The 57,671-nt window shown below is 55.6% G+C and carries 48 protein-coding genes (1 of these 48 only partly in view); 31 read left to right on the top strand and 17 right to left on the bottom strand.

Translation table 11 applies throughout. The annotated features are described in order from the left end of the window. Together B2T33_RS06295 and B2T33_RS06290 are read left to right on the top strand one after the other, a co-directional pair. A protein-coding gene (locus B2T33_RS06295) for a 2-hydroxyacid dehydrogenase (RefSeq protein ID WP_286791504.1) crosses the window boundary here: on the top strand, positions 1-294 show its final stretch. 612 nt of this gene lie to the left of the window's left edge; the window shows 294 of its 906 coding nt (coding positions 613-906); its start codon lies beyond the left edge, outside the window; it ends in the stop codon at positions 292-294. 26 nt (positions 295-320) lie between these two features. Then, complete coding sequence (locus B2T33_RS06290) at positions 321-1,712, top strand: amidase family protein (protein ID WP_286791503.1); 1,392 nt, start codon at positions 321-323, stop codon at positions 1,710-1,712. A 117-nt stretch (positions 1,713-1,829) separates the two neighbouring features. Here the strand turns inward: B2T33_RS06290 and B2T33_RS06285 are convergent, their stop codons facing one another. Both B2T33_RS06285 and B2T33_RS06280 read right to left on the bottom strand, forming a co-directional pair. Further along, positions 1,830-3,035, bottom strand: a complete 1,206-nt coding sequence (locus B2T33_RS06285) for a glycosyltransferase (protein WP_286791502.1) — start codon at positions 3,033-3,035, stop codon at positions 1,830-1,832. Then, on the bottom strand, positions 3,032-3,532 hold the full coding sequence (locus B2T33_RS06280; RefSeq protein ID WP_008888987.1) for a MarR family winged helix-turn-helix transcriptional regulator: 501 nt from the start codon (positions 3,530-3,532) through the stop codon (positions 3,032-3,034). Before B2T33_RS06280 ends, B2T33_RS06285 begins: the two co-directional genes overlap by 4 nt. A 328-nt stretch (positions 3,533-3,860) precedes the next feature. Between B2T33_RS06280 and B2T33_RS06275 the strand changes: the two genes are divergently transcribed. The 14 genes from B2T33_RS06275 (at position 3,861) to rfbC (ending at position 22,532) form a co-directional block, all read left to right on the top strand. Further along, positions 3,861-5,675 (top strand): type I secretion system permease/ATPase, encoded by a 1,815-nt coding sequence (locus B2T33_RS06275; protein ID WP_008888988.1) that lies wholly within the window; start codon positions 3,861-3,863, stop codon positions 5,673-5,675. Continuing rightward, complete coding sequence (locus tag B2T33_RS06270; RefSeq protein ID WP_286791501.1) at positions 5,672-7,054, top strand: HlyD family type I secretion periplasmic adaptor subunit; 1,383 nt, start codon at positions 5,672-5,674, stop codon at positions 7,052-7,054. The genes B2T33_RS06275 and B2T33_RS06270 overlap by 4 nt, the downstream gene beginning before the upstream one ends. A 330-nt stretch (positions 7,055-7,384) precedes the next feature. Beyond that, positions 7,385-8,179, top strand: a complete 795-nt coding sequence (locus B2T33_RS06265) for a calcium-binding protein (protein WP_063085941.1) — start codon at positions 7,385-7,387, stop codon at positions 8,177-8,179. Positions 8,180-8,249: 70 nt separating this feature from the next. Beyond that, the gene (locus B2T33_RS06260; protein ID WP_286791500.1) at positions 8,250-10,487 is read left to right on the top strand and encodes a glycosyltransferase family 2 protein; all 2,238 of its coding nucleotides are present in this window, start codon (positions 8,250-8,252) and stop codon (positions 10,485-10,487) included. Continuing rightward, positions 10,484-11,329, top strand: a complete 846-nt coding sequence (locus B2T33_RS06255; protein ID WP_286791499.1) for a class I SAM-dependent methyltransferase — start codon at positions 10,484-10,486, stop codon at positions 11,327-11,329. The genes B2T33_RS06260 and B2T33_RS06255 overlap by 4 nt, the downstream gene beginning before the upstream one ends. After that, positions 11,326-12,591, top strand: a complete 1,266-nt coding sequence (locus B2T33_RS06250) for a glycosyltransferase family 4 protein (protein ID WP_286791498.1) — start codon at positions 11,326-11,328, stop codon at positions 12,589-12,591. Before B2T33_RS06255 ends, B2T33_RS06250 begins: the two co-directional genes overlap by 4 nt. Positions 12,592-12,611: 20 nt before the next feature. Next, positions 12,612-13,400: a hypothetical protein gene (locus B2T33_RS06245; protein WP_286791497.1), complete on the top strand. Its 789-nt coding sequence runs from the start codon at positions 12,612-12,614 to the stop codon at positions 13,398-13,400. Positions 13,401-13,461: 61 nt separating this feature from the next. After that, complete coding sequence (locus B2T33_RS06240) at positions 13,462-15,657, top strand: hypothetical protein (protein WP_286791496.1); 2,196 nt, start codon at positions 13,462-13,464, stop codon at positions 15,655-15,657. Then, positions 15,644-16,966 (top strand): glycosyltransferase family 4 protein, encoded by a 1,323-nt coding sequence (locus B2T33_RS06235; protein WP_063085926.1) that lies wholly within the window; start codon positions 15,644-15,646, stop codon positions 16,964-16,966. Before B2T33_RS06240 ends, B2T33_RS06235 begins: the two co-directional genes overlap by 14 nt. A 38-nt stretch (positions 16,967-17,004) precedes the next feature. After that, positions 17,005-18,195 carry a polysaccharide pyruvyl transferase family protein gene (locus B2T33_RS06230; RefSeq protein ID WP_008888997.1) on the top strand — a complete coding sequence of 397 codons (1,191 nt, stop codon included), beginning with the start codon at positions 17,005-17,007 and terminating at the stop codon, positions 18,193-18,195. A gap of 108 nt (positions 18,196-18,303) precedes the next feature. Then, complete coding sequence (gene galE / locus B2T33_RS06225; RefSeq protein WP_008888998.1) at positions 18,304-19,299, top strand: UDP-glucose 4-epimerase GalE; 996 nt, start codon at positions 18,304-18,306, stop codon at positions 19,297-19,299. Between the two features lie 90 nt (positions 19,300-19,389). Beyond that, entirely contained in the window at positions 19,390-20,595 is a 1,206-nt protein-coding gene (locus B2T33_RS06220) for a polysaccharide pyruvyl transferase family protein (protein WP_286791495.1), read from the top strand. 86 nt (positions 20,596-20,681) lie between these two features. Then, complete coding sequence (locus B2T33_RS06215; protein WP_286791494.1) at positions 20,682-21,875, top strand: hypothetical protein; 1,194 nt, start codon at positions 20,682-20,684, stop codon at positions 21,873-21,875. A 6-nt stretch (positions 21,876-21,881) separates the two neighbouring features. Then, complete coding sequence (gene rfbC / locus B2T33_RS06210) at positions 21,882-22,532, top strand: dTDP-4-dehydrorhamnose 3,5-epimerase (RefSeq protein ID WP_286791493.1); 651 nt, start codon at positions 21,882-21,884, stop codon at positions 22,530-22,532. 122 nt (positions 22,533-22,654) lie between these two features. Here rfbC and B2T33_RS06205 read toward each other — a convergent pair whose 3' ends face one another. Next, the gene (locus B2T33_RS06205) at positions 22,655-23,857 is read right to left on the bottom strand and encodes an aminopeptidase P family protein (protein WP_286791492.1); all 1,203 of its coding nucleotides are present in this window, start codon (positions 23,855-23,857) and stop codon (positions 22,655-22,657) included. A gap of 394 nt (positions 23,858-24,251) precedes the next feature. Here B2T33_RS06205 and B2T33_RS06200 point away from each other — a divergent pair, with 394 nt between their 5' ends. The 4 genes from B2T33_RS06200 to B2T33_RS06185 all read left to right on the top strand — a co-directional run bounded on the left by B2T33_RS06200 (position 24,252) and on the right by B2T33_RS06185 (position 30,883). Then, positions 24,252-26,177, top strand: a complete 1,926-nt coding sequence (locus tag B2T33_RS06200) for a transglycosylase domain-containing protein (RefSeq protein ID WP_286791491.1) — start codon at positions 24,252-24,254, stop codon at positions 26,175-26,177. Between the two features lie 176 nt (positions 26,178-26,353). Continuing rightward, the gene (locus B2T33_RS06195; RefSeq protein ID WP_286791490.1) at positions 26,354-28,360 is read left to right on the top strand and encodes a transglycosylase domain-containing protein; all 2,007 of its coding nucleotides are present in this window, start codon (positions 26,354-26,356) and stop codon (positions 28,358-28,360) included. 386 nt (positions 28,361-28,746) lie between these two features. Next, positions 28,747-29,895 carry a DNA cytosine methyltransferase gene (locus B2T33_RS06190; protein ID WP_286791489.1) on the top strand — a complete coding sequence of 383 codons (1,149 nt, stop codon included), beginning with the start codon at positions 28,747-28,749 and terminating at the stop codon, positions 29,893-29,895. Between the two features lie 37 nt (positions 29,896-29,932). Continuing rightward, positions 29,933-30,883, top strand: coding sequence for a NotI family restriction endonuclease (locus B2T33_RS06185; protein ID WP_286791488.1), 951 nt, complete (start codon positions 29,933-29,935; stop codon positions 30,881-30,883). Positions 30,884-31,182: 299 nt separating this feature from the next. Here B2T33_RS06185 and argE read toward each other — a convergent pair whose 3' ends face one another. The 4 genes from argE to B2T33_RS06165 are packed head-to-tail and all read right to left on the bottom strand — an operon-like array spanning position 31,183 to position 35,480. Continuing rightward, complete coding sequence (argE, locus tag B2T33_RS06180; RefSeq protein ID WP_286791487.1) at positions 31,183-32,361, bottom strand: acetylornithine deacetylase; 1,179 nt, start codon at positions 32,359-32,361, stop codon at positions 31,183-31,185. A gap of 19 nt (positions 32,362-32,380) precedes the next feature. Beyond that, complete coding sequence (locus B2T33_RS06175; protein WP_286791482.1) at positions 32,381-33,883, bottom strand: tripartite tricarboxylate transporter permease; 1,503 nt, start codon at positions 33,881-33,883, stop codon at positions 32,381-32,383. A 16-nt stretch (positions 33,884-33,899) separates the two neighbouring features. Next, positions 33,900-34,430 carry a tripartite tricarboxylate transporter TctB family protein gene (locus B2T33_RS06170; protein ID WP_286791479.1) on the bottom strand — a complete coding sequence of 177 codons (531 nt, stop codon included), beginning with the start codon at positions 34,428-34,430 and terminating at the stop codon, positions 33,900-33,902. 60 nt (positions 34,431-34,490) lie between these two features. Further along, positions 34,491-35,480: a Bug family tripartite tricarboxylate transporter substrate binding protein gene (locus B2T33_RS06165; protein ID WP_286791477.1), complete on the bottom strand. Its 990-nt coding sequence runs from the start codon at positions 35,478-35,480 to the stop codon at positions 34,491-34,493. Positions 35,481-35,667: 187 nt separating this feature from the next. On the opposite strand from B2T33_RS06165, the gene B2T33_RS06160 reads away from it, so the two are divergent. Beyond that, positions 35,668-36,573, top strand: a complete 906-nt coding sequence (locus tag B2T33_RS06160) for a LysR family transcriptional regulator (RefSeq protein ID WP_063085894.1) — start codon at positions 35,668-35,670, stop codon at positions 36,571-36,573. An 83-nt stretch (positions 36,574-36,656) separates the two neighbouring features. On the opposite strand, the gene B2T33_RS06155 is transcribed toward B2T33_RS06160, so the two are convergent. Together B2T33_RS06155 and B2T33_RS06150 are read right to left on the bottom strand one after the other, a co-directional pair. Beyond that, positions 36,657-37,286 (bottom strand): LysE family translocator, encoded by a 630-nt coding sequence (locus B2T33_RS06155; protein WP_286791474.1) that lies wholly within the window; start codon positions 37,284-37,286, stop codon positions 36,657-36,659. A gap of 49 nt (positions 37,287-37,335) precedes the next feature. Then, the gene (locus tag B2T33_RS06150; protein ID WP_063085888.1) at positions 37,336-38,055 is read right to left on the bottom strand and encodes a M48 family metallopeptidase; all 720 of its coding nucleotides are present in this window, start codon (positions 38,053-38,055) and stop codon (positions 37,336-37,338) included. 218 nt (positions 38,056-38,273) lie between these two features. On the opposite strand from B2T33_RS06150, the gene B2T33_RS06145 reads away from it, so the two are divergent. From B2T33_RS06145 to B2T33_RS06135, 3 genes are all read left to right on the top strand, one after another. After that, on the top strand, positions 38,274-39,494 hold the full coding sequence (locus B2T33_RS06145; RefSeq protein ID WP_008889015.1) for an argininosuccinate synthase: 1,221 nt from the start codon (positions 38,274-38,276) through the stop codon (positions 39,492-39,494). A gap of 84 nt (positions 39,495-39,578) precedes the next feature. After that, positions 39,579-40,325, top strand: coding sequence for a tRNA pseudouridine(38-40) synthase TruA (gene truA, locus B2T33_RS06140; protein ID WP_063085885.1), 747 nt, complete (start codon positions 39,579-39,581; stop codon positions 40,323-40,325). A 459-nt stretch (positions 40,326-40,784) separates the two neighbouring features. Next, on the top strand, positions 40,785-42,488 hold the full coding sequence (locus B2T33_RS06135) for a methyl-accepting chemotaxis protein (RefSeq protein ID WP_063085882.1): 1,704 nt from the start codon (positions 40,785-40,787) through the stop codon (positions 42,486-42,488). A gap of 77 nt (positions 42,489-42,565) precedes the next feature. Here the strand turns inward: B2T33_RS06135 and B2T33_RS06130 are convergent, their stop codons facing one another. Together B2T33_RS06130 and B2T33_RS06125 are read right to left on the bottom strand one after the other, a co-directional pair. Further along, positions 42,566-43,291, bottom strand: a complete 726-nt coding sequence (locus tag B2T33_RS06130) for an LrgB family protein (RefSeq protein WP_063085879.1) — start codon at positions 43,289-43,291, stop codon at positions 42,566-42,568. Then, positions 43,288-43,656 (bottom strand): CidA/LrgA family protein, encoded by a 369-nt coding sequence (locus tag B2T33_RS06125; protein ID WP_063085876.1) that lies wholly within the window; start codon positions 43,654-43,656, stop codon positions 43,288-43,290. The genes B2T33_RS06130 and B2T33_RS06125 overlap by 4 nt, the downstream gene beginning before the upstream one ends. Positions 43,657-43,893: 237 nt before the next feature. Between B2T33_RS06125 and B2T33_RS06120 the strand changes: the two genes are divergently transcribed. Continuing rightward, the gene (locus tag B2T33_RS06120) at positions 43,894-44,589 is read left to right on the top strand and encodes a DUF5343 domain-containing protein (protein ID WP_063085873.1); all 696 of its coding nucleotides are present in this window, start codon (positions 43,894-43,896) and stop codon (positions 44,587-44,589) included. Between the two features lie 415 nt (positions 44,590-45,004). Here B2T33_RS06120 and arsC read toward each other — a convergent pair whose 3' ends face one another. Together arsC and B2T33_RS06110 are read right to left on the bottom strand one after the other, a co-directional pair. Then, positions 45,005-45,340 carry an arsenate reductase (glutaredoxin) gene (arsC, locus tag B2T33_RS06115; RefSeq protein ID WP_063085870.1) on the bottom strand — a complete coding sequence of 112 codons (336 nt, stop codon included), beginning with the start codon at positions 45,338-45,340 and terminating at the stop codon, positions 45,005-45,007. A gap of 58 nt (positions 45,341-45,398) precedes the next feature. Beyond that, on the bottom strand, positions 45,399-46,106 hold the full coding sequence (locus tag B2T33_RS06110) for a regulatory protein RecX (protein ID WP_286791469.1): 708 nt from the start codon (positions 46,104-46,106) through the stop codon (positions 45,399-45,401). 94 nt (positions 46,107-46,200) lie between these two features. On the opposite strand from B2T33_RS06110, the gene B2T33_RS06105 reads away from it, so the two are divergent. The 6 genes from B2T33_RS06105 to B2T33_RS06080 all read left to right on the top strand — a co-directional run bounded on the left by B2T33_RS06105 (position 46,201) and on the right by B2T33_RS06080 (position 52,526). After that, entirely contained in the window at positions 46,201-47,010 is an 810-nt protein-coding gene (locus B2T33_RS06105) for an ABC transporter permease (RefSeq protein WP_008889022.1), read from the top strand. Between the two features lie 231 nt (positions 47,011-47,241). After that, a complete protein-coding gene (locus tag B2T33_RS06100) occupies positions 47,242-48,399 on the top strand; it encodes an aspartate aminotransferase family protein (protein WP_008889024.1) in 1,158 nt (385 codons plus the stop codon). Between the two features lie 33 nt (positions 48,400-48,432). Continuing rightward, positions 48,433-49,350 carry an ornithine carbamoyltransferase gene (gene argF, locus B2T33_RS06095; protein ID WP_008889025.1) on the top strand — a complete coding sequence of 306 codons (918 nt, stop codon included), beginning with the start codon at positions 48,433-48,435 and terminating at the stop codon, positions 49,348-49,350. A 177-nt stretch (positions 49,351-49,527) separates the two neighbouring features. Next, a complete protein-coding gene (locus B2T33_RS06090) occupies positions 49,528-50,499 on the top strand; it encodes an Hsp33 family molecular chaperone HslO (RefSeq protein ID WP_286791468.1) in 972 nt (323 codons plus the stop codon). A 148-nt stretch (positions 50,500-50,647) separates the two neighbouring features. Beyond that, complete coding sequence (locus B2T33_RS06085) at positions 50,648-51,244, top strand: hypothetical protein (protein WP_008889027.1); 597 nt, start codon at positions 50,648-50,650, stop codon at positions 51,242-51,244. A gap of 139 nt (positions 51,245-51,383) precedes the next feature. Further along, positions 51,384-52,526, top strand: coding sequence for a helix-turn-helix domain-containing protein (locus B2T33_RS06080; protein ID WP_286791466.1), 1,143 nt, complete (start codon positions 51,384-51,386; stop codon positions 52,524-52,526). On the opposite strand, the gene B2T33_RS06075 is transcribed toward B2T33_RS06080, so the two are convergent. The 4 genes from B2T33_RS06075 to B2T33_RS06060 all read right to left on the bottom strand — a co-directional run bounded on the left by B2T33_RS06075 (position 52,492) and on the right by B2T33_RS06060 (position 57,490). After that, a complete protein-coding gene (locus B2T33_RS06075) occupies positions 52,492-53,547 on the bottom strand; it encodes an alpha/beta hydrolase family protein (RefSeq protein WP_286791465.1) in 1,056 nt (351 codons plus the stop codon). The two genes, B2T33_RS06080 and B2T33_RS06075, sit on opposite strands and share 35 nt — an antisense overlap. A gap of 154 nt (positions 53,548-53,701) precedes the next feature. Then, entirely contained in the window at positions 53,702-54,556 is an 855-nt protein-coding gene (locus tag B2T33_RS06070; RefSeq protein ID WP_286791463.1) for a universal stress protein, read from the bottom strand. Between the two features lie 25 nt (positions 54,557-54,581). Further along, on the bottom strand, positions 54,582-56,072 hold the full coding sequence (locus tag B2T33_RS06065) for a SulP family inorganic anion transporter (RefSeq protein ID WP_120223700.1): 1,491 nt from the start codon (positions 56,070-56,072) through the stop codon (positions 54,582-54,584). Positions 56,073-56,407: 335 nt separating this feature from the next. Further along, a complete protein-coding gene (locus B2T33_RS06060; RefSeq protein WP_197146466.1) occupies positions 56,408-57,490 on the bottom strand; it encodes a tartrate dehydrogenase in 1,083 nt (360 codons plus the stop codon). Between the last annotated feature and the right edge of the window lie 181 nt (positions 57,491-57,671).

The raw sequence follows: 57,671 nt of genomic DNA, 5'->3' as shown, positions 1-57,671 counted from the left end.
AAGGGACTTTTGGGTGCCGAAAATCTCGCAAAATTGCCCAAGGGTGCCGCCCTGATCCATCTCGGCCGGGGTGGGCAGGTCGATGAAACCGCCCTTGTTGATGCTCTTGATCGTGGGCATTTGTCGGGTGCATCGCTCGATGTGTTTGAAACCGAACCCCTGCCGGCCGGACATCCTCTTTGGCATCATCCCAAGGTTTTCGTCACCCCCCATGTCGCCAGCATTTGCGAACCAAAGGCGACCGTTCTGTCGATCCGTCGGAACCAGCTTCAGTCCGAGCCGATGACAGCTTAACCCCAATCAACAAGGTAGCGCCCCACATGACCAGCGATCCGAATTCCCTGTCTGCCCGCGAATTGGCCCGCCGCATCAAAAGCCGGGAAATGCGTGCCACCACGGTCATTCGCCAAATGCTTGATCGTGTGGCGCGGGTCAATCCTGCCATCAACGCCATCGTTCAGGATTGCGCAGATGACGCCATGCAAGAGGCAGAGCTGCTTGATGCCCGCATCGAGGCCGGGGACGCGGTCGGTCCCTTGGCGGGCGTCCCGGTCACGATCAAGGTCATCTCCGATCAGGCGGGATACGCCACCACCAACGGCACGACCTTGGCTTCGGATTTGATCGCAACCCAAGACAGCCCGTTTTTGCGCAACATGCGCAGCAAGGGCGCGATTGTGATTGGCCGCACCAACACACCGGCCTTTTCCTATCGCTGGTTTACCTCCAACAAGGTGCATGGCACGACGCTTAATCCCCATAACCCCGCCCTCACACCCGGTGGTTCGTCGGGTGGGGCCGGGGCCGCCACATCGGCCGGATTGGGGCATATTGGCCATGGGACAGATATCGCGGGCTCGGTACGTTATCCGGCCTATGCCTGCGGCATTCAGGGATTGCGCCCGACCCATGGCCGCATTCCGATGTTTAACCAGACCGGCGGTGATCGTCCGATTGGCGCACAATTGATGGCGGTATCAGGACCGCTGGCACGCAGGGTTGATGATCTGCGCTTGGGGCTTGAGGGCATGGCGGGCTATTCCCCCGATGATCCCTGGAGCGTGCCGATGCCGCTGCGCGGCCCCGATTTTGCCAAGCGTGTCGCCCTTGTCACCCACCCCGGCGGCATTGACACCGATCCGCGCATCCTGGCCGATCTGGAACGTGCTGCCGAGATTTTCCGCGCCGCAGGCTGGACAGTCGAAACCCCGGAAATCCCCGAAATTCGCGAGGCCGTCGATCTTCAGATCGACCTGTGGCTTTCGGATGATCACGAAGCCAAACTGAAAGCCGCCCGGGCCGAAGACGATCCGGGCGCGATAGCCCTTCTCGAACACTATGCTGATCGCGCCGCCGCGATTGATAAGGACACGTTTAGTAAGCTCTTCCTGCGCCGTTCCGCCCTGATCCGCGACTGGCGCGCGTTCCTTGAAGATTATCCGGTCGTCCTGATGCCGGTTTCGGCCGAACTGCCGTTCCGCAAGGACGAAGACCTTGAAGGTCCCGCAACCCTTACCCGCCTGTGGAACGCACAATTGCCGCAAATTGCCATTCCGCTGCTGGGGCTTCCGGCGATCTCGATCTGCTCTGGCGTCGAAAACAACATGCCCTCGGGTGTCCAACTCGTCGCCGCCCCCTGGCGCGAAGACATCTGCCTGACCGCCGGCGAGGTGCTTGAACAGGGCTTCGGCCTGCCGCAGATGACGATGTGATTACTGTTCGTCTGATGTGCTGCTTAAGTAATCATCTAATTTAGCTTGAAGCGAATATGCAAAAGCCAAAGGTGACGTAAGTTTCATCTTTGGCTTTGCTTCTGGCACGTGATGCCCTCATCGGCTTTTTCTGCCAGACGCCATATTCTCGATCAGGGTCGTTTGCCGATCCAGACACCGTCGAAGGTCAAAGTGATTAAGGATCGTCTTGCGGGCCCGTTCACGCAGGGGTGTCAGGTCGTCACGATGGGCAAGACAGAATGCCATCTTGATTGCCAGCGCATCGCTGTCCCAGAAATCGGTCAGAAATCCGTTCTGTCGATCGCGGATCATGTCGTGACACGGGCCAGTGTCCGAGGCAATCACAGGCGCACCGCACGCCATGGCTTCCAGCACCGACCACGACAAAACAAACGGATATGTCAGGTAAATATGCAACGAACTGATCTGGTACATCCGGATGAGTTGGTCATGGGGGATCTGGCCCAGAAAGTGGATGCGTGACGGATCGATTTGCGTTTCTGCCATCATCACATCACGCCAGGTTCGCCCGTCCTTTCGGGCCTGTCCGTAACTGACGCCATCGCCCCCGGCGATCACGAACTGGGCATCGGGGTTTTGCTGGGCCAGTGTGGCGGCTGCACGCATAAAGGTCGGAAACCCGCGATAGGGTTCAAGATCGCGCGCGACATAGGTAATCACCTGATCACGCGCACTCAGTACCCGCCCATCGGGCAAGGTCAGGCTGGCGTTCGGATTTGGTTGGCAGCGGTGGGTATCAATCCCGTCATGGCAGACGCCGATCTTGTGGTGATAGGCCGCTGGAAACGCCGATTTCTGCCATTTGGTCGGGCTGATCGCGGCATCAAGCTGATCAAGTGTCGTCAGTTGGGCGGCATTGCGCACGCGAAGCTGGGCACGTTTCGCCAGCGTGATGTCATCATCAGGGTCAAAGCCCACGTCACGCCCGGTGGCGTGATAATAATGTTCGCAATAACCGATCAGGGGTGTTTTGGGCAAAACGTCACGGGCGAACATCATGCTGCCCCAACCAATATGGCCGTAAACAATGTCCGGTGCGCCTTCTTCGCGCACAAGGCTTTCAAGGGTTCTGGCGGCTTTAAGTCCCACATCCTGATGATATTGCGCAAACGGTATGGCAGGCGGTGGGGCTGTGACAGGCTGGCGGAGTGTCCGGATACCGGGCAGGCGCACATTCATGGCTTCGCACAGGAAGGAAACCTGCCATCCGGCATCGGCCAGATGGCAGGCAAGATGTACAAACTGTCCCGGTCCATGACGATGAACGAGGACAATCTTCATCGTCTGTTTCGTGCCTCCTGCACGGCGACGGACCCATTGATGGGAACACCCCCGTACCTGAGAGTCTGTGTCCAGAATTCTTCCAGTCTGCGCAACGTACGCAGCGCTGTTTCCATCTCCTGCTGGTCTTCAAGATTGTTGGTCAGGGCGTCGTGATATTCTTCGTGGAATTCGTGCAATGCCTGACAGAGTTCATGGCCCTTTTTGGTCAATTTCAAACGGGCAGAACGTCTGTCCCGTGCCATGACCTGACGTTCGACATAGCCCGATTCCGCGAGCTGTTTAAGATTATAAGACGCGTTTGAACCCATATAGTGGCCACGATCAAGAAGATCGCGCACCGAGAGTTCATCTTCGCCAATGGTAAAAAGCAGCGCCACTTGCGCCGGGCTGATGTCATCCTTTCCGAGTCGAATGAGATCTACCCGTAACAAATCCGCAAACCGCCGATAGATCCGCTCGACGGTATTTGCCAGTTCAAGATGAGTGACGGTCATGAGTTTCGATCCGTTATCTGGTCCCAAGCGAGAGTTGATGCCAAGGCGCGATTGCCCTGACACAAATTTCGTATTGGGGAAGATAACAAGACGTTGTTCTTGAACAATTTTTCCGAACGCCTCTTTCTTCCCGCAGGTTTGCTCGTTGTCAGGAAGTAATTCGAAAGTGTTTTTATTTTTGAATTACTTCCATTGTTAATGTTTTTACATTGTCTAATCATCAACATGAGATCGACATATTTAATTTTATTGTAGATCATCCTGTCATCGCAACTATGTGATTAGATTGCGGAAAAACTATGACTTTTGCTTAATTGGATGATTTTCGATGCAATTTCGCCGCAAAAAGCTGGCAAAACCGGTGGATTCGCCTGTGAATTCGCCCGTGAATGCGAAGGAAGCCCGGCCCGAACTTGATGCAAGATCGGTCATTCGCGAGGCCCGCTTTACGTTCGTGCGCGGGCTCGGATGGGCCGGTGTCATGAGCGGCTTCATCAATATCCTTCAACTTACCGTGCCGCTATTCATGCTTCAGGTGCATGACCGCGTGATCAACAGTCAAAGCACCGATACCCTGCTGTTGCTTCTGGTGATCGCGGTCGGTGCGATCATTCTCTATGGCATCCTTGATTTCGTGCGCGCGCTTGTCTTTCAGGAAATGGCAAAGTCGCTTTTGCGCCGGTTGAACCTGCCGGCAATTTCGGCGGCCATGCGTGTGGCGCTCGAAAAAGGATCGCTGCACGGCACCCAGGTCCTGCGTGATCTTTCTGATCTGCGCAACTTCATCACCGGCACCACCATCGCCGCCCCGCTTGAAGCGATCTGGTCGCCGATTTTCCTTTTCGTGATGTTTGCCCTGCATCCTTATTACGGCATTGCCGGGCTGGTGGCGGTTCTGACCCTGATCGGGTTAAGCCTGCTTGGTGATGTGATGGTCCGTCAGGTCACCAAGGAAGGAACAGACGCCAATCTGCGCAATATCGGCGATATCGGATCGACGGTTTCAAACGCCGAAGTGATCGAGGCAATGGGCATGATGCCAGCCCTTGCGCTGCGCTGGCGTCAGGCACAAATCCACGCCAGCGAGTTGCTTGATGTCGGCAACGTGCGCAGCAAGGGCATGTATTCCATCACCCGTTCGGCCCGGTTCGGCATGCAGATCATTGTTCTGGCTATGGGCGCTTACCTTGTCATTCAGGGCGAAACCACGCCGGGTGCCATGATCGGCGGGACCGTGATCATGGGGCGGCTATTGTTGCCGTTTGATAATGTCACCCGCGACTGGCGGGCATGGGTCGGGGCGTTTTCATCGTGGAAACGCATTCGATTGATGCTCGAAGAAAGCCAGTCCGAGCGCGAAATCAAACCAACCCCGCGTTCCGAAGGTCCGCTGGTTGTCGATAATCTGGTCTATGCCGTGCCGGGGTCAAACGTGCCGGTTCTGCGCGGGATCAGTTTCGAACTGTCGCCGGGCGATATATTGGGTGTGGTCGGGCCGTCTGCGGCCGGGAAATCAACCCTTTCAAGATTGCTGGTCGGCACGGCAAAGCCTGCGACGGGCGGTGTCTATCTTGACGGGCATAATGCCTATCTCTGGGAGCGCGGATCATTTGGCGACATGGTCGGCTATCTGCCGCAATCGGTATCGCTTCTGAACGGCACCATCCGCGACAATATCAGCCGCATGCGCGACGCAAGCCCGCGCAAGGTGATCGAGGCTGCCCGTGCAGCCGGTGTGCATGAAATGATCGGTCGATTGCCGCTTGGCTATGACACGCCGATTGGTGCCGGCCGACATACCCTGTCTGGCGGGCAGCAACAACGCATCGCTTTGGCACGCGCGCTTTATGGCTGGCCGCGCCTGCTGGTGCTTGATGAACCCAATGCCAATCTTGATGCCGAGGGCGAAGCATCCCTGATCCGTGCTGTGCGCCAGGCCGCGGATTCCGGTGCAATGGTGGTGCTGATCGCGCACCGTCAAAGCATCATGCAATATGCCAACAAACTTTTGGTGATGCAGGACGGACGGGTCAAACAGTTCGGCGAACGAACAGACGTGATCCGCAATCTGTCCAATGAAAGCGATGACATCAAAAGCCTCCCCCCGGTAAAGCGTAAACATGAAAACGGAGGTGCGGCATGACCCGTGTCATTAATCTTGAAGGCGGTGGCGCGGCACTCCCGGCCGAGGAACCGCAAGTCGCCTGGCACCAGATCCTCTCGGAAGAACGCGAAGCATCGCGCCAAAGCCTGCGCAAGCCGATCCTGGCCGGATTATTCGTCATTGTGCTGGGGTTTGGCGGGTTCCTGACCTGGGGCTTTACCGCCGAACTCGATAGTGCGGCTGTTGCGACCGGCTCGGTGATTGTCGATTCCAAAAAGAAAGTCGTTAATCACTATGAGGGCGGCATCCTCAAACAGCTTCTGGTCGAGGAAGGCGAAAAAGTCACCGCGGGCCAGACCCTTGCCCTTCTCGATGGCACACGCAGCGAGTCGGAACTCGGTCAGTTGCGCGGCGAACGGTTTGGTCTGATGGCCAAACTTGCCCGATTGCGCGCCGAACAGCGCGGGCAGGAAAACATCACCTTCCCACAGGAACTTCTCGCCAGTGACGAGGCCTATGTCGCCGATATCCTCAGCGATGAAAAACGCCTGTTTGCCAAGCGCAAGGAAGTCTATGCCGCCAAACGTGATGCCCAGGCCAAACAGATCGAACAGTTCGAGGCCGAAGCCGAGGCACTGGTCTCACAGATCAAGGCCCGTACACGTCAGGAAAAGCTCGTCGCCGAACAACTTCAGGGGATTCGCCAACTGGCCGAAAAGGGCTTCGCCACCCGTACCCAACTGGTCGAGATTGAAAATAACTGGTCGGATCTGGTCGGTGATATGGGCGAATTCAAAGCCCAGCGTGCCGCCGCCCAACAACAAAAGGCCGAAGCCGAGATCAATCTCGCCTCGATCGAAATGGAATGGCAAAGCGATATCGCAACTGAAATTCAGGAAGCCCAGCTTGCGCTCAATGATGTCACCCAGCGTATCCGCGCAAGTCAGGACGTGCTTGATCGCCTCGAAGTGCGTGCACCGCAGGCTGGAACGGTCGCCAACATCCAGATCAGAACCCCCGGCGGTGTGATCAGTCCGGCCGAACCGATCATGGATATCATCCCCGAAGATGAACCACTGGTGATCGAAGCACGGATCAACCGACAGGATATCGACTCGGTCCAGGTTGGATCAAAGGCGCAAATTCGCCTGACCGCCTATAGTCAGCGTCGACTGGCCCCCCTGAATGGCGAGGTAAGCTATGTTGCGGCTGACCAAACCGTCGATGAACAGCGCGATGCGTCTTACTACATCGTGCGCGCGACGATTGATCCGGCCGAACTGGCAAAACATGATGACATCAATCTGCGTCCGGGCATGCCAGCCAACATTCTGGTTCTGAAAACCCCGCGCAAGGCCATCGATTACATGATCGATCCTATCACCCAAAGCATGGAAAAGGCCTTCCGCGAAGAGTAATCCTCCCCGCGACATGCGGATTTAACTTGGGGTCTTTCCCGGTTTTTCGCCGGATTGACCCTTTTCTTTTCAAGTATAGATCGAATTTTGAACCAAATAATAAGTAAAATTGAACTAGTATTCAGACAATAAATGTAATGAATCTCAAACTAAGTCATAATGTTGACAAAATAAAACCACGACAATACCCTCCAATGACAAAGTAAAAAAATATAGGATTTCTGAGTGGTCGTTTCCACGGGGCTCAGAATGTCCAGAGGGAACGGCCATCCTCTCGTGAGGGAAATATCCCCACGATGTCATTAATGTTGGGACACGAAGGAGGATTACATGGCAACTCTCGAAGGCGGCGCCTTTGATGATGCGCTTCTCGGATCTCGTTTCAGTGACGTCATTTTCGGACGTGGCGGAGACGATACAATCTTCGGACAAGGTAATGATGACGTGCTGTTTGGCGAAGAAGGCGATGATGTCTTGTTCGGCGGATCGGGCGACGATGTTGCCGTTGGTGGCGAAGGTGATGATGTCCTGTTCGGTGGATCGGGTGACGATGCACTGATCGGGGGCGACGGCAGCGACCTGATGATGGGTGGCTCCGGTGAGGATGTTCTGTCAGGGGGTGCGGATTCCGACATCCTGCTTGGCGGTTCAGACAATGACGTTCTCGACGGCGGATCAGGCAATGATGTTCTGATCGGCGGTGCAGGCGACGATATCGTTCTCGGCGGTGGCGGAGACGATGTCATGCTTGGCGGTTCTGGAGACGATGTGCTTCAGGGCGGCGAGGGTGATGACCTGATGCTTGGCGGCTCCGGGGATGATGTCCTCGAAGGCGGCGCAGGCGATGACATCATGTCTGGTGGTTCCGGTGCAGACACCTTTGTCTTCTCCGGCGGCGGCGGTAACGACGTCGTACTCGACTTCCAGGCTGGCGAAGACATGCTTTCCATTAGCAGCAACATCAACGACACCGGCATCGCAAGTGCCGATGATGTCGCTGCGCGTGCAACGCAAGTCGGTGCCAACACCGTCATCGATCTTGGCAATGGGGATTCCATCACCCTCAACAATGTCGATGCCGAAGACGTACAGGACGATCCGGACAGCTTCTTTAGCGTCCAGTAATCCGTTGGCGGCGTCCGCAGCTTCGGCTGCGGGCGACCCGTCCTGAACTTCAAGTTAGTGAAAGATTGTCATGCTTGAATTTGCCTCGTCCGATGCAGTGCGGACGACCGGCGAAGCGCCCGGTGTTTGCCTGCTGAACCCTGATACGTTGTTGTTAAGTTGGGATACACCCACCCGTTTGTGGGAAGTCCCCCGGCTTGAAACGATTGATGGTGCTGCGATTTCACCGCAGGCCACATTGCGGTTGCCACTTGACGGGGGCGGGACCCGGTTGTTGCGCGTCATCCGCCGTCCCAAGGATGAACCGATCTCAATTCTGGCCGAGGCCGGAACGCTGGGCCGCAAGGACGAGATCACAATTGATCCCGATGGCGATTTTGAATTTGCCAGTGCATCAACGCTCCTGAACGGGGTGACGCCTGCCGGGCGACTTTCGCTGGTCTCAACCCTTCTGGGCATGTGGGCAAGCCTGTTTCGACTGCGCTTGTCCAAAAGCTACAACAGTTTCCTTCTTCAACTGGTTGCCGAAATTGTCGATCGGCCCAAACCGGCCAAGGCGGTCGCAAAGCTTTCCGGTGAAAAGATCCTGCTGGCAACCGCTTTGCCCGATGCCTTTCACGAAATCGAGGCCGTCTTCATCGTCGCACCTTCGGGCTTCAAGCGCTTAACGCAGCTTCCCCATATCAGCAAGACCGGGCCGCGCGGGCAGAAACTGGTTTACATGATTGCCGACCAGCCAAGTACCGCATCCGGGGCCTATATGGTCGTGACCGGTGTGCGCACCCTTGCCATTCGCCATTTGCCCGATGTCTCAACCCTGCCGTCTCTGGCGCGCTGGTGGCAAACCAAAGGCAAATCGGATGCCGATTTGCGCGAATACATCATCGGGTCGCTTGCCCGTGCCGATATGAAATCAAGCAAGGCAGCGATTGAATTCCAGCTCCGCTGTCCGCTTTCAAGCCAGCGCGTGTCAGGTGGCGGATCGCTTCCCAGTGGCGAAGTCGATCTTGCAGTCACAACAGCGCGCGGCACATTGATTGGCGGCTGGTATCGCGATCCTGTCGATATGATTGCCAGCATTGATCTTCTTGATAGCAACGGTATCGCCCATCCATTCGGCGACGGATTTTATCGTTATCAGGGCAATGTACAGGACGATGGCCAGACAGTTCCGGCAACCGGCTTTGTCGGCTTTTATCAGGATATCCAAAGCCCGGTTCCCATCCTTCAGCCCCGAAGCCTGATGCGCCTGAAATCAGGCAACCGTCATCTGATGGTGCCCCCCGCCCAGCCGATTGACCCGGCCGAGGCCCGTGCCCGCATCCTGCGCGCCGTCCCGCCGCAACACCTGACGTCAGAGATTATTGAAAACTGCCTGGCGCCGGTGATTGGCGATCTGCAGCAAAAACTGATGGCATCCGCCAAGGTTGATCGGGTGATTGACATCGGCACCCCGCATGATGACCCGGATGTCTCGATCATTGTGCCGCTCTATCGTGTTCTTGGCTTCCTGCGCGCGCAAATCGGCGCCTTTGCCTGTGATGACTGGGTCGCGAAATATTGCGAACTGGTCTTTGTACTCGACTCCCCCGAACAGGCCGAAGAATGCGAACATCTGTTGCGCGGTCTGCATGTTCTCTATGGCATCCCGATGCGTCTGGTCGTCATGACCCGCAATGGCGGCTATGCCCGGGCATGTAATGCCGGTGCGCAGAACGCACACGGCCATTATCTGGCAATGCTCAATTCCGATGTCATTCCCCATACGCCCGGCTGGGCACAGGGGATGGCATCAAAAATGGGCGGTCCGGATGAGGTCGCGGTGGTCGGGCCGAAACTTCTGTTTGAAGATGGCTCGATCCAGCATGCCGGGATGTATTTTGCCCGCAATGAAAGCGGCAAGTGGCTGAATTATCACTATCACAAAGGCATGCCCGACCAGTTCCGGGATGCCAACATTGAACGCTCGGTCCCCGGTGTCACCGGTGCCTGCATGATGATCCATCGCGATGCCTTTGACGCGGTCGATGGCTTTACCGAGGACTATGTCATTGGCGATTACGAAGACAGCGACCTTTGCCTGAAAATTCGCAAGGCCGATTTCGACATCAAATACGTCCCCGATGTCAGCCTCTATCATTTTGAGCGCAAATCCATCTCGACCCATGCCGACTACATGCGCGGGGTGGCTGCCGAATATAACGCCTGGCTGCATGCGTCGCGCTGGGCGGATGCGCTCGAAGATCTTCACACCAACGGTGTGCCGCAAAATCGATCGCGAAAAACCCCCGACGGAGAAGCGGCATGAGCCAGGTTCTTGCACTGTCCGAACACCAGTCCCCGCTGACATCCGATATCAGTGATACCCATCTTGCCTGGTTGTGCGAACAGATCATTTCCAACCGTTTCCTCCCGGTCCCGCCCGAAGAAGACGTCTTTGTCGGCGATGGCGATTACCGCGCCATCGGGGCGGAATTCCTTGGTCATTTTGTCCGCATGGCCGGTCTTAAAACCACCGAGGATGTTCTTGATATCGGCTGTGGCATTGGCCGGATTGCCGTCCCCCTGACACAGTTCCTCAACCCGAAACAGGCGATCTATCGCGGCATGGATCCGGTGCGCGGCGGCATTGAGTGGTGCAAGCGCGCCATTACGCCAGCCTATCCGAATTTCCGGTTCGAGTGTTCGGACATCAGGAACGAACTCTATAACCCCGAAGGCGAAATCAGCGGGCGTGGCATGCGATTGCCTTTTCAGGACGGAACATTCGATTTCACCGCAATGATCTCGGTGGCAACCCACCTGCCACCAGACGAAATCGAAACCTATTGTTCCGAGGTCTTTCGTGTGCTGCGCCCGGGCGGTCGGCTGTTCTTGACCGCCTTTGTCATCCGCGAAGATGACGACCCGTCAAATCCCGGCCGCGATGCCCGTCTCAAAGGGTTCGAGAAAGCCGAAGGTCAACCTTGCTGGCACCTGCGCGGTGAAAACCCGATGGCCGCCGTCGGTTTCGATGATGCATTTCTTGAGGATGCCCTGACCGATGCCGGGTTCGATATCCACACAAAAAGCTTTGGCACCTGGCGCGGCGAAACGGCCGCCCATTACCAGGATTTCCTGATTGCCCAGAAACCACGGAGGACCGCATGAATCCCCGGATAATGGTGCTTGCCCATAATCACCCCGATCTGCATCCGGGTGGGACTGAAATTTTCGCCCATGATCTGTTTCATGCCTATAAGCGTGCGGAATGCGATGCGCTTTTCATCGGGGCGACCAACGATGTTCACCGCGAACGCCGCCCAGGCACAAGTTTTCAGGCGATCAATGATGCTGGCGATGAAATGCTGTTCTGGGCCGGGCATTTTGACCGCTTCAACATGTCCCAGACCGATCTTTATGCCGTCGCCCCGGATTTCGCGCGTCTTTTGAAAAGCTGGGCACCGGATGTGGTGCATATCCATCATCTGGTCCTGTGGGGCATCGAATTGCCGATGCTGATCCGCCGTGTTCTGCCGAACTGCAAGATCGTGATGACCCTGCATGACTATTATCAGATCTGCCCCAATGACGGCCTGATGATCCATCGCGGGACCAAAACCCGCTATACCAAGGCCGATGCCACCGGGCGTCTGTCCGGCCTTGATGGCTTTACCCCCGATCAACATGCGATGCGGGCTGTCAATCTGCGCAACCATCTGCGCGCGGTTGATCATTTCATCTCGCCCAGTGAATTCTTACGCGATCGCTATATCGAATGGGGCATCAACCCCGACAGGATTTCGGTGATCAACAATGGTCGCCCGACTGTCCCCGCCGCGCCCAAACGCGATATCGGGGCGGCCGGCATGCCCAATGTCTTTGGCTATTTTGGCAATCTCAACCCGTGGAAGGGCGCGGATGTCCTGCTTGAAGCCGGGCGAATTCTTTCAGCAGACGCGGTCGACTTCAATCTGCGCATTCATGGTGCGGCCCTGTATCAGACCGATCAGTTCACCAGTCGCATTGCCGATCTGGTCGAACAAAGCGGCCCGCAGGTAAGCCATATCGGCGCCTATCAACGTGAAGATATCCCCGATTTGATGGCACGGGTCGACTGGGTCGTTGTGCCCTCGATCTGGTGGGAAAATGCGCCTCTGGTCATTCAGGAAGCCTTCCAGCATGGCCGCCCGGTGATCACCAGTTCAATTGGCGGCATGGCCGAAATGGTCCGCCATGGCCATGACGGCATTCATGTCCGCCCCAATGATCCGGCCGAACTGGCGCGCGTCATGAAGGACTGCGCAACCAATCCGAAACTCTGGAAAAAACTGTCGGGCCATGTCCGGCCCCCGGCCGGGATTGATGATGTTGCCGAGCAATATCTGGCGATGATCCGCCGCATGGTTCGCCCTGATTTTGTTGCCGCCTGACGCTCAACAAGGAGGCCACTATGGCTGTTGCCGAAAAACAGACGATGGAAGAAACCCCGCCGCCGACCCCGACCCCGGCGTCAACAGGTGCGCAAGATGCCGAACAAACCGCACCGACCCTCGAAGGGCGGGTTGATGCCATTGATCAGAACCGCCTCTATGGCTGGGTCTGGTCGCCGCAAAGCCCGGATGCCCGGATCGAGGTGGTCGTGCGCCTGAACGGTCATGCCCTGCTGCGCGAAACCGCCGAAAACGAACGTGTTGATTTGCGCCGCAACGGTATCGGCGATGGAAAACACGCATTCGAAGTCGAATTGCCTGATGCCGCGGTTGCCAGTGTCGAAAGTCTGACGGTTTGTGCCGTCATGCCCGGCACCAAGGAAGAAATCACGCTGCGCATCCCGTCCCAAAGCGAACAGGAAGCCCACACGGCGCTCAATGCCCCGCTTGGCAAAATTCTGGATCGTCTGGATCGCCTGCTGGCCGCACAGCACATCTTGCAAAACGGCCAGCGCGAAGCTGCCAAACGTCTGGTCAGTGCGTCCAAACGCATGGATGAACTGGCGTCCGCCGATGATGGCATCGAGGCCGGCGTGAAACTGGTGCGCAATGGTCAGGAAGAACTCTCAAGCCGGGTCGATGAACTCGAAGTCTTTCTGGTGCGCTTTGACAAGTCACTCGGTGGCTTTGACGAACGGCTTTCAGCCCTGACCGCACGCCACACCAATGATCTCAAAACCCCGTTGCTGATCCTGTCCTGCCTGATTGGTGTGACCACCGGATTGGCAATCGGCGCCTTTGTCTGGTGATCGCCATGGCACGGCAATCATTCGTTTTAGAGCACACGCGTAAACACAAGGAGGCCCGGGCATGACCGAACAGCATGGAATGCCACTGGATGGCAGAACCGTCGTCGCTGCCTTGGTCGATGAGGGTCTGGCTTTGATGGTCGGGGTGGGAAATGCCCTGCCGGCAACGATTGATATTTACCTCAACAGCCAGTCTGACGCCAAAGTCCAGGCATCCATCATTTCATGGCGCCGCCACGATGCGGAACCCGACAACGCCTATGGCTTTGTTGCCCTCTTGCCGATGAAGGATGTCTCCGCACGTCGTTTGAAAACCGCCCTGTTCCGGGGTGCGGGCAAACCGCGTGAATACCGCATCGACAATCGCCAACAACGCATTGAGGCGGTTCTGTCCTCTGTTGCCGATCAATCCGGCCCGGCCTTTGCCACCGTGATTGATGGCCTGATCGAAGCCCTGCTGGCAGGCGATCCGGATAAAAAACGCCTCAGCAAGGTGGCCGCACTGGTGCAAAGTGCCGCACGCAGCAACGGCTTTATCGAAGTACTGGGCGGGCTCGAAGAAGGTGATGTTTATATTCAGGGCTGGTCAAGTGGCTTCCCCACCGGGCGCACCCGCGTCATTGCCATGACGGATTCTCCGATACTGGCGGAACTGACCAGTGCCGATTTCCAGCGCGATGACCTGGGCGACGAGGCATCCGGTGTAACCGGCCTGATGCTGGGCGATAAGCCGATCAATCCGAAAAAACTCAAACGGGTTTACTTCCGCGGACGCGACACCTGGTACTCGATCGAGGTGTATCAACACCGCGTTCTGGTCGCACCGCCCGATGTCCCGGCCCATATTCGGTCGGTCCTTGATCGTGTGCGCGCACCGGAAAAAATCCTGCATACCCTTAAAATGGCCGCACATCGTTTTGATGGCCGCGACACGGTATCCGAACTCGATCGCCCGGTCCGTATCGGCATCGATTTCTCTCTTCTGATCGAAGGAAGCGGGGTGTTGATTTCCGGCTGGATGCTTGATCCCGACCGTGCGGTCAAGGATGTGTCACTGCGGGTTGGCGGTGAAGTCGTGCGGATTGACGATCATTGGACGCGCCAGTCGCGCGCCGATGTCACCGATGCCTTTGCCAATGATCCGATGTTCTCTGGCATGAACCCGGCCCGGAATAATCACGGCTTTTTGGTGTTTTGCCCGTTGGATGTCACCCCGCCATCCGATCAGGCAACCTATCTTGAACTGGGCATCACCGATGCCTTTCCGGCCTACTGCCCGCTGAACCCGACGCGTGCGTCGGCCCGTCAGGCCCTTTCACGGGTTTTGCCCTCGCTTGATCCGCGGTCGGTCACGGCCTCGAACAGTATCGAACGTCAGTTCGGCCCGATGTTGCAGGCCATGACGGCACAGCGCCCCTATGCGGTGGATATCCATGATATCGGCGACTTTGACGAAGATGCGCCGGTGACCCTTGTGGTCGGTGTCGATGACACGATCAATGATATCGGCGTCACCATTGCCCTGCTGGGCCTTGATAGCGCAACCCGCCATCTGCCGATTGTCATTGCCGGGCCGGTCGAAAGCTTTGATCAGGTTGGCAGCGAAATCTTGCGCCTTGCCGCCTTTTACAAACTCAACACCCGGATCGTTTTCGCCGAAGGGGTCGAAGACTATTGCGATGCGCTCGAAGTCGGTGTGGATGCCACCAATTCCGAAACAGTCGGGCTGGTGTCGGCACATATTCTGCCGCGCGATGATGGCTGGTTTGATCAGTTGCATGCCGCCTATATCAAACGCGGCAACAAGGTTCTCGTATCGCCGACCATCCTGTTTGAAGACGATTCTGTCCGTTGGGCCGGGACCTGGATCAACAGTAATGCCAATGGCGGGCAATACCTGTCGGATCGCTATGTCGGCTACCCTTGCGCGGTTCTGGCCGATGCCCAACCCAGCGAAGTCAGTGCCGGCACATTGGAATGCTGCATTCTGCCGCGCAAGGCCTTCAAGGATAGTGACGGCTTTACCCGTGGCTATATCGGTCCGGCGGAAAAAAGCCTCGACCTTGCACTCAAGCTGCGCATGGCGGGGACGCCATCCTACTGGATCCCCGATGTCGAAGTACTGGGCAGCGAACAATCCATAAGCAAAGCCCCTGCCTGGGAGGAACTATCCAATCGTCTTGACCGCTGGGCGTTTGATCGCCGCTGGTCATTGGTCGTTTCAAACTTGCGGAGCCACAACAATGCCGTCGACTGATTTACGCGTCCTCGTTATTTCGCACGGCCATCCCAGCATCTCGCTGGGCGGGGCCGAAGTGGCCTCCTACAACCTGCATAAAGGGTTGAACAAACTTGACGGGGTCGAAAGCTTCTATCTCGCCCGCGTTGGCAATCCCGTGCCGCGTCACGGCGCCTCGGCCCTCATGAGCCTGCGGCAAAAGGAAAATGAAATCCTTTATCACGCGGAAAACTATGATCACTTCCTGCTCTCAAACGGCAGCACGGATGAAATTGATCGGGATTTCCTGCGCTTTGTGAAGGATTACGAACCCGATGTCGTGCATTTCCACCACTATCTCGGCCTTGGGCTCGAAACCATCTATGCCATTCGCGAAGCCCTGCCCGAAACCGCGATTTTCTTTACTTTCCACGAGTTTTTGACGATCTGCCACAATCACGGGCAGATGATCAAAAGCGGCGGAACCAAGCTGTGCAACCGGGCCAGCCCGATTGATTGCAATGGCTGTTTCCCCAATATCTCGCCGGCCTCGTTCCTTCGGCGTGAACGCTTCATCAAGGCGATGCTGGAACTGGCCGATCACTATGTCTCGCCCAGTGAATTTCTCGCCAACCGTTTCATTGACTGGGGCATGAAGGCCGAAAAGATGTCGGTGATCGAAAACGGTCTCGACATCAATGAACGGGCCAAGGACCGCCCGCTTTCCAAAACCCAGCCGCGCCGGTCGCGCTTTGCCTTTTTCGGGCAACTCACGATGTTCAAGGGGGCTGACATCCTTCTCGATGCGGTCGGGCGTGTACCTGATGAAATCTGGGGCGATGATGCGCGGTTGATGATCTTTGGCGGCAACCTTGATCGCCAGCCCAAGGAATATCAGGACAAGGTCCATGACCTGATCGAAAAGGCCGGCGAGCGTGTCCGCTTTTACGGGGCCTATCAGAATACCGAAATGCCCAAGCTGATGGAACTCGCCGACTGGACGATCATTCCCTCGATCTGGTGGGAAAATTCGCCGGTCGTGATCCAGGAAGCCTTCTTCCACGGGCGTCCGATGATCTGTTCCAACATTGGCGGCATGGCCGAAAAAATCACCGACGGTGTCAATGGTCTGCATTTCCGGGTCGGAAGTGCCGAAGACCTTGCTGATCGGATGATCGAAGTTCTCAGCGACAACAAGATCTGGGATCGGATGCGCGAGGGAATACCAAGCGTGACGACCTATCAGGAATGCGCCGAGCAACATCTCGCGCAGTATCGGGAGGTTCTGGAAACGCGCCGTATGTCTGCAAAGGCTGCGAGCCCGCAAACCGTTGCAAGCACGGCATGAATTCAGAACAAAAACGTGATCAACCAAGGAGAGACAACATGGCGCGCGTTCTCGTAATGATCCCGTCAGGCGAAGTCTACGACCACGACTGCGTCCGATGGTACAACTATCAGGATGTTCAAAAGAGCATCAATCACTACCACAATATCGGGGATGCCTTTGTCTTCGATTCATCGCTCAAACTGATGAATTACGACAAGCTTGGTGTCTTGCCGATTGCCGATCCCAAGATGGAAGACATCGACCGCCTTCGCGAGGAATATGACTATGTCTTCCTGCGCGGCTCGAACTACATCCATTCCGATATGGACTGGCGCAATACCATCGACGTTCTCAAACGTCTGAAGCTGCCCGTGTTGGGCTTTGGCATCGGGGCGCAGGCCCCGGTCAAAGGCAAGATCGAACTGTCTGAACAGACCAAAACGGTCCTGCGGATGATGGCCGATTCCACCACCTCCATCGGGGTGCGCGGGGCCTATACCGCACAGGTTCTTTGGGATCTTGGCATCACCAATGTCCGCATTGTCGGCTGCCCGACCGCGTTTAGGCAAAACAATCCCGACATGCGCATCAAGCTGCCATCGCTTGATAGCGTGAAAAATGTCGGCATTACGCTGCGCCGTGAAGTGTCCCCGGCCTATGCCCAGGACATCAAACGTTACCTGACGTTCCATCGTGATCTGGTGAAACATCTGGCGGATCGGTTCGATGACATGACCCTGATGGCCCAGGGCGAACCCGAAGAGAAAAAGCTCGTCTTTGGCAGCAACGCCCAGCGCGAAGAAGCCATGCAGGCGCTCAAAAACAACGACTGGGTCAAGAACTGGTATCTCGATGACACGATGGAACGCCTCTATCGCGAGAAGCTGTTCTATTCCGATGTCGTATCCGATTACGAAGATCTGGTGCGGACCAAGGATTGCGTGCTGGGCTATCGCCTGCACGGCAATCTGATGGCGCTGTCCAACGGTGTTCCGTCGATTTACTTCACCTATGACAGCCGCACGGTCGAATTCGCCGAAACCTATCAGATCCCGTCCTATGACGTGTTCTCGGAAAAGGAATTCGTGCTCGAGGATTACTGGAATCAGGATCTGTTCGACAAGTTCAACCGCGCCTGGTTCCAGACCTATCGCGAAATGGCGCAGTTCCTGACCGAAAACAACATCGATCACAAAATGGTCGATGTCATGAAAGCTGATACGCAGCCTCAGCGAAAGGTCGCGTGATCCCACCCGGTATGGCCGTTCTGGCGACCCGGATCGGGATCGCCGGGCGGCCGTGCCTTCCAAAGCAGCCTGAACCAAAACAGGCAACATCAACAAGGAGACACGGCAATGACTGTACTTGTAACAGGTGGCGCAGGGTATATCGGCAGTCACGCGGCACTGGCACTTCTCGATGGCGGGCGCGATGTCGTCGTGCTGGATAACCTAAGTCAGGGGCATCGCTGGGCAGTGCCAACCGGGGCGGCCTTCGTTGAAGGTGATTGTGGCGACGAAGATCTGGTGCGTCGTGTCATCGCCGAACATGACGTGACGGCGATCATGCATTTTGCCGGGTCGATCATTGTCCCGGACTCGGTCATCTATCCGCTGGAATATTACCGCAACAACACGGTCAATTCGCGTGCGCTCTTGCAAGTTGCTGTGGATAGCGGCGTAAAGCATTTCATCTTTTCCTCGACCGCGGGGGTTTACGGCGAACCAAAAGCCACCCCGATTAACGAGGACTTCGCCCTTAAGCCGATCTCGCCCTATGGCACATCAAAAATGATGACCGAAAAGATGTTGGCCGATGCCGCCATCGCCCATGACTTGCGCTATGTCGCGCTGCGTTACTTTAATGTTGCCGGTGCCGATCCCAAAGGCCGTTCTGGCCAGACATCGCGCAAGGCAACCCATCTGATCAAGATCGCAAGCCAGGCGGCAACCGGTACGCGTCCGCAAATGGCCATTTACGGCGAAGATTACGAAACCCCCGATGGCACCTGCATTCGCGATTACATCCATGTCTCCGACCTCGCCAATGCCCATGTTCTCGCACTTGAATATCTTGAACGCGGCGGCGAAAGCGACGTGATGAATTGCGGTTATGGGCGCGGTTTCTCGGTACGCGAAGTGATCGGTGCGGTCAAAAAGGTATCTGGCGTTGATTTCGAAGTCGAACTTGCCGACCGTCGCCCCGGTGATCCGGCAGCCCTGATTGCGGCGGCCGATCGTATTCGCCAGAAACTCGGCTGGACCCCGGTTCATGATGACCTCGAAGACATCGTGCGCCATGCCCTTGATTGGGAACAAAGCCTTAAATCCCGCGAGGTCAGTGCGGCTTAACCGCATCTCGCAAGACCTGCACTTCCAGACACGAGCAACGGTTCGAAACAACGTCAAAAATGACACGAACCAAACACGCAGGAGCATGAAATGGCACCCGAACTCCCCACTGGGGGGCGCAAGCCCCGTATTGGCGTATTGATGCCCGCTGGCCGTCTTGAGGGCAATCTTGGTGTTGTCACCCACACCTATAATGCGCCGGAAAAGGCAAAGACGCTTTTCACCAATATCGGTGACTGCTTTGTCTATGATTCCTCGCTGCGCATTCTCGATTATTCCGAACTTTTTCCGATCTATGTGCCGTCTGACGGCAATATTTCGGAAACCCAGATCGAACAGATCAATCGGCTGGATTACATCTTTCTGCGCGGATCGAACTATATCAACACCAACGGTCAATGGGATCCGATCACAGCGGTTCTTGAAAAAACCAAGGTCCCCGTGATTGCCTTTGGCATCGGTGTTCAGGTTCCCGACAATTCCGAAAACTACGTCAATGAGTCGACCCGGCGTTTCTTGAACCTGGTTGCAGATCGCTCGGCATCGATTGGTGTGCGCGGCAATCTGTCGAAGAAGGCGCTGAATTCGATCGGGATCAAAAATGTCCGCATCTTTGGCTGCCCGACGGCGTTCCGCCATTGCAAACCGGAACTGAAATTGCGCCGGGTTGATGCCGCATCGATCAAAAGGCTGGGCTTTACGCTTCGCCGCAAGACGCACGGTTTCCAGACCCAGCAACGCTTTATGCTGCGCACACTGGCCGAACGCTACGACACGGAAATCCTCTGTGCCGGCGAACTCGAAGAAAAGCAGATCTATTACGCGCGATCCAAACAGGTCGAAAATGACGCGTCTGTGATGGACGAGGCTGTCAAAAAGCTGACCGCGGAAAAGTGGTTCTACGGCCCCAGGGATCCGTTGCTGGACCTCTATAAATCATCGCTTTCGGTGTTTGAAAGTGTTGCCGATTTTGAACGGGCCGAACAGAACCTTGATGCGGTGACCGGCTATCGCCTGCATGGCAATTTGCTGGCCTTGGCCAACGAAGTTCCGGCCCTTTATGTCACCTATGACACGCGCACCCGCGAATTTGTCCGCACACTTGGCATTCCGTTCGTTGATGGTCGCTACATGGACAAATTCTCGTTCGAGGAAGCCTGGGATAACGCCGATTTCGATCTGTTCGAAAAGACTTATCAGAAGCGATTTGGCGATCTGAAAAACTTCCTTGAAGAAAACAGCATGGCACACCGTCTGGGCAGTACCCCGGCCCCATACGTCGCAGAGGCGGCGTGACCTTGCTGTCTGGTGCGTGGCGTAACCCCCAGTAACGCCACGCACCACACTTTCTCATTTGATTTGCAAACCTGGCGGGTGAAACCTTGGGCATACTTCGTTTCTCAAAACGCATCACAGGTCTCTCGGCATTCCTGATCGGATTGTCGGTCGGTGGCATGTTTGGCTGGAACCCGGATTTGCGGGCCGCCGAAGTAACTGTCTCTGGCACCGAAACCGTCATCTTTGATAGCGACGTCACCGGATGTGACAACCATCATCTGCCCGATTCACCGGCGCGCGCCTTTCGCAACAATCAGGGCCAAATGGTTCTGTTTGCGCCCAACTTTCAGAACCGGGCCTTTGTCGGTTATGGCTTTAACAGCCTGAAACCCGATTGCGACAGCCGCTTCAAGGCGGCGGGCAAAGCCGTACCCGAACTGCTTGATGACCGCACCTGGCTTCAGGCGATCTATACCCGTGACGGGCGCGATGTTTATGCCCTGGGCAGTGCCAGTTTCATGCCCTATCGCCATGACATGCCGTGCAAGGGCCGCACCAAGCGCACCGATTGCTGGATCAATGGTCTGGTGACGCTGAAATCTTCTGATGGCGGCAAGACCTTTGACTATCTCGGCAATCCGCCTCATCACGCACCGTTTCCGCCGCCTGAACCCTATCGCGATGACCGCAAACGCGCGCCAAGCTATGTGACGGTGACCAACATCATCTCCTGGCAGAACTACTATTACGCCATTGTCTGGCGTCGCGCCGATAACTGGGAAGAGTCGCGCAATTGTCTGGTACGCGCCCCGATTGATGATCCCAAACGATGGGATGTCTGGAACGGCTCAAGTTTCGAGCTGGCCGCAACCCTGACCGATCAGGGATGGTCGGCACGCGAAACCGAATGCGCACGCGTCGGGCCGGTCGGTGTTTCTTCCATCCGCGGGCTGGTCCGCCACGAAGGATCAAACAGTTTCATCACCGTTTACCTTCATCGCATCCGCAAAAAGGGCGAGCCCGACATTGCCGGCTTTTTCTATTCGTCCTCGACGGATCTCAAAAACTGGTCGGAACCCAAACTGCTCTATCGCCAGCCTTTGCAACGCGACGCGGCAGAGGGCGAAACCTTCTCGGCCTATCCGTCGATCATCGACGAAGACAGCACAGATCGTCTGTTTGGCACGGTTGATGACGAAGCCAGCCTCGTTTTCGTCCGTCTTGTCCCGAAACCCTACAAGGATCGCTGGCGTGTGCCGCGCCAACTGATCCGTGTTCCGATCTCGATCAAGGAGTAATGAACAATGCCTGTCGAATTTACCGAGTTTGATATCGAAGGTCCGGTTTTGTTTGTGCCCAACCGACATCGGGACAAACGCGGTGTTTTTGCCGAAACCTTTCGCTATGACGATTTCTGCGAGGTGGTGGGCGATATTGATCTGGTGCAGGAAAACCATTCGATCAGCGTTCCGATCAACACCATCCGCGGCCTGCATTTTCAGACCTGCCCCTATGCCCAGGGCAAACTGATCCGCGTGACACAAGGTGCGATCCTTGATGTTGCGGTAGATATCCGCCCGCGCTCTGCGACCTTTGGTCAGCACATCAAGATCGAACTCAGTGCTGAAAACTGGTACCAGCTCTGGATCCCCGAAGGCTTCGCGCACGGCTTCAAAACGCTCAAGCCCGACACCCATGTCATGTACAAGGCCTCGAACTATTACAGTCCCGACCATGATCGCGGGATTGCCTGGAACGATCCCGATCTTGGCATCGACTGGCAGCTTTACGGCCAACAGGCGGTGGTGTCTGAAAAGGACAGCAGACAGCCTCTATTGTCCGATCTGGACCCTGAGGCCCTTGGACCCATGGGGCGCACGCCGCCAAACCACGATTTCACACCTCTCAATCTGAACCGCGCGAATGTCACGGTTTTAAGTGCCAATCCATCCTGATTGGCCCACCGTGACATTATTGGGTGCGCACGGGTTGCCCATCCAGTCTCCCTGTCCGATGCGCACTCAATCCGGAAATGGGCCCGTTATCGGGCCCATTTCTTGAAACACGCTATCCTTACCTAACCAACCACATTGAATGCCGGGCCATAGGGATAGCCGGTGATGTTTTCATTGCTGTCTTCGGTAATCACCAGAATGTCATGCTCGCGGTATCCCCCCGCCCCCGGGTTGCCCTCGGCAATGGTCAGCATCGGCTCCATGCTGATCACCATGCCGGGCTCAAGTTTGGTGTCGATATCTTCACGCAGCTCAAGTCCCGCTTCCCGGCCATAATAGTGCGACAGCACGCCAAAGCTGTGGCCATAGCCAAATGTGCGGTATTGCAGCAAATCCCGCTCGGCAAAGAACGCGTTGATCTGCTCTGTTACCTGCGCACAGGACGCACCGGGTTTCAGCAAACTCATGCCGTATTCATGGGCCGCGACATTGGCCTCCCAGATTTTCATGCTGGCCTCATCGACCTCGCCAACAAAAAGCGTGCGTTCAAGCGCTGTGTAATAACCCGAAATCATCGGAAACGTGTTAAGCGACAGGATATCCCCGCGTTTAAGCTTGCGTGCCGTCACCGGGTTATGTGCCCCGTCGGTATTGATGCCTGACTGGAACCAGACCCACGTATCGCGATATTCCGCATGCGGGAACCGCTTGGCGATTTCAAGCTCCATCGCATCGCGCCCGGCCATGGCGACATCAATTTCACGCACACCTTCCCTGATCGCGTCCCGGATGGCATAGCCACCGACATCGGCGACCTGCGCCCCATGCCGGATCAGGGCAATCTCGGCAGGCGACTTGTGCATGCGCTGGCGCATGGTGGCCGGCGCGATGTCCTTGCTGCTGGCGGGTTTCAGGAACTCATCCAAAAGCGCCTTTTGCGTCAGGTTGATATGATCGCCCTCAAAGCCAATCACCTTGCCCGGCCCGGTCACCGAAAGAATGGCGCGCCAGTAATTGTTTCGGGCCCAGTCGGTATAGGTGATGTTATCGCCATGACAGCGCCGCCACGGTTGGGCGGCATCAATCCCGGCACTGATCGTGACATTTTCCGATGCGGTCACAACAAGCCCGTAAGGCCGGCCAAAGGCGCAATAGAGGAAGCCTGAATAATAGGCGATGTTATGCATGGAGGTGAAAACACAGGCCTCAACGCCGGTGTCATTCATGATCTTGCGCAGACCCGCAAGACGGGCCTCATATTCGGCCGCCTCGAACGGCAGCACGCGGTCACCTTGGTGAAAACGGTAAAATTCCGGGCGATCCATAAGCGCGTTCCCTTTTTTACGCGTTGCGCATGCAAAGGGACAAAGACCTCCCCCTGTCATGACAACGACAAAGCAAGATCCCGGCGTTCAGGATATGGTTGGTGATGGATTGGGCGCGTGCTTCTGATCGTTCTCACGCTGGCGACGCCATCGCCTGCCCACCGAGACATATTGAGAGATGGGCGCAAGTTGGCAAGCAAAATCTGCATCGCCATATCATTGATCACAGTCACCCGCCGCGCGTTCGGATATGGTCGCGGCCATCACATCTCTTACCAGCGGCGTTACCATACGTTCGTATGATAAATCTGGCGATTTAAAGTACTTTATTAACGGCTTGGCGCTTTACTGTCAGAGAATAAGCAAAAACCGCGAGCAATAACGGATATTCGGCGTGGCAGAAGAAAACGACGACAACGAACAAGGCGGCAGGACAGCGGCCAACGCAGCGATGAAACGCATCGCCGAAAAGGAACTGCGCGAGATCCGCAAACGTCAGCGCCGCAAACGCATGATCGTGTTCGGCCTGAGCTTCTCCTTGCTGTTCCTTGCCATCTTCGGCAGCCTGTTTACGATCAAGTCCAACCTTGATCTCAGCCGCAACATGGTCCGCAGCCCCGAAGTCCGTATTCTGGGGTATGACGGTGCGCTGCTTGAAACCATCAAGGGCCACTATAGCCAGGATGTCTCGCTGACCACCTTGCCCGAACGGGTTCAGAACGTTTTTGTCGCCGCCACCGATCCGACGTTTTTTGATCATCTGGGTGTTTCGGGTGCGGATGTTGCGCGCATGTTCAGCACCGAAAATGCGCCCGGCTCAACCATCACGATGAAGGTCGCGCGCAGCTTTTTTAAAACCAAGGACAGCGGCCCGGGCCGCCATATCCAGGAATTTCTTGTCGCCCTCTGGCTGGAATGGAGTTTCAGCAAGAAAACCATTTTGCGAAGCTACCTTGAACGCGCCTATGTCGGGCGCGGCATCTTTGGCATCTCGGCGGCATCGCGTCTTTGGTATGGCGGGCCTGCCGAACGCATGACCCTGCATCAGGCCGCCGTTCTGGCCGCCGCCATCAGCGACCCGGAAACCTTCAGCCCGCTGTTTTATCCGCGCGAAACCGCCGAAGAAGCCAACAAGATTTTGGCCCGTCTCGCACAGTACAAGTTTATCGAGGCCGATCGTGTTTCGGCCCTGACCTTGCTCGAACCGAAACTCGATGTGCAGTACGAGGAAAACGTCCTGTCGGGCTATGTCGTTGATATGGTGCTTGAAGAAGTCGCCGATATTGTCGGTTACAGCAGCCGCGACATTGATGTGCTCACCAGCATCGACTGGAAAATTCAAAATCTGGCGCAGGAAATTGTGCCGGAAATCGCCGAACTGCGTTTCAAGCCGCGCGGCGCGTCACAGACGGGATTGCTGTCCATCAGCCCCGAAGGCCGCATTCGCGCCCTGATCGGCGGGCTGAATTACTCACCCTTCCAGCGCAACCGGGTCACCGATGTCCGCCATTCGCCCGGGCGGATGATCAAGATCGCGACCTATTACTATGCGCTCAATGAAAACAGCGATCCGGCCCAATGGGTGCGCGATAACCGCATGGCGGTCGGCGGCTGGCGTCCGATCAACCCGGACCACGATTATATGGGCATGATTTCACTGCGCGAGGCATTCGTGCGTGATGTCAACACGGTGCCAACCAACCTTGCCGATCACTTTGGTCTGTTGAATGTCCGCCAATATGCCCACAATATCGGCATCAAAAGCCCGCTATCGAGTGATATCCGCACCGTCGTCGGCCTTGATCCGGTGACGATCAGCGACGTCACAGCCATTCATGCCCTGCCGCAAAACTCCGGCAAACCACCCCAGATGACCCTGATCAATCGGGTGTCCTATACGGGCGATAATAGCACGCCCCCTGTTTATCAACGGGTCGAGGAAGTGCAGGAAAAACGCCTGACCGACGAGGGGATTCAGGCGTCCTACGTTTTGTTTGCCAGTGTCACCGACCCGCAAGTGCGTCTGGATCGTCCGTTTGCCGGCTACGGCACGGTGGCCGGTGGCCGCACCGATGCATGGTATGTCGGGTTCTCGTCCGATCTGATCACAACCGTCTGGGCGGGGAATGACAATCGGTCACAGATGGATGTCCGCGGCGAGGTAGAACTTGCGTCTTTGTGGCGGTTATTTATGCTGGAAGCGCATGATGGTTTACCCATCCGTTCCATGGTCCGTGCATCGTCTGAACGCCGTCGCGCAGGCGATGGCGTCAAGGATCTGTGGAAAATGGGTCAGGTTGACAGTGCAAACGGACAATAACGGATAAAACCGTCGCAAAACGGGGAGACGGGGGACTCCCTCCTCGGTTGGGACATAAAAATTGAAATTCGCCGGAAAATGCGGCGCTATCGCCTGTCAGACGCACTTTGGGGTTGTGCGGATATGACGGGCAGGTTGGCGTGTGCACGGCCCGGACCAGACCGATAGGTGCTTTTGTGGCCCAAAGAGAATTCAAAAGGAAAAAGAGCGTCCGTAAAGGCGCGACAGGTTCCAAAAAGCCGAAAAAGCGCGTCAGCAGTTCGGGCAAGAAAGGCGGCAGTCTTTTTGCCCGTCTGGGCGATATGATTCCGGGGCCCGAAGCCATTGCCAAATTCATCGTGCTCGGCTCGATCTGGGTCATGGTTCTGGGCGGCGGGGTTGTTGCCTATTACGGCTATGGTCTGCCCGACAAGGTCAGCTTTGATGTCGCAAGCGAACGCAAACCGTCCATCCGTGTGATCAGTATTGATGGCCAAAACCTCGCGGCCTATGGCAATCGCTATGGCAACCCGGTCGAGGTCCGCAACCTTCCCGACTATGTCGGTCAGGCGTTTGTTTCCATCGAAGACCGCCGTTTCTATGACCATTTCGGGATTGATGTCGTCGGCATCATGCGCGCGGCATGGGCCAACCTGACCGCTGGCCGCATTGCCGAGGGCGGCAGCACCATCACCCAGCAGCTGGCCAAAAACCTGTTCCTGTCACCGGAACGCTCCTTTGGCCGCAAGATCGAAGAAGTGCTTCTGGCCCTCTGGCTGGAATTCAAATTCGATAAGCAACAAATCCTCTCGCTTTATCTCAACCGCATCTATTTCGGATCGGGCGTCTATGGCATTGATGCCGCCGCCCGCCATTATTTCGGCACCGATCCTAGGCGTCTGAACCTGTATGAAGCCGCCGTATTGGCCGGCCTGCCCAAGGCACCAAGTCGCTACAACCCGATGGTCGATCCGAAACTTGCGGCCGAACGCGCCAATGTCGTGTTAGAGGCCATGGCATCGACCGGTGCGCTGACCAAGGCACGCGCCGAACGCGCCAAACAGACCCGTGTGCGCACCGCACGTGCTGCACAGGCAGGGCCGGGGGTGCGCTATTTCACGGATTGGGTGCTTGATCGTGTGAAAGATTATGTCGGCTATGTCGATCAGGATCTTCTGGTTTATACCACGCTTGATTCCCGTCTTCAGGCCATCGCCGAAGAAAACCTTCTGCGTGCACTCGCCAGTAACGGGGCCAAGGAACACCATGTCGGGCAGGCCGCCCTTCTGGCGATGACCCCCGATGGGGCCGTGCGTGCCATGGTTGGCGGTCGTGACTACTATGAAAGCCAGTATAACCGTGTGACGCAGGCCCGCCGTCAGCCGGGCTCGGTCTTCAAGCTGTTTGTCTATCTCGCCGGGCTTGAAAACGGCTTTGGCTCGAATGACTGGATGCGCGACGGGCCGATTGTCATTGATGGCTGGGAGCCGCGCAACTTCGATCGCAAGCATCACGGCACCATGTCGATCCGCGATGCGGTGGCAACCTCGAACAACTCCATCGCGGTCCAGCTCTCGCTTGAAGTCGGCCTTGATAAGGTCATCCAGAAGGCGCGTGACATGGGCGTCTCGTCGGAACTCAAACCGGAACCAAGCCTGGCCCTTGGCACCAGCGAAGTCTCGATGCTCGAGCTCACCGGTGCCTACGCGATTGTTGCCAATGGCGGCTTTGCCGTCTTCCCGCACGCGGTTAGCAAGATCACCGGCAAGGGTGGCGAAGTGCTCTATGAACGCTCTGACGACTTCCCGGTCCGTTTGATGAACCCGCTGCATGCCGGTGAAATGAACAACATGCTGGCCGCCGTGGTGTCCAAGGGCACCGGGCGCAACGCCATCATCGACCGCCCGTCGGCGGGCAAGACCGGCACGACATCGGATTACCGCGATGCCTGGTTCATCGGCTACAGCTCCGATCTGGTCGCAGGCATCTGGATGGGCAATGACGATGGCAGCCCGATGGATGAACAGGTCACTGGCGGTGCCCTTCCGGCCGCACTCTGGCGTGATTTCATGCTGCACGCCCACCAGAACATCCCGGTCCGGTCCCTTGGCAAGGCCGCCCTCGCACGCTCCAAAAAGATCGGCGAAGACGACAGCTGGCGCGACTTCACCGCCGGCTACAGTTCAGGCAACACCAAGCAGTAAGGCACCTCAACTGTCTTTAACGAAATTACAGGCGGTCTTCGGGCCGCCTGTTTTCGTTCAACCCCTTTGCCCACTCCGTCCCATTTTTCTGCAATTGAATTGCATCAGGAAAAGTTATTTGGGTGGGCAAGAGGTTTTGAAATCTGCGGAACAAGTTATCGACAAAAAGTCCAGTTGATGTATCCTAATTTCGCAAACCAGCTTGAGGCCTGTTAACGCTTCAGTGTTGACTTTCGCGTATACTGCGCATAGCACGCGCAAACAGATTCTAGCATTCAACTTATCAAAAAAAATACGTTTTAAAAGGTGTTTGTTCTTGATTCGTTCTCAAAAATAGCTAGATTATATTGTGCTGAAAGAATTGGCAAAAAGCCGAGGGGTAAGTCATGAAAAAAACCGTCATCGATTTGTTTTGCGGTGCTGGTGGATTGTCAGAAGGTTTTCGCCAAGCTGGCTTTCATGTCCTCGCGGGAAACGATTTTTTCGAAGCAGCAGGCGAAACCTATGCCGCGACACACCCTGAATCGACTTTCATCCCTGGGCCAGTTCAAGATTTGACAGCAAATAAGCTGCTCGGAGCCGCGAAGTTGTTTCCCGGTGAACTAGATGTGCTCGTCGGCGGCCCCCCTTGCCAAGCCTATTCAGTTTATAATCATCAGCGCGGAACACATGACGAACGCGCGAACCTGTTTCGTGAGTATCTTCGCATAGTTGAAGACCTTCAGCCGAAATGGGTTGTCATGGAAAACGTGACCGGCATCACGTCAATTGATGGCGGCGAAGTTGTCGAAACCATTCGTCGTGAGTTTGCTCGTCTGAATTACCGCGTCGAGTTTAAAACGCTGAAGGCAGAGGAGTTCGGTGTTCCGCAAGAACGCCGGCGCGTATTCTTCATTGGTACCCGAACTGATGCTCCGATTTTGTTTCCTCAGCCGACACACGGCCCTGGTCTAAAGAAGCTTACGACGATTTGGGATGCGATTGGCGATCTGCCATTTCTCGAAAACGGTCAAGATTTGGGAGTAGCCGACTACGCAGCGGAAGCGCGTGGTTGGTATCAAAAGTATATCCGGAAGGGGTCGAAGCAAGTTCATAATCATTCGGCACCAAAACTTGGTGCGATCAACATTGAACGTATGCGACACATTCCACAAGGTGGGTCATGGCGGGATATTCCATTTGATTTGCTTCCAGAAGGTATGAAGCGGGCTAAGCGCAGCGATCATACAAAACGTTATGGCCGAATGAAGCCCGATGGCCTTTCGTGTACCATTTTAACAAAATGCGACGTCCACTGGGGAGCCTACATTCACCCTATTCAGAACCGCGCTATTACAATTCGCGAAGCCGCTCGACTTCAGAGCTTCCCCGATTGGTTTGTTTTTCGCGGCTCGAAAACCGACCAATATACTCAGATCGGTAATGCGGTCCCCCCACTGCTTGGCAAGAAGGTTGCCGAAGCATTGTTGACCGCAGCCTCAGAGCGAGTCAGTCTCGAAAATGCTGATTCGAAAGGGTTGATCGCAGCAGAGTAGCTGATCTCCCTTCGAGGTACTGAAGGGAAAAGTTACTGTGAATGCTGACGAAATCGACAAGAAACCACAACCAAATAAACGTTTCGGTATTGGGGAAATTTACGGACAAAGTTTTGTTGGAATCTCCAACAATGAGCGTAAGGATTTAATTGATCTCGACGCAAAATCTCGCCTTGATTGTCCTTTTTTGCTGAGCTTTTCTGAGCTTGCACCCAATAAGAAAAAGAATCAGTTTCAGTGTTCTAAGAATAGTGGTGTTTGCTCAATTAGGAACTTCTCCGAAAGTCAAAATTTCGGCCCACTTACTGCGACCTGCCCCACTCGATTTTACGAAAACGGTACAGTCTTTCGCGAAATTGGCAAACATTTGCTGGGCGATGAAAATGCCAAAATTGCCAAAGAAATCCCTTTTCTAGAAAGCACTGTTAAGAAGAAAAATGCGACCAAAGGCCCCAGTGTTGGCAAAATCGACATGGTAATGGCAAGTACCAAGGGTGGGGCATTTACTTGGTGTGCTGTTGAGCTTCAAGCGGTTTACTTCTCTGGCACCAAAATGGAAGACGATTATCCGGCCATTAGAAAATTTAGTGGCAATGGAGTTCCAATGCCGCACCCAAAAGGCCGCCGCCCAGACTATAGAAGCTCTGGACCCAAACGTTTAATGCCACAGCTTCAAACAAAAGTACCAACACTTAGACGTTGGGGAACTAAACTTGCTATTGTTGTCGATAGACCCTTCTTTGAATCTCTGAGCAAAATGAAGACAGAAGAAGATATATCGAACTGCGATATTGCGTGGTTCGTGGTCCGCTTCGATGAGGTTGAAGGTGAGAATAGATTCGAATTGGTTGTAGATAACGTCGTCTATACTACGTTGGAAGAATCTGTGGCGGGCTTAACCGCCGGTAAGCCAATGAGCCGCGATAGCTTCGAAAATAATCTGAAAAAGAAAATGGGCTTTCAGGATCAAGATAGTTTTTCATTCTAATAGGCTGGCAATTTTTCCTGACTTTAACTCCAAGCGATTTCCGAAGAATGGTGGTTTTAGTTTAGTAAAAGACGAAAAAAGCGACGGAATTATTTCCGCTTCTTTGCGTTAAGACCCAAAAAAAGACCGGCATCGATAAACGAGCCGGTCTTAAAGTTGGCTTGCTATGACCACATCAGGGGAGATGTGGCCGGGAGTTTCTCACCTGTCAGAACCCCGTTGGTGCAGCATCGGGTTGGGAGACATTCTACTGCGGGGTACCAACTGACGGTGCGGGGTGGCGCGTCGTCATGGTGAGATCAGGCTGCAGCAGCCTGATCTGTGAGCGCTTCGAGGAAGTCCAGGCATTCCTCGATCTGCGAAATTTCAATGAACTCGTTGGGCTTATGGGCCTGCTCGATGCTGCCGGGGCCGCAAATGATTGACGGGATGTTGCCCTGTTTTTCAAACACCCCACCTTCCGAACCATAAGACACCTTGCCGGAAATCTCCGGGATGATGTTGCTGACATAGGAAAACGCTTCCGCATCCGTGCAATCACCCATGCCCGGATAGGAAAATATCTTCTCGAACGTGAAGCCGGTATCCTCTGCCTTGGCCTTCATCTCGGCATCAAGGGTTTCCATGATGGTCTGTTGCAGATCGGCAATCACCGCTTCGGCGTCATGATCGGGCAGATGGCGAATTTCAAAGGTGAATTCGCAATATTCCGGCGTCACGTTGGTCGCTGTACCGCCACTGATCGTCGTCGTCAGCATCGTGCTGTGCGGCACGGTGAAGTCTGCATCAAACGGGCCGTTTTCTTCGAATTCACGGGCCTTGTCGGCAATCAGGTTGATCGCACGTGCGCCATATTCGATGGCATTGACGTGATCAGGCGCAAACGAGCTGTGTCCTGCCGTTCCCGCTACGCCAACCCGCATGGAATATTTCCCTTTCTGGCCGTTAATCACCTTCATGTTGGTCGGTTCGCCAATCACGGCCAGACGCGGTGGCGTGTCCATTTTCGCCAGATGATCGACCATTGATCCAACACCGATGCAGCCGACTTCCTCGTCATAGGACAGGCAAAGATGAAACGGGATTTCAAGGTCGCGTTTGACCAGTTCCGGGATCATCGCCAGCGCACAGGCCGAAAAGCCTTTCATGTCGGCTGAACCGCGGCCAAACAGCTTGCCATCACGCTCGGTCAGCTCAAACGCCGGGCTGACCCAGGTGGTCTCAAGGGCTGGCACCACGTCGGTATGACCCGAAAGCGCAATGCCCGGCACCCCTTTGGGGCCGATGGTCGCCAGAAGGTTGGCTTTCTGCCCGGTTTCATCGTGGAACAGGGTGCTTTCGATGCCGTATTCCGCCAGATAGTCACGGACGAAATGGATCAGACCGAGATTGGAGTTTTTGCTCGTCGTGTCGAACGCCACCAGTTTGCCAAGCAGATCGATGGCATGATGAAGGCGGGACATGTTTGGTTTGGACATTTTTATCTTCTTGTTTGGGTCAGGACGCGGATGCGTTGGTGGCATCGCGATTGTCGCGCCATTTCTTCCATTCGCGGCGAATGGTCAGAATGACGAACAGAACGGTCAGGGCAAAGAAGCCCCATGAAATCCATGACTGGAAGAACACACCCAGATCACCGCGCGAAATCGCAAGCGACCGGCGCATATTGTCTTCAAACATCGGGCCAAGGATAAAGGCGATCAGGAACGGGGCCGCCGGGATGTTGAGCAACATCATGGCAAAGCCAACCACACCCATCACCAGAAGGACGGTGACATCAAACGGGCTCGCCCCGATGGAATAGATGCCATAAACGCACAGGATCAGAATGCAGGGCAAAAGCAGCGTCTGGGGAATGCGCGAAATCTTGGTAAAGGCACCGGCTGTTGCCTTGCCTGCAACAAACAGGAAGACCGAACTAAACAGGATGCCGATAAACAGCGCATAGACATCGCCCAGATTGTTCTGGAACAGAAGCGGGCCGGGGGTCAGGCCATGGATCATGAACGCACCCAGCATCACACCGGTAATCACATCACCGGGAACGCCAAGGGCCAGAAGCGGGATCATGGTCGCACCGCATGCACCGTTATTGGCAGACTCGGACGCAGCAATGCCTTCGATCTCGCCGTCGCCGAACTTGTCCCCGTTTTTCGAGGTCCGGCGCGCTTCGCTATAGGAAAAGAACGCCGCGGTCGACGGACCGATGCCGGGGATTGCGCCCAGGATCACGCCAATGATCGACCCGCGACAGATCGATTTGATCGATCCGCGAAACTCGGCAAGGGTCAGGCGGTTATCGCCCAGTTTCATCGCCGCCGCATTATCTTCCGGGCGGAACACAATCATCTTGATCAGTTCCGGCAGGGCAAACAGGCCGATCAGAACCGGCACCATGCCAAGGCCTGATTTCATGTCTTCGGAAAGCGCAAAGCGGAACGATCCGTACATGTCTTCGCCAACGGTCGCCAAAAGCAAGCCAAGGCAGGCCGAAATAATGCCCAGAACCAGCGACCGGCCCGAAATACTCGCCACAATGGTCAGCGAAAACGCCATCAGCATAAAGAATTCCGGCGGACCCACCCGCAGCGCAAATGTCGCCAGCGGGATGGCGAGGAAAAACAGCGAAATGTTGGAAATGAAATCGCCGATGCAGCTTGAAATCAACGCCATGTTCAACGCCTTGCCACCCTTGCCGGCCCGTGCCAGCGGATAGCCGTCAAGCACCGTGCAGGCGGCCGATGCCGTGCCCGGCGTCTTGATCAGGATGGCCGAGATTGATCCGCCATAGGTCGAGCCTTTGTACAGCGCAACCAACAGCAAAATGCTCGTCACCGGCGACAGATAGAACGTAAACGGAAGGGCCAGGGTGACGGCCATGGTCCCGGTCATGCCCGGGATCGCGCCAATGATCACACCGCCCCAGATCCCGGCAAACATCGCCAGGAAATTCGGTAACGTTGCCACCTCCTGAAAGGCGTAAAGCAATTCATTCCACATAACGATGAACTCTCAATCAGATCAGGGTGGTCAGGTGGGAAATGTTCGCCGACAACAGCTTGCCCTTGGGGAAGGGCGTATGCGTGACTTCGGTAAACAGCAGATACAAAAGAACCGGGAAAATGACCGCAAGGCCGATCATCCAGAACTTGCGTTCGAAATTGCCCGTCATGACAAACAGCACGCCAAGCAACAACACCGTCGCCGGAACAAACCCGATCAGGGGCATGCCATACACAAAGGCGGCAAACACGATCAGGATACCGGCAAAACGCACCAGATGGGTCTTGTTGCCAAGGATGCGGTTGCCAAATCCTTCGACCCGGTCACGGCTGGCTTCACGCATTTTCGGGAAGGCCAGAACAAGCGCAAGAACCCCCATCACCAGTCCGACAATGGCCACAACCCGTGGCCACATATCCGGTGGCGGGGCAAAGCCCGGAATGAAAGACGGAACCTTCACATAGATCGGGATCAGAACGAACAGGATGACGGCAAAGAACACCGTTGCCACCAGCCCGGCATAGAAATCACGATTTTGGTTCATGGTTCCGTCTCGCATCAAAAGTCTGAACTAAACGATGTTGGTAGGGTCAGGGCCTAACGCTTACTGGATGTAGCCGAACTTCTTGGCCATGCCGTTATAAAGCTCGAACTGGCTTTTGACGTAGGCAGCCGGATCTTCATCGCCGATGATCGAGGTCGAACCACGCTTCTCGGCAAGGTCAAGCCACTGCTCATCGGTCGCAACCTGACCAAGGATCTCGGTCCATTTGGCAACGACGTCTTCCGGAAGACCTTTCGGGGCATAAAGCCCGCTCCAGCCGCCGACCTGACCGGCCTGGGCATAACCCAGTTCTTTCGCGGTCGGAACATCCGGCAGGGATGCCATGCGTTTCGGTGAATAGACCATCAGCGGACGCATTTTACCGGCTTCGATGTGGGGCATCAGCGAACCAGCAGCAATGGCGAGGAAATCAACGTGACCGCCAAGCAGGGCAGCGGCCAGTGCAGAGCCGCCTTTATATGGCACGAGGGTGGATGCGGTCAGCGGGTCAAGACCAACGTCAGACAGCAATGCCTGAACCGTAAAGCCGTCAATCGCGGTGGGGCCGGATGCGGCATAGGTGGTGGCACCGTTGCTGCCTTTGATTTTGGCAATCAGCTCGTCGATGGTCTGGATGTCGGAATTGGCGTTCACCGCCAAAATCATCGGGGTCGCTTCAAGCATGCCAAGGAAGGTGTAGGCATCCCAGCCAACCGGGCTGTCGGTATAGACGGCCGGATAAAGCGCCATGCCAACACGCGACAGAAGAAGGGTATAGCCATCCGGGTCGGCTTCGGAAACGAAGCGCGCGCCATTCATGCCGCCATTGCCGGTCTTGTTGACCACAACAACCGGCTGGCCGCCGGTATAGTTGCTTGCGGTTTCTGCCAGCGCACGGGCGGCCAGGTCAGATGCACCGCCGGCACCATAAGGTGCGACCAGCGTAATGGCTTTTTCAGGATAGGCATCTGCCTGCGCGGTCGAAATCATGGATGTGGTTGCAAGGATTGCGGCAGCAATCCCGGCTGCTTTCTTAAGCTTGTGAAACATTTTCATGTCTCCCTGGGTGGTGGTGGCAGAATTGCCGAAGCTCAGACTGGTTTTCACTCTGTCTTTTGTTTTTGTGCCTTCTTGCATAGACAAACTATAACCGGTGACGCAAAAAATTAATTCCAGTATAACTAATTTACATACTGAACAGTGTTCTGCGGTCGAAATCCGGATTTGGGAAAGCACGATGAAACTGCGCGAACTCGAAAGCTTCAATGCCTTTATGACCCACGGTTCTGTGACGGGCGCGGCCCAGGCGATGAATATCAGCCAACCGATGGTCAGCCGGCTGTTGAACAATTTTGAAAAATCGGTCGGGTTTGAACTGTTTACCCGCAAACGCAACCAACTGATCGCGACGTCCGAGGCCCAGCAGTTCCATGCAACCGTGTTGCGGTCGTTAAACGCGTTTCGCGAAGTCGAAACCCAGGCGCGTGCGATTGCCAATGATCAGTTGGGTGCGATCCGCATTGCCGCCCAGCCGATCTATGTTGATACCTATCTGCTTGATGTTGTTGCCAAGTTCAAACAGGCCCATCCCAAGGTTTCGATCAGTATTACCGATACGGGCCTTGAAGGGATGTTGGATATGATTGCCACCCGGCAGTGCGATCTTGGCATCGGCATTACCCTTGATCTGCAGGACCCGGATGTGGTGATAACGCCCTTGGCGCAATCACGTGCCGTCTGTCTGATGCCGGTCGATCACCGGCTGGCAAAATTTGAAACCATCGATATCGATTTGCTGCGCGGCGAAGACTTTGTCGAACTATCCATCGGATCGCCCTTGCGCACCAAGATCGACTATATTTTCCAGATTGCCGGCTGGCCGCGCAAAATCGCGGTCGAGGCCCGCACCATCCGCACGATCTCGCGTCTGGTCGAACGCAATGTCGGTATTTCGGTCAGTGACCCGTTCGCAGCCCTTCTGGTCGACACCAACAAGGTGGTCGCCCGCACCCTGACCCCGACCATCGAATGGGATGTGGCGCTGTTTACCGCGTCACGTGAACTGAGTGCGGTGGAAAAACGGTTTCTCGCCTTCCTGCGCGCCGAATTGCCAAATCTGCGGGCCAGCGGCTGTATTGTATGAGGATTTGATTTGGCCCTATTTGGGGTGATACGCCGGTATCGGCCTATTATTCACTGAATTTGAATAATGACCCTGATTATTCATTATTTCCGGTCAAACGCCAGCTTGGCAGCAAGGCCCAAAAAGATACAGCCGGTGGCGATCTGAAAGGCGCGCGCAATCTTCGCAGATCGCGACAGAACCTGGCCAATTTTCCCGGCAAAACTCCCCACCAGACAATTGATAATCGTCCCGCCGATATTCAAAATCAGCCCGAAAATCAGGAATTGCAACAACACCGACCCGCGCGACGCATCAACAAACTGCGGAATAAACGCCAGCACAAAGACAATGATCTTGGGATTAAGCAAGTTCACCACAATCCCGTCCCGCCATGCGGTAAACGCCCCGGATCTCTTGGTTTGTGCGGGTTTCAGGCGCTGATCGGTGCTGCGAAATGCGCCAATTGCCAGCCACACCAGATAGGCAATCCCCGCCCAGCGCAGCACATCAAGTGCCACCGGATAGGCCGCGACAAGGGCTGCCAGTCCAAGTCCCGCAAGCATGGTGTGGATCAGCGCACCGGTGGCAATCCCGAAGCTTGCCGCATTGCCCGCAATCGGCCCGGATTTGATTCCCTGTCCCAGACAAAACAGCATGTCATTGCCCGGCGTCATGTTCAGCGCCAGGGCAGTGGGGATGAAAATCGCCAGGGTTTCCAACGGGATCAGCATGCTTTACGTCCTTTGGGAGTAAATGTGAGGGTTCCTCACATTTCAATATTTACGCGCTTCCAGCACCGTAGCGATGCAGGGCTGCGCCATGTTTCTTGAGCCAGTGTTGCTGCTTTTTCGAGGGGCCATACAAATCATCGACCACGGCCCAGAAACGTGCGGAGTGATTAAGCTCCTGCAAGTGGGCGACCTCGTGGGCGACGACGTAATCAAGCACATCTTCCGGCGCCAGCACCAGCCGCCAGCTGAAAGACAGATTGCCCGAGGATGAACAACTGCCCCAGCGTGTGCGGGTGTCTTTGAGCGAGATGCGATTGACCTTTTTGTTGATCTGTTCGGCATAGGCATGGGCGCGTGGGGCGATTTCAAGTTTGGCCTGCTTTTTAAGGAAATCGGTCACCCGGCGGTTGGTATGTTCGGGCTGGCCTGAGACCCAGATCACGCCCGCCTCAACCCAGACTCCGCGTTTGGCATCGGGCACGGCACGGATGGCGTGATCATGGCCCATGAAGGGAATCCACGCGCCGGGCATGAATTGAACCCGTTCGGGCAGGCGTTGCATGTGGGCTGCCACCCAATCGCCATGCTGATGGAGCATCGAAATCGCCATTTTGCGCGAAACCCCGTTGGGCACGACGATTTCGACACCGTCAAATGCCGGATCAATGCGCAATTTGAGTCGCGTCGCGCGCGCACTTGGCCGCAATCGCACCGGCAGCGGGCCGATTTTGGGCATATCGATCTCGGTTTCTTCGGTATTCTTGAGCATTCGGCGCGGATTTTTCCAAAAGAGAGGCAAAAAGTGCGATCTTTTTGTGCCTTTTTCGGGCCAAGCCCATCTTGGGTCTTGCCCCCTAGTAGTGTTTTCCTATACTCCGCGCTCAAGGTCTAGGGGCGATTTGCGACATATGGGTTGCAGCCCCGACAGGACGCAGGCGTTAGGTGCCGCGCCCTGCATTACATCGGAAGAAGAAAGGCGTCACTCCCATGAGCGATCAGGTCAAAAAGGTCGTCCTTGCCTATTCAGGCGGTCTGGATACCTCCATCATCCTGAAATGGCTTCGCGAAGAATATAACTGCGAAGTCGTGACCTTCACCGCCGACCTCGGCCAGGGCGAAGAGCTGGAACCGGCCCGCAAAAAGGCAGAGATGTTCGGCGTCAAACAGATCTTCATCGACGATCTGCGCGAAGAATTCGTCCGCGACTTCGTCTTCCCGATGTTCCGCGCCAATGCCCTTTATGAAGGTGTTTACCTGCTCGGTACCTCGATCGCGCGTCCGCTGATTGCCAAGCGCCAGATCGAAATCGCCGAAGAAGTCGGTGCAGATGCCGTTTCCCATGGTGCGACCGGCAAAGGCAACGACCAGGTCCGTTTCGAGCTGGGCTATTATGCGCTTAAGCCGAACGTGAAGGTCATCGCACCGTGGCGCGAATGGAAGCTGAACTCGCGTACGGCTTTGCTGAACTTTGCCCGCGAACACCAGATTCCGATTTCAGCTGACAAGCTTGGTGGCGATGAGCCGCCCTATTCGACCGACGCGAACCTTCTGCACATTTCCTATGAAGGCAAGGCGCTGGAAGATCCGTGGGTCAAGCCGGACGAAAATATGTTCGAGCGCACCGTATCGCCGCAGAACGCCCCCGATGCGATCACCACGATCGAGATCGAGTTCGAGCAGGGCAACCCGGTTGCGATCAACGGCGAACGCCTGAGCCCGGCCACTTTGCTGACCAAACTGAACGAAGTTGCTGGCAAGAACGGCATTGGTCGTCTGGATCTGGTCGAAAACCGTTATGTCGGCATGAAGTCGCGCGGTGTTTACGAAACCCCGGGCGGTACCATTCTGTCGGTTGCACACCGTGCGATGGAAAGCATCACGCTTGATCGCAACGCCGGTCACCTCAAGGACGAGCTGATGCCGCGTTATGCCGAGATGATCTATAACGGGTATTGGTGGTCGCCGGAACGTCAGGCCCTGCAGCGCCTGATCGACGAGACCCAGCGTACTGTGAACGGTGTTGTGCGCCTTGATCTGTACAAAGGCAACGTTACCGTCACCGGCCGCAAGTCGCCGAACTCGATCTACTCCGAAGAGCATGTCACGTTCGAGGCCGACACCGTTTACAACCAGCGCGATGCAGAAGGCTTTATTAAGCTGAATGCGCTGCGTCTGCGTCTTGGTTTTGACCGCGACGGCATGAAGTAAGTTTCCGCAAGCAATTGTGGAGCGGCAAGCGAGGGGCATTTTTGCCCCTCGTTTTCTTTTGGATCAGGCGATATAAAACAGCCCATGCAGCGCTATAAATGTACCGTCGAATATGATGGCCGCCCTTATCACGGCTGGCAGTACCAGGACGAAGTGATTTCGGTTCAGAAGGTCTTTGAGACCGCGATCGAAAAATTCGCCGGTGTATTCGTGCGCGTCTATGTGTCGGGCCGAACCGATGCCGGGGTGCATGCACTGGGCCAAGTGGTGCATTTCGATCTGCCGAAATACTACCCGGCGGAAGCGGTGATGAATGCGATCAACCATCACCTCAAACCTGATCCGGTGGCGATCAAGGAATGCGAGGAAGTCACGGAAGACTTCCATGCGCGGTTTTCGTCAAAGAAACGATATTACATGTATCGCATCATCAATCGCCGCGCCCCCCTGACCTTTGAGGCGGGGCTGGCCTGGGGTGTTTATAAGCCGCTTGATATTGATGCGATGAATGAAGCGGCCCAGCACCTGATCGGGACGTTTGATTTCACAAGCTTCCGGGCCAGTGAATGTCAGGCCAAAAGTCCGATCAAGACGCTGGAAAAGCTTGAAGTCACGCGCGGGATCGAAAACCCGCTTGAAATCCGCGTCCATACCGAAAGCCGGTCTTTCCTGCATCATCAGGTGCGCAATATGGTTGGCACACTTGTTCTGGTCGGCAAGGGTGCCTGGAAGCCGATTGACGTTAAAACGGCCCTTGAGGCCAAGGATCGCAGTGCCGGCGGCCCGACCGCACCGGCCGACGGGCTTTATTTCGTCAAGGTCGATTACTGACACCCGATCAGATCGAGATCCGTTCAGCGTCTGAACCAAATTCAGCAGACGAATATTCAGCCTGACCTTTTCGCATTACCTGTGCGCATTACCTGTGCGCATTTCATCCTTCCCGGACCTCGTTGTAGAAAAAACGAGGCACAGGCGAAATTTTTTTCGGTTTTCTGTCTGCCACTCCCCATATGACGCTTATTGATATGGTTGTTCATCTTATGGGTAGGTGTTCACCTATCGGTAACGAACTGTAATTACACTATTAATTAATCTTTAGTTGGTTGACTCGCGTTCAGGTTGCAAAAGGTATGTACGATAGTATTGCTCTATACTAAAGTTTAATTTATAGGATTGTATATCTTATATCTCTGCTGAATCAGGCGACCAAGACCCGGGAAGATGCTGAACCGCCGATCTAGTTGCTAGAGGGGCTCGTCGGTGACCAACGATGAAATGAGAGTAAGTATGTCGAAAAGTTTGATTTTCAAGGTGGCACTCGCCGCCGTTGCGATCCTGATTGCGGGCATCGCGCTTCTGGGCTTGCTGATCATGCAGCGCATCGATGACAAGGTGGCAAGTGACAGTCTTGAATCGCAGAAACTGAACCTTCGCGTTGCTGCGACAATCTTCCAGGATAATCATCCCGAATTTTCCATGAAGATCAGCGAAGACGGTGAAACCACCGATCTCGTCATTCCCGAAATTCCGGATCTGTCGTCGCATGACCTGATTGACTCGATCGGGGCCGCCACCGGCCAGACGGCGACCGTGTTCGCCTTTGTCCCGGCAGAGCAGGACTTCGTGCGTGTTTCGACCAACATTATCAAGCCGGACGGTCAGCGTGCGGTTGGTACCATGCTGGGCAAGGGCAGTGCGGCCTATCAGCCGATCATGTCGGGTAATACGTTCCGGGGTGAGGCGCTTATTCTTGGGACGCAATATGTAACGCAATATTCGCCGATTACATCGCCGTCGGGCGATACGCTTGGCATTCTTTATGTCGGGATCGAGAAGGCACAGGTTGCCGAAGTGGCGACCGAGATCGAACTGCGGATCGCGATTGTCGGTATTATCGTTGCCATCGCGTCGGCTGTGTTGCTGTTCCTGTTGCTGCGCTGGCAGCTTGGACCGCTGCGTGATCTTGGTCAGACGATTTCCCGATTTGTTGAACGTGACTTTTCCGAGGAAGTTTCCTTTACCGATCGCAAGGACGAGATTGGCGTGATTGCCAATGGTCTTGTGCGTTGGCGTGAAACGGCTGAAAAAATGGGTGAGGCCGAGGCCGCCCGGGTGGAAGCGGAAAAACGTGCCGAAAAGGAACGTTTGGAACAGCGCAACCGTCTGGCCCACGAGCTTGAACAATCCATTGGCCAGATCGTTGCATCTGTACGCCAGTCGTCGACCGGCATGCAGAAATCCACCGAACTGATGCGTGAATCGGCCAATCATTCCCTGACCCAAAGCCAACGGGTGTCTGAGGCCGCCAATGATTCGGCCCAGAGCGTTCAAACGGTTGCAGCTGCGACCGAGGAACTTTCCGCCTCAATCAGCGGCATCGGTGATCAGGTCCGTGAATCGACAGCGATTGCCGAAACCGCAGTCGGTGAAGCATCGCGTGCCAACGAAATGGTTGGTGGTCTGGCCGAAGCAGCCGAGCGCATCGGTGAAGTCGTGAGTTTGATTAACGACATCGCGGCCCAGACCAACCTTCTGGCGCTGAACGCGACAATCGAGGCCGCCCGTGCTGGTGAAGCCGGCAAGGGCTTTGCGGTTGTGGCGCAAGAGGTCAAAAACCTTGCCAACCAGACCGCCAAGGCAACTGACGAAATCGCCCAGCAGATCGGGGCGATTCAGGGCGAGACCAGGGTCACGGTCGAGGCAATTGAAAAGGTCACGCATACGATTTCATCGATCAGCGAAATCGCAGCAGGCATTTCTTCGGCAGTGAGCGAACAGAACGCCGCCGTCAATGAAATCGCCAACAGCGCGACCAGTGCATCGTCGGGTTCGAGCGAGGTTGTCGCCAACATCAACGAGATTCACGAAGCCGCGGCTAGCAGTGGGGCAGCCGCCAGTGAACTTGATCAGAATGTTGGTGCGATGGCCAAGCAGATCGATAGCCTGCAAAAGACCGTGTCGAACTTTCTGTCGCAATTGCGCGCAGGCTGATCGGATCACGTTTGCGGCGGGATACCTGCCGTGGAACCAAATTGAAAAAGGGTGGGCATATGCCCACCCTTTTTTGTTTAGCCAAATATCCAGTGCCACAGGAACGGGATGGTCAATGCGGTGGCCAGGGTATTGAGCCCCATGGCGAGGCCGGAAAAGGCCCCGGCGGTTTCATTGACCTGAAACGCCCGCGCCGTTCCGATGCCGTGTGATGCTACCCCCATGGCAAAGCCGCGTGCGCGCCAGTCCTTGAGACGGGCCATATTCATCACCATCGGGCCGAGGGTTGCGCCAACGATGCCCGTCGCAATCACGCAAACCGCGGTCAGGGCCGGAACACCACCAATATTTTCGGCAATGCCCATGGCGACCGGGGTGGTGACGGATTTCGGGGCCAAGGATGCCAGTGTTTCCGGACTTGCGCCCAGTGCCCAGGCCAGAATGACGGTGCTGGCACTGGCAACCAGTGATCCGAACAAAACCCCGAACGCGATGACTGGCAACGCACGTTTCAGCGTTTCGGTCTGCCGGAAGAGCGGGACGGCAAGGGCCACGGTGGCCGGACCCAACAGGAAGTGAACAAACTGCGCGCCTTCGAAATAGGTGGCATAGGGTGTGCCGGTGACCTTGAGCAACAGAGCAATCAGGGCAATGGCGATGACCACCGGATTGCAGATCGGGTTGCGGTCGCTTTTCTGATACAGCCAGAAGCCGATGGCATAAGCGACAAGCGTGATGGTCAGCCCGGTCAGCGGTTTGGCCGACAGGTAAACCCAAAGCTGGGTGATATCGGTCTCGTTCATTGCCCGTCCTCCAGACTTTCGCCCGGTTTGGCCTTGGGCAGCAGTTTCGACATCAAAAGGGCGGTCAGCACCATGGCCAGCAGGGTGGAAATGATCAGGGCGGCGGCAATCGGCAACCAGTCACCTTTGAGGCGGTCAATCTGCGTCACAACGCCCACCCCGGCCGGAACAAACAGCAAGGAGAAATGGATCAGCAGATTATCTGCGGCATCTGTCAGAACCTTGGGCGGGTTACGTTTGATCAGAAGGCCGACAAACAGCAGCACCAGACCGATGACCGGGCCGGGAACCGGCAGATCAAACAGTTCCGAGACCACTTCGCCAAACAGCTGGCAGACAAGGATCAGGGCAAAAGCAGCAATCATCAAAAACCTCCCCACAGGCACATGCATGTTTTTCTGCGTAAGACATAATAGGCTTCGGGAAGTTCGACTTTTATTAATTACGCAAAACGCCCGTGCCGGGTGGGCACAAAATCGATTTTTGAACAAATATTCAGAGGAAAAGGAGACGATCTTTCGGCTTATTTCGAATCAGTTTGATTTGTGTGTGGCGATTTGGTATTTAGGACAAAGCCACACATAAAACAATTATGGTGATTTATGGCCGATTCTCAGTCATCAAAGTCTGCGCCGTACGCAACGTTTTCTTCTTTTATCAACTTTTCCAATAAGTTGCGGGATGATGGCGTGCCAAACAGAATCGACAAGACCGTTTTTGGTGCAGCGTCTGGCAGCGTTATTTATAGCACAATTTCTGCTCTGAAATCTTTGGACTTGATCGACGAAAACGGAATCCCTTCGAAACAATTTGTCGACTTCGTCAATTCCTCTGACGAGGATCGAAAGCAAATATTGAGGGATATTTTGCGAGTTGGCTATTCATCGCTCTGGGATAGTTCAATTGATCTGGAGACTGCAACGGCTGGCCAGTTCGATGAGCATCTACGCGAAATTTATGATGTGAAAGGCTCCACCGTAGATAAATCAGCTGCATTTTTCATTTCTGCAGCAAATTTTGCGGAGGTTCCGTTGTCTTCGCACTTGAAAGCACGCAAACCAATTGCGTCATCTTCGTCTTCTAGAAAAAGTTCCAAACAGAGAAAAAAGAACAATGGTAATGAGCCGAAAGCAGAGAGCGAGTTGCCAGTTCAGCGTCCTGCTCCAGTAAAGCCATTGGAACATCAGTTGGTTGATCTAATGACCGAAGACGACCTTGACGTTGACGTTAAAGAGGCGATTTGGAAATTGGTTCAGTACCTAACTGCCAAACGAGCGAAGAGCAGCGTTTTTGACTGAAGAATTTGCGCCACGGAATCTGCTTGGCGGCCATTCCGTGGCGCATAAACCGCTAACACATGGAGGTCGGCAAGGACCGTTATGCCTTTGGTTTTAAAAGCTCAAATTGTAGCACCCATTTTGGTTTACAAGCCCAAAATGGAGCACTGTATCAAGCCTTCGGCAAGCATTGTGCATGCCTTAAGTGCCCATTAATTATGCACTTTTTCTTGCCGATTTCAATTCAATTCCGGCAATAAGGAATTTATTGATGCAAGAAAGCCGTGTTTTTGTGCGTGCTTACGAGCGTATTCGTTATGGAAATCGCGAATATGTTTGCGCACATACACGTCGCTGGCCGCGCCAGTTGACGTTTGCATTCTAAAACTCATGGCAGGCGGGGACGTTTCCCCGCCTGCTAAGGATGAGCTACGGACTAAAGAATTTCCAGCGCGTTTTCCGGCGGACGGCCGAGAACGGCCTTGTCGCCATTGACCACAATCGGGCGTTCAAGGGCGCGTGGATGGGCGCAAAGCGCCTCGATCAACTCGTCGCCACGCAGATCGGCAATGCCTTCTTCTTTGGCCTCCTTCTTGCGCAGGATGTCCTCGGGTTTCATGCCGAGCATATCAAGGATGCCCGAGAGTTCCTGTGGGGTGGGCGGGGTGTCGAGATAGGCGATCACGTCAGGCGTGATGCCCTGTTCTTCGATCATGGCCAAGGTCTGGCGCGATTTGGAGCAGCGCGGATTGTGGTAGATGCGGACCATCATGGTTGGGTCTCCGTATCAAAATGGATTTGTTCATTGATAGCGGTCTTTGGGGATGCAATCAAATCCCGTCGATCATCGAGAGCAGGTCTTCGAGCTCTTCGATCTCGCTATTGATGATGCGGGTGGCGGTGTCATAGCCAAAGCCCTGACGGGCGAGAGCGGCCATATCCTTTTCGCGTTTTTCGTCACGGATGTCGGGCCTTCGCCATGGACCGAGACGACGGCGACGGGCATAGGCGGCGGCGGCGGCAATGTTGGGATCGGTGCCGCGCACTTCTTCGTAGGCGGCGTCATCGGCCTCTGCCCGAAGTTCGGTCAGAGCGGCATCGACCTGATCACTGGCAATGCCCCGCGCGGACAGATCGGCGGCAATGACGCGAAGCGCCTTGCCGCGCCTGAGCAGGGATCTTGCCCGGCCCTTGGCATAGGCATCGTCATTAATGAAACCGGCCTTTTCGCACGCCGACAAAACCGAATTCATCCATTGCACGGCTTCGTCCGGGTCGGTGCCGTGTTCGGCGACCGAGAGGCGGATTTTACCGCGCATCAATGTTTCAAGCCGGGCGCGCGATGCGGCGAAACGTTCGAGATACCAGGTGGCATAATTCATCAGATAGTCGCGGGTGACCTTGCGCGGGCGTTTGGGTTCGTGCGAGCGGGTTTTCGACTTTTTGCCGGACTGGTTGGAAAAACGCGCATTGCCGGCGGGCTTTTTTTCGCGCGCAGAGTCGCTGGTTTCCGGGCTTTGGCGATGTTTGTCGTGCATGACTGACACTATGAATGAATTCACACCCTTGCAAGTATGCCCCCACTCTCCCTATTTTACGCGCAATTGTCTGCATTTTTCCGAAGGAAATTCCATGAACGAGTCAGAGCAACGTGCTCTTGCCCCGCGCTATATGGGGGCTGTGAACTGGCTTGGACTTTGGACCCTTTATGCCAAAGAAGTCCGTCGGTTCCTGAATGTGCATTTGCAAACCATCGGTGCGCCGGTTGTCACCAGCCTGCTGTTTCTTGCTGTTTTCCTGCTAGCCCTTGGCCGTGCGGTTGAAATGGTCAATGGCATCCCGTTTGCCACCTTCCTTGCCCCTGGTCTGATCATGATGACCATGGTGCAAAACGCCTTTGCCAATTCCTCAAGCTCAATCACGATTGCCAAGGTACAGGGCAATATCGTCGATGTTTTGATGCCGCCGCTATCGGCTGGCGAAATGGTTGCCGGTTTTGCCTTTGGCGCGGTGACACGCGGCATGATCGTTGGTCTGGTCACAGCGATCTTCATGTCGTTCTTTGTCGATGTCGCGATCCATAACATCTGGGCGATCCTGTATTTCGGGATTTCGGCATCCTTGATGCTGTCGCTTTTGGGGATTGCGGGTGGTGTCTGGGCCGAGAAGTTTGACCATATCGCGGTCGTGACCAACTTCGTCGTGACCCCGCTCTCGTTCCTGTCGGGCACGTTTTACAGTGCGGAAAGCCTGCCGGAAGCCGGTCAGGTTCTGGTGCATTTCAACCCGTTCTTCTACATGATTGACGGGTTCCGTTATGGCTTTACCGGGATTTCCGATGGCACGATCATGACCGGTGTGGTGGTTCTTGCGCTGGTCAATGCGGCCCTTTGGCTGCTGTGCTATCGCATGATCAAAACCGGCTACAAGCTTAAGGCTTAAGCGCCGATCCGATTGCCAAACCATAAAGGACGGTATCCTGATGCGGATGCCGTCCTTTTTCATTTTGATGACCATTTTTAAAACACCACCGTACGTGCTTTTGCGGCGTTGACAGGGTCGGTGAATCTCTTGATACTCCTCGGCTTCCCAGCAGTCCGCTGGAGCTTGACCAATCGGTCAGGAATGTGAATTTTACCCGAATTGAGGAATAAGAAAGTGATTACTCCCGTCATGCCGACCTACGCGCGGGCCAATTTGGCCTTTGAGAAAGGTGAAGGACCTTATCTCTATGCGCAGGACGGCCGACGATTCCTTGATTTCGGGTCGGGGATCGCGGTCAACACGCTTGGTCATTCGCACCCGCATCTGGTGGCGAAACTGACCGAACAGGTTGGCAAGCTTTGGCATACCTCGAACCTGTATCAGATGCCGGGGCAGGAAAAACTGGCCAAGCGGCTGATTGAGAACAGTTTTGCCGATACGGTGTTTTTCTGTAATTCGGGTGCCGAGGCCAACGAGGCCGGCATCAAGATGCTGCGTCGCTATCAGTATGTGTCGGGCCATCCTGAAAAGAACCGTATTCTGGTTGCGACCAATGCGTTTCATGGAAGGACCCTTGGCACCCTGACTGCGGGTTATAGCGAGAAATACCGCGAAGGTTTCGGGCCGATGCCCGATGGCTTTGACCGGGTGGCGTTTGGCAACCTGAACGAACTTCGCAACGCCATCACACCCAATACTGGCGGCATTATCCTTGAGCCGATCCAGGGCGAAGGCGGCATTTGCCGTGCGCCGGAAGGGTATCTTGAGGGTGTGCGCAAGGCGGCCGATGAGTTTGGCATGCTGGTGATGTTTGACGAGGTTCAGACCGGTATTGGCCGAACCGGCAAGCTGTTTGCCTATCAATGGTCGGATATGGAGCCGGATATCATTTCCTCGGCCAAGGGGCTTGGCGGTGGCTTCCCGATCGGGGCGTTGCTTGCCAATGAAAAGGCAGCCGCTGCCTTTACGCCCGGCATGCATGGCACGACCTTTGGCGGTAACCAGCTTGCAACGGCGGCTGCCAATGCGGTGCTGGACGAGGTTCTGAAACCCGGTTTCATGGATCATGTTCTGGAAATGAGCCGCCTGATTGTTGATGGCCTTGAGGTGATTGCACGCAAGCATCCGGGCTTTATCGAAGAAGTGCGTGGCATGGGCCTGCTGTTGGGGATGAAAACCAAACCGGCCAATGTTGATGTTGTTGCCAAACTGCGCGAGTTCAATCTTTTGACCGTGCCGGCAGGTGACAATGTGGTGCGTATCATTCCGCCGCTTAACATCACCAAAACCCATGTTGACGAAGCGCTGGTTGCCATTGATGCAGCCGCTGCCGCCCTTGGTAAATAATGCGCAAATAAGGGCGCGGAAGGAAATTTGACTATGACTGATATTCGCCATTTTCTCGATCTCGACAAAATGTCGGCAAGCGAGCTTAAGGATATTCTCGCCCTTGGCGACTCCGAGAAGGCCGGGAAAGCTCCGTTCGGGGTAAAGCCGCTTGCGGGCAAGACCTTGGCCTTGATTTTTGAAAAGCCGTCGACCCGTACACGTGTGTCGTTTGAAGTTGGCATGCGCCAGCTTGGCGGTGATGTGGTGACGCTTGATGCCGACAGCAGCCAGCTTGGCCGTGGGGAAACCATTGCCGATACCGCACGCGTTCTGTCACGCTTTGTCGATGCGATCATGATCCGAACGACCGATGAATCCAAACTGCATGAGTTGGCGCAATATGCCACCGTGCCGGTGATCAACGGGCTTACCGATCAAAGCCACCCGTGCCAGATCATGGCCGATCTGATGACGGTCAAGGAACACAAGGGCAAGCTTGAAGGCCTCAAATTTGCCTGGGTTGGTGATGGCAATAACGTCTCGGCATCGTTCATTCATGCATCGCCGAAATTCGGCTTTGCACTCGATATGGCCTGCCCGGCGGGCTATCGCCCCAATCAGGGGCTGATTGAAACCGCCAATGCCGAAGGTGGCAAAGTGCGCCTGACCGATATGGACAGCGCGTTGGCCGGTGCCGATGTTGTTGTGACCGATTGCTGGGTCTCGATGGGCGATGAAGATTACGACGCCCGGATGGAGGCCCTTTCGCCCTATCAGATCAATGAAACCACCATGGCACAGGCCAAGGATGATGCGATCTTCCTGCATTGTCTGCCAGCCCACCGGAATGAAGAAGTCACCGACGCGGTGATTGACGGGCCACAGTCGGTTGTGTTTGACGAGGCGGAAAACCGCCTGCATGCGCAAAAGGGTGTTTTGCTGTATTGCCTGAATGGTTTGCCGTCGTAAGGCTTGCCATCCGGGTTATGGCCCCTAAATAAGCCATATCGAATTTGAAGGGCGGCATTGGCCGCCCTTTGCTATGCTGTCAGGTGTTTTCGTCCAGGGTCTTTACACTGGCACCTCGACAATGCGGGGGTGCAGTTGTTATACGCCCCGCAACACGTAAAAACGCGGAAGCTGAAAATGCAGATTGCTGTCGATTTTTGCCAGCCCTTCACGCTGGATCATTCCAACATCCGTGGCCGCTTCACGCGCCTGGGCCCGACGGTGCAGACCATCATCGGGCAGCACACCTATCCTGCGCTTGCCAACCATCTGCTGTCCGAGATCATCGGCCTTGCCGTGCTGTTGTCGTCCTCGCTGAAATATGAAGGCCTGTTTACCCTTCAGACCAGCTCGGACGGGCCGATCAGCATGCTGGTGGTCGATGTCGATAGCGATGGCAATGTGCGCGCCTGCCTGCGGGTCGATGAAGAACGCCTGAAGGCGATGATCGCGGCCGAAGAAGGCGGCGAAGACGCGCTGCGCGGTCAGGTTCTGAAACTGATGGGACGGGGGCATATTGCCTTTACGGTCGATCAGGGCGATGAGCACGAGCGTTATCAGGGGATTGTATCGCTTGAAGGCGAGACGCTGGCGCAATGTGCAGAAGCTTATTTCCGCCAGTCCGAACAGCTTGAAACGTCGTTCAAGCTTGAAGTTCATCGCGGCGAGACCGCGGATGACTGGTGGGTCGGCGGGCTGTTCCTGCAAAAAATGCCGGTCAGCGCATCGGGCGATGCGAGCACCCCGGAAGAGGCCGAAAAGGTATCTGAAGACTGGAACAGATCAACCATCCTGATGGCGAGTGCGACCGAGAACGAGCTGGTTGATATTTCGCTTTCGGCGCATGACTTGATCTGGCGCCTGTTCCATGACGAGGAACCGCGCGTGTTTGAACAGACACCGCTTCAGTTCAAATGCCGTTGCTCGCGCGAAAAGATCGAAGGCGCGCTTGTGACTTATCCGCTTGAGGAGCTTCTTTCGATGCGCGAAGCCGATACCGGCGAGGTTGGTGTTTCCTGCCAGTTCTGCAACACGCGTTATGGCTTTAACGAGGCGGAGCTGCGCCAGCTCAAGGCAGATGATCCCGAAGCGGCATCTCCGAAAATCTAGTAGCGGCTTCAGGGGCTTCGGGGCTTAATTGTTCGTCACAGCCTTGCCTTAATCCTAAAGCAACGTCACCATGACAGGATCATCGTCCTGACGCGCCATGGTGGCGTTGTTTTTTTATCTGTGTGATTGATCAAAGGAGATCGAAGACATGACGGTTATGTCCATCAAGGGCCTGCGCGCCGTTGTTGCCGGGGCGGCACTTGCGCTGATGGCGGCTTGCACAAGCGGCCCGGTTGCGACCTATCCCGATGTGACATGGCGCCATCTTGATCCGATTGTCTTTGCCGCCGGTCCGATTGAAAAGGTTGCGGCCTGGTCGAACAATGAGGATGGATCGATCCAGTCGTCCCTGCCGTTCAATCTGGGCCGCATGGCGATGAACTGGCCCGATGATCGTATCCAGACGGCTGGCACCAATGACATGCTGCGTTATAGCGTGACCGAGGCCTCGGTGACTTCGAACGCGCTTAAAACCACCAAGGGCATCAAGGGTGTCTTTACCGACGATCAGTCCGACAAGATTGACCTTAAGGTCGCAGCCAAGCTTGAGCTGCTTGACCCCAATGGCATGCAGAAGGGTGAGGTAACAGCAATGGCGGAACGGTCGCGTACGCTTTCGGAATCGATGTCTGTGGCCGAACGCGAACAGGCGGTCTATGACGCCACCACGGCCCTTTTGATGGATCTTGACCGCGAAATGGAACGCCAGATCAACAACAATCTGGGACGTTTCCTGTTGCGGTGATCGAAGTCCCGTTTGGGATTTAAACAAAATCCAAAGACCGCGGTGATCTGTCATCGCGGTCTTTTTTGTTGCGCACCAATGCCACACGCGGGACAAACATCAGGTTGCGATTGCCAATTACCAGATTGTGCCAAGCCTTATGTTTGAAATCCCGTTGCCCTTTGTCGTTGCCTTGTTGCTGGCGATTTTGCTGGTGCGCCTGACCCTGCGCGGGCCAGCCGGGCCGGTTGGGCGGAGCATGCGAATCTTCGTTGCCGCCAGTCTGGCGCTGGTGATTATGGTCGGGCTGCGCTGGCAATTTGATCTGCTGATTTTCCGTTTCTTGCGCCCGTTGTTTGCCGCGATGCTGCCGCCCATCGCCTGGATGTGCTTTGCCGCACTTGGCGCGGAGGAGCGGTCGCAAACCAGATGGCGTTGGCTGCATGTTATCCCAGTTTTGGCGATTTTCATCGCAATTCTGACCTGGCGACAATGGCATATCCAGGTGGATTTCCTGATTGCGGTGCAATTTACCGGATATGGTATTGCGCTGATGGTTCTGGCCAGCCGCGGCGAAGACCGTTTTGCACAGGCGCGGCTGGGCGATGTCGGATCGGTGCGGGGCATTGTTGCCGTGGTTGGCGGGGCGCTGATTTTCTCAGGGCTCGTTGACGGGTTGATCGCCCTTGATTTCAGCATCACGCAGGGCACAAACGTCGCCACAATCGTCGGCACTGCGCAGTTGGTTGTTCTGGTGGTGCTGGCGTTGCTGATGGTCCGGTTGGAGCGGTTTAGTCCGCAGACCACGAAGCTGACTGACAGCGTGACCGAACCCGCATTTGCGCAGCGCAAAGACGATCCGCAAGACAACAACGATATCGCCGAGGATGATGCGATCCTTACCGCAATCGATGAGGTCATGTGTGCGCAGCACCTCTATCGCGATCCTGATCTGACACTCGATCGGTTGGCGCGCCGGGTGGTGATCCCGGCCCGGCAGATTTCCGGGGCGATTAACCGTCGGTTCGGGCGCAATGTGTCACAGGTCGTCAATGAATACCGGGTGGCAGAGGCGCAAATGCTGCTGCGGACGACTGATAAGCCGGTGACCGAAATCATGTTTGACTGCGGGTTTCAGACCAAATCGAACTTTAACCGCGAATTTGGCCGCGTGACCGGGATGGGTCCACGGGCCTATCGCGACGCGGACCCAAATCCTGATCAATCGACCCCAGATCAAACGACCCCCGATCAACCGTTCGGTCCGATCAGGAAGCTGTTTTCAGAGAACGCAAGAAGTTGAGAATAAGGGTGATGGTCTGTTGATGCAGGTCTGATCGATCGGTTGCGTCATCGCCATCAAGACAGATAATGCCATCACCCGGGACGTCCTGTTCAAGCAGCATCGCGGCATTTGGTTTGCATTCCGGCAGGAAGCTGAAATGCGCCGCACCGGGCAGGGCATGGTAACGGGTTAAATCGGTCGGCAGGTGTTCGATCAGATAACCCGATTCAAGGTCCTTGGGGATTTTCGGGTTGGGCGCACCGGCGGCAATGACCAGAACCGGGATATCGATGGCCGCCAGACTTTCGGGGGTAAAGCCACGGGCAAGGCCAAGATCAAGCGAGATGGCGCCACGGATCCGTTGGTCTTTAAGGTTGGCTGCCAGCTTTTCGCGATCTTCAATTGTGCGGCCAACCTCAAGTGTTGCGAGGCCATCACAGGCGGCGAATTCGGGATGCGCTTGGCATTCCATATCCATCCGATCCATGTCCATTCGCGCCCCGGCAAGCTCCAGCACCGTCCATCCGCCCAGTGAATGACCAATCACCGTGATGTTGGTCGGATCGATGACTAGTTTCCATGTGGGATTATCGGAAAGCGATGTGATCACGTGGCTGATATCGCGCGGGCGGAGCCACAAAGCGGATCCGACTTCGGCGGTGACATCGCGGCTGGTGGTGCCGGGGTGATTGATCGCGGCGACCACATAACCCGCCCGGGCAAGTGCGGTGGCAAGCCATCCCTGATTGCGCCAGTTGCCGCCAAACCCGTGCGACATCACGACCAAGGGATGGCGTCCGTCCTGAATTTTGGCATCAGGCTGCACCATCTGACCGAAAAATACTGGGTTTTCGCCAACAGGTATCGCCGGGTTTGTGTCGCTGGTCGGATACCAGATTGCACCGACCAATGCGCGGTTTCCATCACTGGCCGCGATGGTGGTTTCGGTGAAACCAACGGCATAGGGCGCGCCGTTAGATGTGGTTGCCATGACAAAAGCCGCCAAAGTGGCCAGCGTGGTGACGGTAAAACGCAACATGCTTGATCCTTCAAACCAAACGAAAGGGTGCGATGAGTTTTACCGGTCGGCGGGCTGTTGGCGTCCTTGATCGCGATCAAGGACCTTTCAGGTACAAAAAAAGCCCCGGTCGGTTGGCCGGGGCTTGGTCTTTGATCGCGGATCAGGATGGGTCTTAGCGGAACATCATCACCGGCACATGGCAGGACCGGACCATTTCGGTGGTGGTGCTGCCGATGATCAGGTTGCGGATGCGCGAATGGCCATAGGCGCCCATGACCAGAAGATCGATATTTTCCGCTTCGATCTTGTCCTTGATCACGTCTTCGGGTTCGCCCGATGCGAAGCCTGCATCGACCTCGTAGCCCGCCTTGCGCAGGATGGTTGCCGCGTCATCAAGCTTTTCCTGCAACGTGTCATTGGGTTTGCCAACCGACAGCAACGTGCAGGGCAGACCGGTAAACAGTTTGCCCGATGCAATGTGGCGCACGGCCTTCATCGCACTTTCGCCGCCATCAAAGGCAATCAGGAATTTGTTGATCGGCTTGAACGCACGCGATGCGACAAGCACCGGCTTCTTGGCGGCACGCACAACCCGTTCAAGGTTGGAGCCCAGATGCAGCTTGGCGAAATCGGCGGCCTCACCGCGTTTGCCGACCAGAATCAGATCGGCATCACCTTCGAACTCGGCAATGGTTTCGATCAGATCGCCATGGCGAAGCTTGGTGGTGACGGTGCCAACGCCCTTTTCCTCAAGCCCGGTTTTGGCTTCTTCAAGCAGCAAACGGCCGCGCTTGAGTTCGAGCTTGTTTTTCTGCTCGTCCAGATCAGCCAGTTCCTTCAGCAGCGCCGAACGGGCACCGAGTTTGAGATTGCCACTGAGGTCGGCCGGTTCGGAATCGGTATTGCGCCGGCCCAGCACGTGCATCAGTTCGACGGATGCGTCGGTGCGTTCTGCCACCCAGCGGGTCAGGTCGCATACACTTTGCGAATAGCCTGATCCATCGATCAGTGCGATCAGATGTGTCATGGATCGTCTTCCTTTCCCAGTTTCCCTAGTGGCCCATCAGGCGTTCAAGCGCGCCGGGCTTGTCGTGGATGGCCAGTTTATCGACGATTGTCTCGCTGGCTTCATTGAGACCGATCAACTCGACCTCGGCCCCTTCACGGCGGAATTTGAGCACGACCATATCAAGGGCTGCAACACTTGAAATGTCCCAGATATGCGCGTGGCTGACATCAATCGTGACCTTGTCGAGAGCTTCGCGGAAATCAAATGCCTTGGTGAAGTCTTCGACCGAGGCAAAGAAGATCTGGCCGCGCACTTCATAGGTGCGGTGCGTGCTGTCAGGCGACAGCGTGCTGGTAACACGGAAAATCTGCGCGATCTTCCAGGCAAAGAAAATGCCCGAAAGCAACACACCAACCAGTACACCGATTGCAAGGTTATGGGAGCCCACCACGGTGATCACGGTTGCCAGCATCACGATCGACGAGCTGCGCGGATGATCCTTGAGATCCTTGATCGAGGACCAGCTGAATGTCCCGATCGACACCATGATCATGATGGCGACAAGGGCCGCCATCGGAATGATCGCGACCAGATCGCCCAGAACCACAATCAGGATCAGAAGGAAGATACCGGCAAGGAAGGTCGACAGGCGGCAACGGCCACCCGATTTGACGTTGATCACCGACTGGCCGATCATCGCACAACCGGCCATACCGCCGATAAAGCCGGTAAAGAAGTTGGCGATACCCTGGCCATAGCATTCGCGCGTGCGGTTCGACGTGGTGTCGGTCAGATCATCAACGATCTGCGCCGTCATCAGACTTTCCAGAAGACCGACCGCCGCGACCGCCGCCGAATAAGGCAGGATGATCAGGAAGGTATCAAGGTTCAGCGGCACATCAGGGAAATAGATCGCCGGGAAGGCATCAGGAAGCGCGCCCATATCGCCCACGGTGCGTAGATCGGCATCGATAAAGAACGACAGGCCGGTCAGAACGATGATGCAAATCAGTGGCGACGGGATCACCTTGGTAATGCGCGGGAACAGATAAATAATGGCAAGGCCGCCTGCAACCATCACATAGGTCATATAGCTGACATTGGTCAGTTCCGGCAGCTGGGCCATGAAGATCAGGATGGCGAGCGCATTGACAAAGCCGGTCATCACCGACTTGGAGACAAAGCGCATCAGAGACCCCAGACGAAGCGCACCGGCCAGCATCTGAATGACGCCAGCCAGAACGGTCGCGGCCAGCAGATAATCAAGGCCATGTTCACGGACAAGCGATCCCATCAGAACGGCGGTGGCGGCGGTGGCCGCCGAAATCATGCCCGGACGGCCGCCAAAGATGGCGGTGATCACGGCAATCGAGAAGGAGGCATAAAGCCCGACCTTCGGGTCAACACCGGCAATGATGGAAAAGGCAATGGCCTCCGGGATCAGGGCCAGCGCAACCACAAGGCCCGAAAGCACATCGGCGCGAATGTTGCCAAGCCATTCAGCCCGCAAACGCGGCAGAAAATCGCTATTCACAGAAAATCTCCGTCTCGGTCAAGCCCGACCGCGCAATCGCCAGATCTGACGATTGATTGTCCCGCGGGCTGGAATGTCATCAGGCGGTCTTCATGATCCGTCAGCCGGAAATTCAGCGACAGGTCTCCCCAAGACCATCCCGTTCGTTGCTGCGTCGCAGCAGGCTGTACCTATACCAATTTAAGATTTTGCACAACCGTGGGACGGGCGACGTGGCGATCTGATGCGCCTACCCGATGCAAGCTTGCCGGCACCCGTTTGCCAAAAGAAAAGCCTGACCCCGGCAAAGCGGGGATCAGGCAACGTTTGAAATTTATCTGAACAGGCTCTGGCAATCAGGCGTTATCAAGAAGCGCCTTGGCGATTGCCTCGCCACAGGTGACGGTATTCGCCTTGCCGCCAAGATCGGCGGTGCGCAGGTTTTCATCGAGCAGGACGGCCTCAATCGCGCGCATGATCGCATCATGGGCATCGGTGTGACCGAGGTGATCAAGCATCATTGCCCCTGACCAGATCTGGCCGATCGGGTTGGCGATGCCCTTGCCGGCAATATCGGGGGCGGAACCATGGACCGGTTCGAACAGGGAGGGGAATTTGCGTTCCGGGTTGATGTTGCCCGATGGCGCGATGCCGATGGTGCCAGTACAGGCCGGGCCAAGATCGGACAGGATATCGCCAAACAGGTTCGACGCCACGACCACATCAAAGCGGTCCGGGTTCATGACGAACTGGGCGGTCAGAATATCGATATGGTATTTGTCCCAGGTGACGTCGGGATAGTTTTTCGCCATTTCGATCACGCGTTCATCCCAGTAGGGCATGGTGATTGAAATACCGTTCGATTTGGTGGCCGAGGTTACATGTTTGCGCGGGCGTTTCTGCGCCAGTTCGAACGCATATTTCAGGATACGATCAATGCCGGTGCGCGACATGACGGTTTCCTGAATGACGATTTCACGGTCCGTGCCGGGATACATCTTGCCCCCGACCGAGGAATATTCACCTTCGGTATTTTCGCGCACGACATAGAAATCAATGTCACCCGGTTTGCGCCCTGCGAGCGGCGATGGCACGCCGGGCATCAGTTTGGCCGGGCGCAAATTGACATACTGGTCAAAGTCGCGCCGGAACATGATCAGCGAGCCCCACAGTGAAATGTGGTCCGGCACCGTTTCAGGCCAGCCGACCGCACCAAAGAAAATGGCATCATGTGGTTCGATCTGTGCGCGCCAGTCATCGGGCATCATTTGGCCGTGCTTTTGATAGTAGTCGCACGAGCCGAATTCGAATTCATTAAACACCAGATCAAGGTCAAAGATTTCGCCGGCGGCCTTAAGCACGCGGATACCTTCGGGCATGACTTCGGTTCCGATGCCGTCGCCGGCGATGACTGCGATTTTGTGGGTGGGGCGTGTCACGGTGCTGTTCTCCGCTGATGTGAGTTTTTTGGTGGGCTTTTCAGATTGGGGATTATTGCGTTGATAGGACGTTTCGTCGAGCCCCGGAAGCGATCCGGATTACAGTCCTGATTGCAGCCCGAATGACAAGAAAGGCCCCCACCATTGGCAGGGGCCTTTCCGTGTAAGGGTATCTGGCGAC

This window comes from Thalassospira sp. UBA4513 (genome assembly GCF_002388495.1).
GTDB classification, from domain to species: Bacteria; Pseudomonadota; Alphaproteobacteria; order Rhodospirillales; family Thalassospiraceae; genus Thalassospira; species Thalassospira tepidiphila.
The sequence above is the reverse complement of the archived record's forward strand: the minus strand, read 5'-3'. Positions and strand labels throughout refer to the sequence as shown.

What these genes read in the sequence shown, in the direction of transcription:
- B2T33_RS06155 (WP_286791474.1), bottom strand. Translation starts at nt 37,286, where the DNA reads ATGCTGATCCCGTTGGAAACCCTGGCGATTTTCATCCCCACTGCCCTG.
- B2T33_RS06120 (WP_063085873.1), top strand. Translation starts at nt 43,894, where the DNA reads ATGGCCGATTCTCAGTCATCAAAGTCTGCGCCGTACGCAACGTTTTCT.
- B2T33_RS06255 (WP_286791499.1), top strand. Translation starts at nt 10,484, where the DNA reads ATGAGCCAGGTTCTTGCACTGTCCGAACACCAGTCCCCGCTGACATCC.
- B2T33_RS06150 (WP_063085888.1), bottom strand. Translation starts at nt 38,055, where the DNA reads ATGCTCAAGAATACCGAAGAAACCGAGATCGATATGCCCAAAATCGGC.
- B2T33_RS06220 (WP_286791495.1), top strand. Translation starts at nt 19,390, where the DNA reads ATGGCACCCGAACTCCCCACTGGGGGGCGCAAGCCCCGTATTGGCGTA.
- argE (WP_286791487.1), bottom strand. Translation starts at nt 32,361, where the DNA reads ATGTCCAAACCAAACATGTCCCGCCTTCATCATGCCATCGATCTGCTT.
- B2T33_RS06130 (WP_063085879.1), bottom strand. Translation starts at nt 43,291, where the DNA reads ATGAACGAGACCGATATCACCCAGCTTTGGGTTTACCTGTCGGCCAAA.
- B2T33_RS06230 (WP_008888997.1), top strand. Translation starts at nt 17,005, where the DNA reads ATGGCGCGCGTTCTCGTAATGATCCCGTCAGGCGAAGTCTACGACCAC.
- B2T33_RS06175 (WP_286791482.1), bottom strand. Translation starts at nt 33,883, where the DNA reads ATGTGGAATGAATTGCTTTACGCCTTTCAGGAGGTGGCAACGTTACCG.
- B2T33_RS06075 (WP_286791465.1), bottom strand. Translation starts at nt 53,547, where the DNA reads ATGTTGCGTTTTACCGTCACCACGCTGGCCACTTTGGCGGCTTTTGTC.
- B2T33_RS06170 (WP_286791479.1), bottom strand. Translation starts at nt 34,430, where the DNA reads ATGAACCAAAATCGTGATTTCTATGCCGGGCTGGTGGCAACGGTGTTC.
- argF (WP_008889025.1), top strand. Translation starts at nt 48,433, where the DNA reads ATGACTGATATTCGCCATTTTCTCGATCTCGACAAAATGTCGGCAAGC.
- arsC (WP_063085870.1), bottom strand. Translation starts at nt 45,340, where the DNA reads ATGATGGTCCGCATCTACCACAATCCGCGCTGCTCCAAATCGCGCCAG.
- B2T33_RS06190 (WP_286791489.1), top strand. Translation starts at nt 28,747, where the DNA reads ATGAAAAAAACCGTCATCGATTTGTTTTGCGGTGCTGGTGGATTGTCA.
- B2T33_RS06240 (WP_286791496.1), top strand. Translation starts at nt 13,462, where the DNA reads ATGACCGAACAGCATGGAATGCCACTGGATGGCAGAACCGTCGTCGCT.
- B2T33_RS06105 (WP_008889022.1), top strand. Translation starts at nt 46,201, where the DNA reads ATGAACGAGTCAGAGCAACGTGCTCTTGCCCCGCGCTATATGGGGGCT.
- B2T33_RS06275 (WP_008888988.1), top strand. Translation starts at nt 3,861, where the DNA reads ATGCAATTTCGCCGCAAAAAGCTGGCAAAACCGGTGGATTCGCCTGTG.
- B2T33_RS06280 (WP_008888987.1), bottom strand. Translation starts at nt 3,532, where the DNA reads ATGACCGTCACTCATCTTGAACTGGCAAATACCGTCGAGCGGATCTAT.
- B2T33_RS06110 (WP_286791469.1), bottom strand. Translation starts at nt 46,106, where the DNA reads ATGCACGACAAACATCGCCAAAGCCCGGAAACCAGCGACTCTGCGCGC.
- B2T33_RS06125 (WP_063085876.1), bottom strand. Translation starts at nt 43,656, where the DNA reads ATGATTGCTGCTTTTGCCCTGATCCTTGTCTGCCAGCTGTTTGGCGAA.
- rfbC (WP_286791493.1), top strand. Translation starts at nt 21,882, where the DNA reads ATGCCTGTCGAATTTACCGAGTTTGATATCGAAGGTCCGGTTTTGTTT.
- B2T33_RS06270 (WP_286791501.1), top strand. Translation starts at nt 5,672, where the DNA reads ATGACCCGTGTCATTAATCTTGAAGGCGGTGGCGCGGCACTCCCGGCC.
- galE (WP_008888998.1), top strand. Translation starts at nt 18,304, where the DNA reads ATGACTGTACTTGTAACAGGTGGCGCAGGGTATATCGGCAGTCACGCG.
- B2T33_RS06100 (WP_008889024.1), top strand. Translation starts at nt 47,242, where the DNA reads ATGCCGACCTACGCGCGGGCCAATTTGGCCTTTGAGAAAGGTGAAGGA.
- B2T33_RS06235 (WP_063085926.1), top strand. Translation starts at nt 15,644, where the DNA reads ATGCCGTCGACTGATTTACGCGTCCTCGTTATTTCGCACGGCCATCCC.
- B2T33_RS06245 (WP_286791497.1), top strand. Translation starts at nt 12,612, where the DNA reads ATGGCTGTTGCCGAAAAACAGACGATGGAAGAAACCCCGCCGCCGACC.
- B2T33_RS06260 (WP_286791500.1), top strand. Translation starts at nt 8,250, where the DNA reads ATGCTTGAATTTGCCTCGTCCGATGCAGTGCGGACGACCGGCGAAGCG.
- B2T33_RS06250 (WP_286791498.1), top strand. Translation starts at nt 11,326, where the DNA reads ATGAATCCCCGGATAATGGTGCTTGCCCATAATCACCCCGATCTGCAT.
- B2T33_RS06085 (WP_008889027.1), top strand. Translation starts at nt 50,648, where the DNA reads ATGACGGTTATGTCCATCAAGGGCCTGCGCGCCGTTGTTGCCGGGGCG.
- B2T33_RS06090 (WP_286791468.1), top strand. Translation starts at nt 49,528, where the DNA reads ATGCAGATTGCTGTCGATTTTTGCCAGCCCTTCACGCTGGATCATTCC.
- B2T33_RS06290 (WP_286791503.1), top strand. Translation starts at nt 321, where the DNA reads ATGACCAGCGATCCGAATTCCCTGTCTGCCCGCGAATTGGCCCGCCGC.
- truA (WP_063085885.1), top strand. Translation starts at nt 39,579, where the DNA reads ATGCAGCGCTATAAATGTACCGTCGAATATGATGGCCGCCCTTATCAC.
- B2T33_RS06080 (WP_286791466.1), top strand. Translation starts at nt 51,384, where the DNA reads ATGTTTGAAATCCCGTTGCCCTTTGTCGTTGCCTTGTTGCTGGCGATT.
- B2T33_RS06145 (WP_008889015.1), top strand. Translation starts at nt 38,274, where the DNA reads ATGAGCGATCAGGTCAAAAAGGTCGTCCTTGCCTATTCAGGCGGTCTG.
- B2T33_RS06135 (WP_063085882.1), top strand. Translation starts at nt 40,785, where the DNA reads ATGTCGAAAAGTTTGATTTTCAAGGTGGCACTCGCCGCCGTTGCGATC.
- B2T33_RS06160 (WP_063085894.1), top strand. Translation starts at nt 35,668, where the DNA reads ATGAAACTGCGCGAACTCGAAAGCTTCAATGCCTTTATGACCCACGGT.
- B2T33_RS06285 (WP_286791502.1), bottom strand. Translation starts at nt 3,035, where the DNA reads ATGAAGATTGTCCTCGTTCATCGTCATGGACCGGGACAGTTTGTACAT.
- B2T33_RS06205 (WP_286791492.1), bottom strand. Translation starts at nt 23,857, where the DNA reads ATGGATCGCCCGGAATTTTACCGTTTTCACCAAGGTGACCGCGTGCTG.
- B2T33_RS06165 (WP_286791477.1), bottom strand. Translation starts at nt 35,480, where the DNA reads ATGTTTCACAAGCTTAAGAAAGCAGCCGGGATTGCTGCCGCAATCCTT.
- B2T33_RS06070 (WP_286791463.1), bottom strand. Translation starts at nt 54,556, where the DNA reads ATGACACATCTGATCGCACTGATCGATGGATCAGGCTATTCGCAAAGT.
- B2T33_RS06265 (WP_063085941.1), top strand. Translation starts at nt 7,385, where the DNA reads ATGGCAACTCTCGAAGGCGGCGCCTTTGATGATGCGCTTCTCGGATCT.